We start from the raw sequence: 57,671 nt of genomic DNA, 5'->3' as shown, positions 1-57,671 counted from the left end.
TATAAAGTGATTGCCACCAATAGCTAATGCATCACCATCTCCCGTTGCTACCCAGACAGAAAGATCAGGGCTTATAGATTTTACTCCTGTTGCAACTGTAAGTGCCCGGCCATGTATTGTATGAAAACCATAGCAATTCATATAATGTGGAAACCTGCTTGAGCAACCAATCCCTGAAACAAAAACAAATTTTTCTTTTGGTATTCCAAGTGTTGGCATAACAGTTTGAAGGGCAGATAAAATTGCATAATCTCCACAACCAGGACACCACCTGATATCATTTTCTGATTCAAAATCTGCCCTTGTATATTCTTGTGGTTCGTTTATTACCATCTTCTCTTTATTGTCCTATGCCCTTTCGTCGTCTCTCCGTTGCCCTATAGTTTGTTCTCTCCCCCTCTCGCCGTTACGCCGTTACGTTTTTAGCAGCTCCTCCGCTGCTTCAACAATTGCATTTACTTTAAGTGGTTGTCCACTTATAATGTTAAATCCCTGAGCATCAACTAAATACCTGGCTCTAATTAATAACTTCAATTGGCCTAAGTTAATTTCTGGTATTAAGATTTTTTTGTAATTTTGTAGTATGTCTCCAAGGTTTTGGGGGAATGGATTTAAACATCTAAGATGAGCATTAGAAACTTTATAGCCTTCTTTAATTAATTTTTCTGTTGCTTCATTAATAGCTCCCAATGTACTACCCCAACCTAAAATCAACAAGTCACCTTTTTTTTCACCACATATTATTGTTACATTAGGAATATCATTTGCAATTTGAGCAATCCTACTAGCACGAATTCTTACCATTGCATCGTGATTAACTGGATCATAACTAATTCTTCCTGTTGTTTGTTCTGACTCTACACCAGTTAGCACATGTTCCAGCCCAGCTGTTCCAGGAATTGCCCAAGGCCTTGCTAAAGTTTTTTCATCACGAAGGTAAGGGAAGAAACCATCCACTTTAGTTCGAAAGTTTACTTTTATTTTTGATAATTCAGATAGTTGAGGTATTCTCCATGGTTCAGAACCATTTGCAAGATAACCATCTGATATAAAAAATACAGGTGTCATGTATTTTATTGCTATTCTTATTGCTTCAAGCATGGTATCAAAACAATCACTTGGGGTAGCTGCTGCAAGTATTGGGAGCGGACTGTCTCCATTTCTTCCAAACATTGCCTGAAGCAAATCACCTTGTTCTGTTTTTGTAGGTAGTCCTGTGCTTGGTCCACCTCTTTGAATATCACAGATGATTAATGGCAGTTCTGTTTTTACTGCTAAGTTAATAAATTCAGATTTTAAGCATACACCTGGGCCACTTGTTGTAGTTACACCAAGTCCACCTGCAAAGCTGGCTCCTACTGCAGCTCCAATTGCAGCTATTTCATCTTCTGCTTGAAATGTTCTAATTCCAAAATGTTTGTATTTTGAAAGCTCATGAAGAATATCACTTGCAGGAGTTATTGGATAGCTTCCTAAAAATACTGTAAGCCCACTTAATTGTGATGCAGTAATTAGTCCAAGAGCAGTTGCTTCATTTCCTGTAATATTTCTATATCTCCCTGGTGTAATTTTTGCTTGTTTAATTTCAAAATTTGAAATAAAAGTTTCAGTTGTTTCTCCATAGTTATAACCTGCTTTTAGAACTTTTAAATTAGCTTCTAATATTTCTGGTTTGTCAGCAAATTTTTTATTTAACCATTTAATTGTTGGTTCCATTGGCCTTGAATAAAGCCAGTACATAAGGCCAAGAGCAAAAAGATTTTTACTGCGATCAATTAACTTACCAGGCAAGTTCATACCTTCAAGAGCAAGTTGTGTAAGCCTTGAAATTTCAATTGGAAAAACTTGATGTTTTTGACTAAGATTATCATCCAGTGGATTTGTCTCATATCCAGCTTTCTTATAATTTATTTCTGTAAAAGCATTTGAGTTTATAATTAGCATTCCACCAGGTTTTAAATCTTTTAAGCTTGTTCTTAGGGCAGCTGGATTCATTGCTACAAGAACATCAAGAATATCACCTGGCGTATGAATATCTTTACTACTAAAATGAATTTGAAAAGCACTAACCCCGGCTAATGATCCAGCAGGTGCACGAATTTCTGCTGGAAAATCTGGAAATGTGCTTAAATCATTTCCTACAATTGCAGTTGCATTTGTAAATTGACCACCAGTAAGTTGCATTCCATCACCAGAATCACCAGCAAATCTAATTATAGCTTCTTCTAGTGTTTCAACTCTTTTTTGTTTTTGTTCAGTTAGTGTCACAATAAAATTGTACCTTAATTTTTACTTTTCTGTAGGCAGAACTATAGGCTTTGTAATTTCAATAGGCCATGGAACCAACTTAAGGATTTGTTCTCCTGATTTTTTATTTTTTACAGCATAAGCAATAGCTAGTAAATTACCCTTTTGTTTAAAAAGCAAATAATCATCCTTTTTAATTTTTATTATAACTGTTGAGTCATCTATATCCATGTCCATTTTTTTCTTTTCAAATTTTTCTTCTAATAAATTAAACACGGATTGTGCTGTCTCTTTTTTTATATAACGAGCAAGGAGTAGTTGAATAGTATCTTTGTCTTTATCTTTAATGTCTTCAGAAAGTTGATACTCTGCTTTAATAATTCCTTCTGATTCTTTTATGTTTAAATTGGAAAAATCAATATCAAGATCATTATTTGCTAAAAATCTTTTACAGCATATTTCTCCTAAACAATATTTCTCTGAACCCTGAACACGATACAAAGCAGGTAATTGAATGGCAACAACTGGCGGTAATTTTTCAGCTTGTATGTTTTTAGAGCTATCTTGGCTGTACAAAATTATAAACTCTTTAGAGGTAGCATCATTTTCAGTTAGTGCATGAATATCTATATAATAATTCCCTTTCCAAAAATTTAGTAACTTATTTGACTCAGTAACGTTTCTGCCAACCTTAAGTTTTGACACTTCACCATAATGAAAGATTGTATAAGCACTATAAGCACCCGCAAGATCTTTAAACTTATAAATTAATACTTCTACCGTGGACAATTCTTGTTTATAAGAAACTTTTAAAACCTTTTCTATACCTGATTCATATAAAATATCTTGTTTATCTAATAAATAAAAAGGGATTTCACTACCAGCTTTCCAGACTTGAGGACTTTCAAAAAGCACCCAATCCTTATAAAGCGTACTGTCAAGTACTGGTAAAAGCAAAACTAATTCATCATTTGCTGGAATTTCAGGAAGAGGAGATGGTGAAACTTGCAAAGGTGGATTTATTAACTCATCATATTTTTTTACTGCATTAGTTTGCGAATATGACTCTAGTGAGAGACAGAGAAGCAGAAAAGCAAGGAAGTAAAGAAGAATAAAAATTTTTCTCTGTTTCTTATTCATACAATTACAAAATTATTTTAGCACTTAGCTTCTACAGCTATAATATCTGATGTGCCTAATTTAAAACACATAAAAGTTCGAATAAAGTCTATTAAGAGTACTCAAAAAATTACTCAAGCAATGAAATTGGTTGCTGCAAGTAAGGTTAGAAAAGCACAAACAAGGGTTTTAAATTCAAGACCGTATACTCAAAAGGTAAGTGACTTTGCACTAAGAACAGTAAGTGCAATATCTTCTCTTGATAAGAAAGAAATACCATTAATGAATGAAAGAGAAGTAAAAGCTTTAGCAATTATTGTAATTAGCTCTGACAGAGGACTTTGTGGCAGTTACAATACAAACATAATTAAAAAAACTACTCAAAGAATTCTTGAGCTTGAACAAGCTGGTGTAAAATCAAAATTAATTCTTGTTGGAAACAAAGCAAATAATTTTTTTAGAAGAGCAAAAGTAGAAATAATAGAAAGCTTTACTCAACTTCCAGCAATTCCTTCAGTAGAACTAGCTAATTTAATTGCATCAAGTGCAGAGAATGCTTTTATAAGTAAAAACGTTGATCAAGTAGAAATCATTGGAACAGATTTTATTTCAATGTTAAGAAATCAAGTTTATGTAAAACATTTTTTACCAATTGTTGAGGAACGAACCGGCGAAGGGGTAAACCAGCAAAGAGACAATGGATTTGTCTTATTTGAACCATCATTAAATAATGTCCTAGAATATTTACTTCCTTTATATCTAAGCAACGTTATCTTTCATGCTTTGTTAGAAGCTAATTGTAGTGAGCTTGCAAGTCGTATGAATGCAATGTCAAGTGCTACAAAAAATGCAAAAGAATTAATTGATAACCTAACTATTGTCTATAACAAAGCCAGGCAGGCTGCTATTACTCAGGAGCTTACTGAAATTGTTGGTGGAGTTGAGGCACTGAGGTAAGAATTGAGAATTAAAACCTCGCAGTGGTAAACTATATATAGTTCTCAGGATTTAGAAACTATATATAGTTATATGAATTACAAAGAACAAATTAAGTTAATTCAAAAAGTTACTGGCCTAAATCAGGATGAAATAGCTAGAAGATTAGAAGTTACTTTTGCAGCTTTAAACAGATGGCTAAATGACAGAGCTGTCCCGCGTGAAAATCTTAAAAAGAAAATAAATAAACTTTATACTGAACTTACTGGTGAAGAAAGCAAAAGTGAAAATATAAAAGAAGCAAAGAAACAATTCATTAAAAAAAAGCAAAAAGAACATAAAAACATTTTATAGATTTTATAGAAGATGCAGTTTTAGAAGGTTATAGAATTGTAGAAAGAAAGCTAAATTAAAATTAGTCAGGTAATTATTTCCAACACCTGGTTTCATCTATACATAGACTTGGAGTTTATCACAAATTAGTTTGCCATTCTTTTCTGGATTTAAGAATTGAAATAAACATACAGCACCAAGTTCAGGTAAGTTATCTATCGGAGCTGGACCAATAAGAAATGGATTTGCTAAAAAATTTTCTCCTTTGGGAGTTACATTTTCAATAATAGTAATTGCTTCACGAGCTGATGCTTCGATAACTCTTGCCATTCTTTCTATTAATTTCTTATCACCTGCTTTTTGAGCTATATACCAGAGATTCCTTTTGGATTCTGCATCTAAATTGAAATTGATTTCTATCTTCTTTTTTTGGGGAGTATGAAAAGAAAAGCTCTGTAGATTTATTACAAGATTTTGGGAAGGAATTTGTAAAAATATTCCTTTCTTTCTATATCTCTGGTACATTTCAGCTCTTGATTTTTCTATATCATAAGGTGGCTCTTTAAGTGTTCTCTTATCAGCATCAATAGATGCTCCTTCAATAACTAATTCATTATTTTCCCCCACCTTGATTAAAAATAAACCCATTACATTTGCCGTAGGAGGAAGATTTGGTAACTGGGCATTTCCAATAAATGGTTCACCTTCTTTCATTAAGAAGCCAGAATTAATGTCTACATATGAAACAGCGTCACAAGCTGCTGTTCCTATTGCTTCTTCTAGCTTTTCTACTCTTTGATTAGTTCCAAGTCCTGCAGCTAATTTTAAGAGATTTTGATCTTGTTTAACTTTATCTGGAAAGTCTAATTCATATGTTCTTTTTGTAGGAACAACAGAAAATACCCTCCTAGTTAAGTTTAAGATTTTTGGCATGATAAAAATTATATCACATTACATTTACACACCTGAAATCGGGTTAAATTAATCTAGTCATTACCTCACATATTTCCTTCTATATCTTTTTGAAATTTGATTAATACAATAATTCAAGATTAAAACAAAAAGTACTAAAACCACTCCTGTTGCAAATGCTTTTGCTCTTGTGTCATAGCTTGTAGCTTGATAGTAAAGATGAACTGCTAAAGTTCTTGCTGAGTCTGGAAGAAAATAAGGATACTTGCTAGAAATAAAATCTGGCATTGCTGTAATGCTGCCACCAGTAGCTAAAATTAAAATTGCAGATTCACCAATGATCCTTCCTACACTAAGTAATATTCCAGTAAGAATACCTGGAAATGCTGATGGCAAAACTATATTAGAGATTGTCTGCCATTTATTTACACCTAAAGCTAAACTACTTTGTCTGAGAGTTTGAGGAACAGTTTTTAATGCTTCTTCAGAGGTTCTGATAATCACTGGAAGTATCATAATGGCTACAGTTAGTGCACCAGCAATTAATGAATATTCAAACTTTAAAAATATTACAAAAAATGCAAGGCCAAAAAGCCCGTAAATTATTGAAGGAATGCCTGCAAGATTTTCAATTGCAAAACGAATCGTTTTTGTAATCAGGTTTTGAGGTGCATACTCAGTAAGATAAACTGCAGTTGAAATTCCTACAGGAGCAGCTACAAGAATTGCACCAAAAACTAAATAAATTGTTCCAACTAATTGGTATAAAATCCCACCTGTGTCATGTCTGCCTCCTTCAGGAGGACTAAACAAATAATGCCAAGACAATGCATATGGCAAGCCATAATAAAAAATATAACCAATAATAAAAATTAAAACTGCAACAATAGTCCATCCTGAAAACCATAAGGCAGATAAAGCAATATTTTGCTCAGACTGAATCCTTGAAATATTCTCAGCTCTTTGCGTAATTTTTTTTTCTAGTTGTTGAGCCATTTTATACCTTACTTGCTCCATATGATTTTCTAAGTAGTAAATATGAAACCCCATTAATTAAAATAATAAAAACAAATAATATTACACCAGTTGCAAAAAGAGCTTGAAGGTGTGGGCCTGGTTCTGCATATTCAATGTCACCAATAATATTTGTGGTCAAGGTCCTTGCTAAGCTCAGTAAACCAAATAAAGTATTAGGAGAAAAATCAGGCATAGTCTGGGTATTTCCAATCACCATTTTTACTGCCATGGCTTCTCCAAATGCTCTTCCTAGTGCAAGTATCACTGCAGTAATTAGTCCTGATTTACTTGCAGGTAAAATTGCACCATAAATGGTTTGCCATTTTGTAGTGCCAAGTGCAATACTACTTTCTTTAAGTTCTTTTGGAACTGCTCTAATTGAATCTTCTGCAATGCTAATAATTGTTGGAAGGATCATTATTGAAAGAATAATTATTGCAGCCAATATGCAAAGACCTGCAACTTCAGAAAAAGTTTGTATAAGAGGAACAATAAATGTCAGGCCAAAAAGTCCATAAATTACTGATGGTATGCCTGCTAAAAGTTGAACTGCTGGTCTTATTATTCTTTGAGCTTTTAAGGGAGCAATCTCTGCTAAAAAAATTGCACACGCAATTCCAAGTGGTGCACTGACAATTATTGCTCCAAAAGTTACATAAAAAGAAGTAATAATCATTGGGAGAATACCAAAAAGTTTTAAAGTTACAGGTTCCCAATTATATCCAAACAAAAAATCTTGTAATTTAACTACTTTAAAAATTTTTAACCCGTTGTAAAAAACATAAATTGCAATTAAAAGCAATGACACCACTGCTAAAAATGCACTAACAAAAAAGAGTTGAGCCATTAAACCATTCACAAAATTAGTCCACAATCTCTTTTCCTTTTTAATAAAGTATTTATTCATATAAATAGACTATAGACTATAGACCATAGACTATAGACATTAATATATTAAATTGTTTAATTTTTATTACCGTAATAATATAATTATTGTGTCTTAAGATAAGAACTTTATGGCAACCATTGACATTTTTTCAAAAATAAATCTTCCAAGTGAAAAGGTTTTTAAATATTTCTTAAACCCAGGTGTAATTTTAAGATGCTCATCTCCATTTTTTAAAATTGAAAACTTTAACTTTAATAATACAAATATAGATTTAAATACTTATTATTCACAAAGGTGTGTTTTTTGGGACACACTACAACTTCTTTATCAGATTAAAGAAATAATCCCGAATAAAAAAATTTCTTCTAGCTTTAGTGGACTAATTAAAGGAACTCAGTCTGTGTATTTTTTAGAAGAAGAAAACAACTGTCTAATTAGAGAAAAGTTAGATCTTTCTTTATTTAACCAATTTAATCCTTCTGCTTTAGATCTTCTTTTATCTACCTTCTTTTACATTGATACTTACATTAAACACTTAAGATTAAAAAATATTTTATGCAAAGATTTTAAATTGCAAAAAAAATATCCTTTAAAAGAATGGTCAAGTATTAGGAGTTACATTGTTGTTAATGCAAGGTTAGAAGAAATGGTCTCATTACTTAGTGATGTAGATAAATTCGCACTTTGGGTATCACCATTTTTAAATATAGAAAGCTCTAAAAAAACCAAGGATAACAAGAAAGAATTTGAAGCATCATTTACTCTACTACCATTTTTGCCTTCTTTTAAGTGCATCATAGATAAAAAAGATTCAAACAAAATTTCAATTTCTTTGTCAAGTTTAATTTTAAAAGGTAAAAACATTTGGAATATTATGCCTTGTGAAAATGAATTTGTAATTGAAAATATTATTGAAGTTGATGAGCTTTTAAAATACTTTGAAATAGCTTGGTTTATTATAGGAAACACATTGGTTAAACTTGAACTAAATAACTGGAATAAAAGATTAAAAGACATTGTTGAAAAAACAAATTTAGTTAGACGCTTAGAGTTGTCATTAAAACAAGCTTAAAGTAAATTACAATTGAACTAGGCATATAAATTTTTCTCATATGTGTATTTATTGTAACCAGCAGTTACATCAGGCATAACGAATGTAACCAATGGTTACATCAAATTTAAAAGTACTTCAGTATAATATCTGGCTACTATGAATAACATCATAACTGAAGAAGAAAGATATAAAGCTGAAACATATAAGATAGTTGGCATTGCAATGCTAACTCCAATAGGCCCTGTATTTCTTACACCAATTGTTTTGTTTAAACAATTAGGTTTATTGGGCTTTATTATTTATTTATTAGTTGCATTTATCAGTTTTATTTTAGGTGGTATTATTATTGAACAAGGCCGTAAAATCTTCAATAGGGAAAGAAAAAGAGAAGCAAGAATATGGAAATAATAATTGCAATGTGTGGGTGGATAATTGCTGTGATTACATTCTTTTCAGGAATTTATTATTTATTTTTTGTTAAATGGGCTAAGCTACAAGACCGTCCAAAAGAAAAGCATACTAAGATTTAAACCGAAAAAAAGACAAAGGAACTAAATCTTTATAATCCATTTCACCGCAAAGTATTTTAGCCATTGTATTTGTTGCTGATGGACGTTTAAGTATTGTTTTGTAACAGACATCTGGAAACATATAAAGAAACCTTGACAACCTTCTTGCAATTCTCATATTTCTCCCTAACTCATTATGAATTATTTTAGTATATTTTTTTATTGCACTTGCATCTCCGCAAAGTGCCTTACTAACTGCTTCTGCTGCTTTAATACCACTAAAAATAGAAGGACGAATTCCTTCTGCTGTAAGTGGATCCACTAGACAAGCTGCTTCACCAGCTAGTAGTGCTCTTCCATTTTCAGCATGAAGTTTTTGGTTTCCATTCCATAGCAAAAGAGGATGGCCATATTGTTGTGTGGTTTTAAAATCAATGTTAAAAATGCTTGTGTACTTGCTAACAATAGTCTTAAGATCCTGATTTGCACCATTTTTAAATACACCTACTCCAAGAGAGCAGCCATCTATTTTAGGAAAATTCCACAGGTAACCATTTTTTACCATACCAAATTCAAAATGTGCTGTAAAGCTGTTTTTAATACCAACACTTGCTTCAGCTTCTATTGCACCACCTACTGTATACTTTCTGTCTTTAAACCCAAGTAAATTCGCAAGCCTTCCTTTAGCTCCATCGCAAGCAATTAAATACAAAGCTTTAATTTTATGTAAGTTTGTTTTAATAGTCCACCAGCTATCTTTAAATTCAACGTTGATTACCTCTGTCTCATCAAACAGTTTGGCACCTTTTTTTAATGCTTGAGTAATAATATAAAAATCAAAGTCATTTCTTTTTACCATCCACAAAGGTTCTTTTAATTCAAGTCCAATGTCAATAGGCTCCTCTCCACACCATGTGTAACGAAATGTTTTTACTTTTTGTAAAATAACAGGAGTAAAGTCAAAGTCAAACCATCTGGAAATAATTGGTGACACTCCACCACCACAAGGTTTATAACGTGGAAGTTTTTCTTTTTCTATAATTAAAACCTTATGACCAAGTTTAGTTAAATGATATGCTGCAGCTCCGCCACTTGGTCCTGAGCCAACAATAATGCAGTCAAAAGTTGAAGTCACAACGGTATTCTATCATGCGGTAAAATATCTAAGTATTCAAATGAACTGCCACAAGAAACAAGATATCTCACCAGCGCCTCGCCCTTGGGGTAGCTATGTTGTACTCCTTGACAGTGAATATTGCAAAGTTAAAAAACTTATAATCAATCCTAAAAAAAGATTTAGTCTTCAATACCACAATAAAAGAACAGAAACATGGACCATCATAAAAGGAAAACTTGAAATTACAATTGGGGGAAAAAAAGAAATTTATTCATATGGTCAGACAGTATCAGTTCCAGTAGGTATAAAGCATAGAATTAAAAATATTGAAGATGAGGCAGCTGAAATAATTGAAGTACAAACAGGGACTTATTTTGGAGAAGATGATATTGTACGACTTGAAGACGATTTTGGACGAGTTAAATGAAACACACTAAAATACCCGATGAAACATACTGGCGGGGGCAAAAACCAGTTGCAAAGTTAATCTTAAATAAAATTAAAAAGAACAGTAACATACTTGAAATTGGTATTGGAAAAGGTGGAGTAACAAGATACTTATTAAAAAAAGAACCTTACTTAAACATTACTGGTTTTGATATAAACAAAAAGTCCTTAAAGATAGCAAAGAATCTTTTAAAGAAGAAATGCTTAGGAAAGTTTAAGCTCTTAAAAGCAAGTCAAGATATTAATCTCACTAAAGAGTTTGGAAGAGAAAAATTTGATTTTGTAATAAGCTCAGGAGTTTTAGATTACGCAAAAGATCCCGATAAGGTAATTAAAAATGTAAAAAAAATCCTTAAATCTGGTGGGTATTTTGCATTTACTGCATTTGACAATCTAAGTTCTACTGATTACGATGGCAAAAGCCCAAAACAAATGTACACAAGTAAGGCTGGTATTAAAACATGGGGCTATAGAGATTTTTATATTAAAAAGTTTTTCAAAAAAATTCACCTCAAAGTTATTTCAATATCTTTATTTAAAAAGCTTCATACAAATACACTCACAGAACTATCTGAAAATGAAATTAAAGCCATAAGAAAAAATCTAGACAGTCCTTATGATGATCATTTTGTAATACTTGCTAAGAAAATATGAATAAAGATCTCTTAAAGAAACTAATAAATGCAGGCATAGAAGAAGCTGAAGCTAAAAAAGAAATCTCCATTCTCTATAAAGAGTTTGGGAAAGAAAATCTAAACAAAATAAAAAATATTGTTGAAGAAAGGATTAAGACTAGAACACCGCTTCAATACTTACTTGGCAAGGCATACTTCATGGATTTTGAAGTAAAAGTAAATAACCATGTTTTAATTCCAAGGCCAGAGACAGAAATATTGGTAGAAGAGACCGTTCGTAGGGGCATGCCGCGGCATGCCCTTGACATTGGTACTGGTTCAGGAATAATTGCCATTGCTCTTGCAAAATTAATTCCAAATATAAAAATTATTGCAATTGATATTAAAAAAGAAATTATTGCTCTTGCTAAAGAAAATGCCACCAAAAATAACGTCGCAGATAAAATTCAATTCAAGATTTGTGATGTGTTTTCAAAAGATACAGAGGATCTTTTTAAATCACACAAAATTGATTTAATAATTTCAAATCCACCGTATGTGAAAGAAAACGAACCGGCGAGACGGCGAGACGGCGAACCAGCGATTCAGCCAGAAATTTTACATGAACCAAAAATTGCATTATATGGATCATTAATTTATTATGAGAGGATTATCAGATTAGCACTCAGCACTCAGATGCTAGCACTTGAAATTGATCCACCTCTTGTAAATGATTTAAAATCTTTGTTAAAAAAAGAAGGATTAAATAATTTTGAGATTGTAAAAGATTACAATAATCTGGATCGTTGTTTATTTATTAAATTTTAAATCTTTCTCTAATTTTTTTTAAATCAGGATTACTTAGGCTCATTAAAATTTCTACAAGCTGTTCATTTTTAGATTTTTCTTGAAGAATTTGATTTGAAAGTTGCTCTGCAAGTTTTCTAATTTCTTTATTTTCTTGTAAAAGTTCTTTGTGGTTTTCATTTTGTTTTTCCAGAGTTTCTTTCTGTGCTTTAACTTGATAGTATTCACTGTGTAAAATGGATAATTCTTTTTCTCTTTGACCTAGTTGCCAATTAAGTTTTTGAAGCTGGGTTTCTAATGAATAAATATGTTCCTTAAGTTCAGCAACAAGTTGATTTTCTTGTTTTAATGCAATTCTTTCATCAACTAAAACTTTTAAGATTGCATGGATTTGATTTGAAATAACATCAATAGATTGAGATGATTCTGATGTTTCCCAAAGTTGTTCAAACCCTTCTAAACTTGTACTTTTTGCAACTTGCCCCATAAATTTAAAGACGATATTATCAGAAAATTGTTCTTAAACTCTAATTCAATCTAGATCATCCAAAGCAAAAGGGTTTGCCTTTGTTTCTTGTTTTTTAGATTGAGAAGTTAAATCTTGTTTAACTTGAACTTTAGCTTGTGGTACAGGAGAAGGTGTAGGAGAAGTTTTTGCAATTGGCATCTGTAAACCCATTGCGCTTGTATATGCTTGGACAGTTATAGAACATAACTTTAGCTGTTTAACATACCACATACAAAGTTCTTCCTGACATAAGACAGGAACATCTTTGTTGATACTTAAGAGTGGACAATAAGGAGTGTCAGGCATGTAATAATTCTAACACTTAATTGAGAATTGAGAATTGAAAATTGAAAATTGAAAATTGAAAATTACATTGCTTCTGGCGCGCTAATACCAAGTATTTTTAACCCGTTATTAATAGTTATCTTGACAGCTTGAACTAAACCAAGTCTTGCTTTAGTAAGGTTTATATTTTTTGATATCACGCGACATACTGTATAAAACTGATGAAAGCTGGTTGCTAAATCTTTTAGGTAATTTGCAATTCTATTAGGTGATCTGTTGACACTAGCTAGTACTACTTCCTCCGGGAAATCTAATATCTTAAGAACGATATCTTTGGTTGCATCATATTCTTGCTTTTCTGTTTTAAAAAGGTTTAATAATAATTCTGGAACAAAATCCAACTCACTAATTGTTAGCTTTAAATCCTTTAACTGTCTAAAAACACTACAGCACCTTGCGTGTGCATACTGAACGTAATAAACAGGATTGTCTTTATCTTGTTTTTTTGCAAGATCAATATTAAAAATCATTCTGTTATTTGGATGTGTTTCTACTAAAAAATACCTAAAAGCATCAAGACCAACTTCATCTAAAACTTCTTTAATGGTAACCACTGTGCCAGCTCTTTTTGACATCTTTACTTCTTTACCTTCTTGTTTAAGACTAACCATTTGTACAAAAACAATTTCTAATTTATTCTCATCATAGCCTAAAGCTTTTAGACCTCCTTTTAGGCTAATTTCCTGACCATGATGATCAGCTCCCCAAATTGTAATTAACCTATCATAGCCACGTTTAAACTTATCAATATGATATGCAATATCGCTAGTTAAATATGTTGGTCTCTTATCTGACCGTATTAAAACTCTATCTCTAACATCACCAAAATCTTTTGCTTTAAACCAGATTGCATCTTCATGCTCATATGTATAATTTTTTTCTTTTAGCTTTTTTAATGTCTCTTCAACTGCTTTGCTTTCATGTAAAACTGCTTCACTAAACCACCTTTCAAAGTTTACCTTACATGATGCTAATAATTCTTTCTGGGATTTTAATATCAAGTCCTTTACCATTTGTCCAATTTGTAGAGGCGAGGCAATCTCGCCTCTACAACAATTTTCTACATAAGGTAGAATCCCTTCTTCTGGATAAAAATCTTCTTTCCATTCAACATGTTCACCTTTTAATTTTCTGTAAACTGCAAAGCATGTATATGAAAAGTTTGCAATCTGTTCACCATAGTCATTTATGTAAAACTCATTAGAAATCTCATGGCCACTTGCTTCCAAAAGATTAGCTAGACTACTACCAATAACTGCTTGTCTGCCATGACCAATATGCAAATCACCTGTTGGGTTAGCTGAAACATATTCAATCAATATTTTTTCTTTTAACTTTTTCTTGGAATATCCAAAATCATTTTTTATCTTAAGGACTTCAGCCAATGATTCAGCTAACGCATTGTCTCCAACAAAAAAATTTATAAATCCAGGTTTTGCTACTTCGATATTTGCTATTAAGTTTTTATCTTGCTTGATTTTTCTCCTGATTTCATTTGCAATTTCAAGAGGACTTCTTTTTTGTTCTTTAGCAAGTATCATAGCTATATTAGTTGCAACATCACCATGTTCTTTTTGTTTTGTTCGTTCAATAATAATATCTTTTGCCAGACTATTTAGGGCTTTTTTAATTTCAGCTTGTATTTTTTGTTTGTAGGACATTTAAATTATAATTTCTACTTCAAACGATCTATTCCAAGGTAGACTACCTTTAACATTTATATCATTAAGGTCAAGAAGTTTTGAAAAAGTTTTAACATGAGATTTTATCCTATCATTTAACTCTATCTCGTTAATATTTTTGTGTCTTATTTGAGCCTGATATGCATAATCATCTAAAAATCTCACAAGCAAACATTTCTTAAAAGCTTTTTCATTAAACACATTTCTTTTTTCAGCAACCCACCTATTTACACCAATTGCTAAAGCGGTACCTATACTGTTAGAAGCTGTATTCCATCCAGCATAACCATAACATTTTGTCCAATTAACTTTTGAATTCGTTAGGGATTGGATTAGTTTTGGATCAGAACCATTTGCATATGCTAAATCAGTTACAACAAATGGATTTTTAATTTCTTCTAATGTTTTTTTAAAATTTTCTACATTTTTACTTATATCTTTTGGCTCATTATGAAAAACATGATCACCTTGTATTGAGTCAGAACAATGTACAAAAATAATTAAATCTGAATTACCAGAATCTTTAATTTCAAGTCCTAGAGTTTCAACTTGATTTAGTACTGAAGCATAAATTGAATTTGATTCATACTTAGCTAATTGATTTTTTCCCTCTTCGCTGTCAAAGTAAAGAGAAACAGTTGGCTTAATTTTATAGTGATCCAAAACAGCTTTAGTTAGTAAAACAAGTGGAATCTCATCAGTTCCAGAAATAACCTTTGCAATTTGAGAGAACTTATGGCTTTCAATTTGTTTCTTTATATACTCTGCTTCAATAACATTAATCCCATGTTGAGATGAATCATCACAAGAAAAAACTAAATATTTAAAACAATCTTCATGCAAGGACTCTAACCACAATAAGTTAATTGAAAAATTTTTATTCCTATGTGCTTTATAATCTGCAAGAATTTCGGGAGGAATTAACTCAAATGCACCTTGAAATATCTTTTCACCATATTCTTTCCAATAATCTTTCTCTTCTTCATCGCTATTGTAATTTGATATTCGCATTATTGAAGAGAATCCGTACACCGTAGAGACATGCCGTGGCATGTCTCTACAGTAATTTTTAAATAAATTAACACGCTTTTCTAATTCCTCTGATTTAAATGAATGCTTTCTGCTTTGAATTAATCCACCATAGACAAAATTGTCCAGAGAAATAATTAATGTACCAATATCATTTAATTCTTTTAACCAGTTTTCAATGTATTTTAAATCAGAACCATTTTTTAAACCACCAAGAAATCTTCTTTCTGGTAAAATCAAATCAATCCCTGAAAAGTCTGCAACTTGTTTTGGCAATAAATACGACACTGGACGATTATCCAGAGGAAGTAATGCAAAAGAGTTTTTTTCTATCATAGTATGATTATATGATCAATGTAGAGGAGAACAATTAGAAAAACGGATCATGCGTTAAAATAGAAGAAAGTTCAGACTTGTTTTGTATTGTATAAATAAAAGGAGAGAGAAATGAAAAAAATCTTATCAATAATAATGGCATTAGCATTATTTGCACCATATGCTTTTGCTGAAGAAAATAGTTTTGAAAGTTTAGTTCTGGATATTATTAAGAAAAATCCACAAATAATAAAAGAAGCTCTTGAGAAGTATGAGAAGGAAGCTGCAGAAAAACAAAAAGAAGAAGAATTTAAAAAACTATTAGCAGACAGAGCTGAAGTTGAAATAGGTGAGTCACCAGTTAAAGGTGAGAAGAAAGCAGATTACACAGTAATTGCATTTTCTGATTTTCAATGTCCGTTTTGCAAGCGAGGTGATGACACAATAAAAGAACTTCAAAAGAAGTATGATAAAAAGCTAAAGTATGTTTTCAAGCATTTCCCGCTAGGTTTCCATCCAGAAGCAATGCCAGCAGCAAAAGCAGCTTGGGCAGCAGGAAAACAAGGAAAGTTTTTTGAATATCATGACAAGCTCTTTGAAAATCAAGGTAAACTTGGCGAAGAGCTTTATGTACAAATTGCAAAAGACATTGGTTTAAATATTGACAAATTTAATAAAGATAGAGTTAGTGAAGATGCTGACAAAGGAATCAAGGGGGATATAAAGCAAGCAGAATCTGTTGGGATTCAAGGTACACCTGGATTCTTGTTAAATGGTATAAAAATATTTGGAGCCTATCCTCTGGATCATTTTGAAAAGGTCATTTCTCAGTTAGAACTAGAAAAAGCTACTGCTCAAAAATAAATAAAGCTTTACTTAATAAGAAAGTCTTTGCATTATGCCATAGATAGTGCTAGCCCTTAATCTTGATAATCTATACTTAACTTAATTATAGTAAAAAAGAGAGAAATAAGGATAAATAATGAGACTAAAGAAAAAAATCATAGTCTTAATTTCTGTAGCATTATTTTTAATTAATGGCCTATTTCAACTACCGTTGAAAGCTTATAGTTTTGAAAACCCACTGGTAGTAAAAATTTCAACTGACTGGTGTTTTGCTTGTAAAATCCTAGAACCTACTTTTGAAGAATTAAAAAGTCAGTATGGTGACAGAGTAACATTTGTAACTTTAAACTTAACCAATGAAGAAAGTAAAAAAGAAGCAGGATTAATTGCATCATATTATGGCATAAGTCAATTTTTAAATGAAAACTCATATGCATTCCCACGTGTTGCAATCTTTTGCTCTACTAGCATAGTTCCTGAATTTAATATACTTGGTGCAAATAAAAAAGAAACTTACACACAGTCAATTGATCAATTATTAAATACTACTACTTGTAACCTTTCTGGGAGACCACCAGTTACAGCACAAGGACCAGATAGACCACAAGGAGATAGACCAAACGAACCACAGTTCCCTGAAGTCATAGGAAGCAGGCCAGGAGAACCAAATTTCCTTGACAGACCAAATGAAATAATTAATTCAGGTCGTCCTCCAGAACTTAGCTTTTGGCCTATTGGTCAGATAATACCGCTGTATGCTTACTACCAATACTTACTTTTGCCAAAATGTGGTGGTTATTCAGATGTTGTTTGCAGCAAAAACACAACTAACACAAATAACCAAAACTTGAACAATAATGATAATTCTAACAATGCTCCTGTCTATAAGCCCTGGACACCAAATGCAACAAGGGATGAAAAAGGACTTCACTTATGAAAAAGGCATTTTTATCCTTGATATTAATCATAGTGGTTAACTTTGTAACCATGCAAGTTTTTTCTGCACAAGTTACATTGAATAACAAGAAATTGTTAGTAGCAACAGTTACTGCGGAGTCATGTGAAACCTGCAAACGTTTAAAACCTGTTCTTGAAGAACTAAAACAAAAATATGATGATCAAGTAGAGTTTATTACCCTGGATGTTTCTTCAAAAAGCTCGCTGGAAGACTCAAGACAAATTGCTGAAGAGTACAACATTACTGACTTTTTTAATAAAAGTAAAAATGCAGTTCCTCAAGTTGGTATTCTTTGCCCTGATGGAAAGATTGAGAAGTCTTTTGTTGGTGAAACAAACGAAGCTACTTATGAAAAAGCTTTAAACGAACTTTTAATAGACACCAATAAAATTTGTACACTATGAAGCAAGAAAAAATTTAACTTACATGTTGAGCAACTAATTTTGTCATCTCAAACATGCTGACCTGGCTTTTGCCATTAAAGATTGGTTTTAATTTTTCATCAGCGTCAATCTTTCTTTTGTCTTTTTTGTTTTGAAGATTATTCTTTTTAATATATGACCACAATCTTTTTGTTATCTCAGTTCTTGGAAGTGGTTTTTCCCCAACAACTTCTGCTAACACAGTATCTGGTTGAAGAGGTTTCATAAATGCTGCATTAGGTTTTCTTGAGTTTTTCTTTACTGTTTTCTTTGTTGCCATGTTAGTATATCTCCTTTTAGCTTTCCTATTCCTGATATGAGATTATATCCTATTTTTAACCTTTTCATAACTAGCATAAGATAGATTGACTACGAGCTTAAAGAGTTGGTATATCTCTTCTCTTGAAAGGATAAAATAATGTATAGCAGTAGGAGCAGTCCAGAAGTTGCCTTTCTCCAAAATATAATACGAAGCAAGAGAGAAATAAAATTTGGGCTTGACAAGCAGCTATTTGATACAAGAATTGCCTTAGATTTTGTTCGAAGGGCAGTTGAAGTAGGTGTTCCAGCTGCAAAAGAAGAGTTTATCATACCAGATGATCCAGATACTAAAATTAATGAGGCTAGAACTGAAGAACAACTTCTAGCAATTCTTAATCGTGTCTATGGCGTAAATGACTTTAACGACTTACAAAGTGTAAATCTTTCTGAAGAAGAACGAGAAGCTAAAGACAAGATGAAGAGAATTATTGTCTTTGGATTTATGATTAAGTCTGACATAAGATATTTAAGTAGCCAAATACAAACAATTTCAAATACACGAATGGTTGATATATAACAACCCTATTTTAAGAAATTTATCAAGGTTTCAAAAGTAGCTTTTGCTTTATCCTTTATACTAGATCTGAAAATTACCTCTACTAAATCAGAGTATGATTTTGCTTTTCCTTTGTAAGGATACCACCAATAACTTTTTGGTCTAACCATTGGTATGTAGCCTTGATCTATATTTATATGTTTTGATCTTACAAAATCATAAATGGAAGATCCTCCGTATCCACTTTCTTTATATCCCTGCCATGGACAAGCAGGATTGGCCTGTAAGAATAAAGAATCATTCACCCAGACTGTTCCACAATTTAAACTTGCAAGAAGATTCTTTATATTTCCTGTTTCATTTGTCCAAACACTTGCTGCTAAACCATATTTTGTATCATTTGCAAGATGAAGAGCTTCTTCCTTTGAATTAAATTTCATAATAGGGATTACAGGTCCAAATGTTTCTTCTGCCATTACTTTCATTGAATGGTTTACATGAGTTAAAATTGTTGGTTCAAGAAAGAATCCATTTCTATTAATTCTTTTTCCACCAAGTTGAAGCTTAGCTCCTTTATTTAAAGCATCAGTTACATGATCTTCAATCTTTTCTAATTGTTCTTGATTTATAAGTGGACCAACATCTGTTTCTTCATCCATTCCATTTCCAACTTTTAATCCTTTTGCCATTAAAGTTATTTTGTTAATAAACTCATCATATATATCTGACTCTACATAAACTCTTTCAATTGATGCACAAGCTTGGCCACAATTTGAAAGTGCACCCCAAAGAACTCCACCACATGCATAATCTACATTACAGCTTTTAAAAATAATTGCTGGATCCTTGCCACCAAGTTCAAGGCTTACTGGCAATAAATTCCTTGCTGCATGCTCTGCAATTTTTCTACCTGCTTCAACTGAGCCTGTAAAAATTATTTTGTCTATGTTGCTATTAATTAAAATTTCTGCTTCTTGTACTGTACCATAAATTACATTTGCAACTCCAGATGGTAAATCTGTTTTTAAAAACAGCTCTTCAATTAATTTACCAATAGCTGACACTGTGCTTGAAGGTTTAAAAACAAATGTGTTTCCAGTTAAAAGTGCTTTTGTAATTGCTGAGAGTGGTAAATAAAAAGGATAGTTCCATGGCTCAATGATAGCCATTACACCAAGAGACTCATAAGAAATAAAACTTTTTTTTGTTGGATATAAAGGTCCAAGAGAAATATTTTTATTACTTAATAATTCTGCTCCCTGTTTTATAAAATACTCCATAACCTGAAGTACTGATGCTATTTCAGTAAGGTAAGATTCTGTTAGTGGTTTACCATTATTTTTTGTAATTGTAGTTGCTATATTTCTTCTGTCATCAATTATTAGATCATAGGTTTTAGATAAATAAGTAATTCTCTTCTCTATACTTAAGCTACTCCAAAGTGGAAATGCATCTTTTGCAGCTCTAACTTTTTCCTTAATCTCTGACTCACTGGAAATCTTAACTGTAGAGACTTCTTCACCAGTTGCTGGATTAATAACTACAATTGAGCCTTCTTTTGTTAACAGCATAAGTACATTGTAAAATATAACCTTGTGCTTGATTAGTAAGATACTACAAAAAGAAAGTAGTTAACTTGATAGATCGATATACACGGCCAGAATCAGCTAATATCTGGTCGGAAGAAAACAAATACAAAATTTGGCTTCAGGTAGAGATAGCTGCAGTTGAAGCATTATCTGAACTAAAACTAATACCAAAAGATGCTGTTTTAGTAATTAAAGAAAAAGCAAAGTTTGACATAAAAAGAATTCATGAAATTGATAAAGAAGTTCATCACGATGTAATTGCATTCCTCACTTGCTTAAATGAATCTATAGGTCCTAATGGAAGATTTTTACATCTTGGCATGACAAGTGCTGATCTTGTAGACACTTCTTGTGCAATTCTTTTAAAACAAGCAGGTGAAAAAATTCTTGAAGGACTAGATAAATTTTTAAACACTTTAAAAAACAAAGCGATTGAGTATAAAAACACAATTTGTATTGGTAGAACGCATGGGGTTCATGCTGAACCAACTACATTTGGATTAAAACTACTTAGCTTTTGGGAAGAGTTAAACAGAGCAAGAATGAGATTTAAATATGTTGTAGAAAATGAAATTAATGTTGGAATGTTTTCAGGAGCTGTTGGAACTTATGCAAATATTGATCCAAGAGTAGAAGAAATAGCTACAAAAAAGCTTGGATTAAAGCAACTCTCAATCTCTACTCAAGTTATTGGAAGAGATAGATATGCTCTTTACATAGGAGAGTTAGCACTTATTGCAACTCTAATTGAAAAAATTGCAATTGAAATAAGACACCTACAAAGAACTGAAGTTCTTGAGGTAGAAGAACCTTTTTACCTAAATCAAAAAGGCAGTTCAGCTATGCCTCATAAAAGAAATCCATGGCGATCTGAAAACTTATGTGGTTTAGCAAGACTTGTTAGATCATATTTGCTTGCAGGGATGGAAAATATTCCTCTTTGGCATGAAAGGGACATTAGCCATAGTTCAGTCGAAAGAATAATCTTACCTGACGCAACTATAATTGTAGATTTTATGCTTTATAGAGTTAATGAAATTATTTCTGACTTAAATGTTTATCCTGAAAATATGGAAGAAAATATGTTTAAGTTTGGTGGTGTAGTTTTTTCACAAAGTGTTTTACTTAAATTTATTGAGAAAGGTTTAGATAGAGAAATAGCTTACAAAATAGTACAAAGAAATGCTCATGCTGCATGGAATAAAAAAGATGGTAATTTTAAAAAAAATCTTTTAAGTGATAAAGAAGTTGTAAAATATCTTCCTGAAAAAGAAATAGAAGATTGTTTTAATCCAAGTCATCATCTTAAGCATGTTGATACTGTGTTTATAAAGGTTTTAGGAAAAGAGTTAAATTTCAGCAACAAGGAGTTAGTGAGTGAAACCACCTAAAGTTTTAGTTGTTAGCTTTGATGGTGGAGTCTGGTCAAACCTTTTACCGCTTGCAAAAAGTGGCATAATGCCTAATCTTGCAAAGTTACTTGAAGAAAGCAAACATGGAAACTTGGAATCTACTATGCCTCCACTTACACCACCAGCCTGGAGTGCATTTATGACAGGATGTAATCCTGGCAAGAGTGGGATTTTCGATTTTTATCAATATCAAGAAGGCTCATATAAACCCGTACTAACTTCAAGCGAAAATATACAGGTAGCTACCTTGTGGAAGATACTTTCAGACAATGGTTTAAGAGTTGGTGTAATAGATGTTCCAATGAATTATCCACCACCTGTTGTAAACGGCTTTATTATTTCTGGATGGGAAAGGCCAAGCAATAAGAAAGTTTTTACTTATCCTCCTGAACTAGGACTAAAGCTAATTGAAAAGTTTGGAGATTACCCAATATGCTTAAGAACATTTGACAAACAAGGAACAAAAGACATTGACTTTTTAAATAGTTTAATTGACATTACTACAAAAGTTGGTGATGCTGCCCTTTGGCTACTAGAAACAGAACCTACTGATTTTTTTATGGTTCATTTTCAGGCTACTGATATTATTCAGCATAGTTTTTGGGATCAAATTTCAACACTTGATTTCAACTCAGAAGATCTTGTAACAAAAAAGATTTGGGAATTTTATAAAAATCTAGATAAATATTTAGGGCTTCTAAAAAATAAAAGAGACAAAAATACTAACTTCTTTCTTCTAAGCGACCATGGTTTTGGCCCAGTTAAAAGGCGCATGGCTACAAATGTTTGGCTTATGGAAAATGGTTATTTAAAGCTTAAGCAAGATATTGGCACCAAGCTAAGAACAAGTGTTAAAAGTACTGCTATTAAAATGGTAAACAAAGTAGATGCACTTGCAAGATTAAAAAACAGAATTAAAAGAAAAAGTGAAGAAGAACTAGAACAAAGAATAATTGTTCCAAGAACAATGTATGATCCAATTAATTATACAGAGACAAGAGCATTTAGTTCTATTGGAACTGTATATGGAACTATTCAGCTTAATTTAATTGGGAGAGAACCAAATGGAATTGTACCTGAAAAAGAGTCAGAAAGTTTAAAAGATGAAATTATTCAAAAATTAATTAATGTTCGGGATCCAATATCAGGGGAAAGCTTCATTAAAGTCATTCATAGGAAAGAAGAAATATTCAATGGTGCCTCACTAAATAAAATCCCTGACTTAATAATTATTCCAAATCCAGGATTTTATTTATTTATTGGTACAGGGGAAAAAGAACTTTTTTGTGAGGCACACTATTTATCCCATGGCAATCATGTTAAAGATGGGATTGTTGTAGCCTGTGGATCATGTACTAGTAAAATTGACCTATCTTGTGCAAAGATTACTGATATATTACCAACTGTTATGGATATTTTTAACTTAAAACCTATAAACAACATTGATGGTAAAAGTCTCTTTTTCTCGAACGTTAAGAAAAATTTAATCTTAAATTTGAATTAAGCATTGACAAAGAATTGGTTAAGAGAATATAGTTGAATTATAATGGTTTTTTAATAAGTTAAAAAGGATTAGAGTAAGTGAATCCATTTATAAATCAAGTAGCATCAAAAGACACAATAGAGTTAATGTCAAAATTCTTTGAGGCTGCAAGTCATGCAGTAAAAAAATCAAATTATGATCCTGGAATTTTAGAAGCATTTGATTTAATCCAAGCCATTTCTTGTTACAGATATTTCCCAACTGTTGATAGTTGCATTGAAGCCTTTCCAACTCTTTTGCCAGATAAACACAAAGTTGAATATATATGGGAACAGTTTGGGAAGCTAACAGCAAAACAATTAAGCGATGTTTACATTGCATCGTTAATTAAATTAGATTTTAGTGAAGTTATTTCATATTAAAGAAACACTATCTTTATTAAGTACGTCTTATCTTTAATTATGCCTATTAGTGAACCACCAAGTTTAACACCTGAGCAAAAAAAGAAAATAGAACAAAACTTGGTTAATATTTTTAAGGACATTTGTTTTAATAGCACAAATATTTTAAAAGCAAAAGATGAGTCAGATCATATTTCAGAAGAAATTAAAAACTTTATTTTAAGTTATGCAGAAAGTGGTGAGCAAGTAAATGAGGTTGATTTATTAGTAAGAGCAAAGGAAAAAGGATTAGAACTTGTAGAAAATCATGATCTTGTATTTTTTGATGAAGGCATAGATCAAGCTCTTACAATGAGAGCTTTTTTAATCCCTGGTTTAAAGGTTGATTTTACTGAAGAAAATGCTAGTGAAAAAATTACTGAACATGATCTCCAAGCAATTGATCATGAATTATGTGTAAGCTTTAAAACAAGTGAAACCAATCAATTTACAAAATTAGGGAATTTATTAGATATAAGGGCAAACCTTGCTAAAGCATTAAATCAAAAATCCAAGGATGATAAAGAAGTAATTAATCTAATTAAGCAAAATGAAATATTTAAAACATGCTTAAACAATGTCTTTAACTCTGCTTCCGGAATAATAAGTGGTAGCGAAGGGTAAACTTTTTTCATAGCACTTTATATATTCTTGAGCCATTTTTTGAGTAGACACTTCAAAACTCATTGCTTGTTTTACTAACTTAGTCCACCTTTCTTTATTCTTATAATACTTAATTGCTATATTTATAGCTTCGACAAGGCAATCTTGACTATAGTCGTGAAAAAGAATTCCATTATCTAGAATCATATCTTTTACTGCACCTTTTCTATAACAAATTGGAACGCTTCCATACCTCATAGCAATAGCAACAGACATACCACTTGGCTGGTATTTGTCAGGGCTTAGAAAAAAATCTGATCCGGCCAATAGTTTTTTTGAAAGGGCAAAATCATAATCAAAACACGTTTTTACATTTTTAGATCTGTTTGTAATCTTTTCCATTTCATGCTCGTAAGATTTATTTTTTCTTCCAATTATTAGAAATTGAGCTTTTAAATTTACAATTTCTGGCAAAGCATTTAAAAAAATATCAAATTCGTTTTCATTTAAAAGTGGTGTATGCATACCAAAAAGTGGAATATCTATGTTTTTTTCTAGCTCACAATGTCCAAGTAAATCTTCCTTACATTTTCTTTTTCCGCTAGAAAAATAATCCTTTGAATATGTTTGAGCAATGAAATTATCTTTTTCAGGATTATAAAAATCTGTATCATAAGCACTTTCTATGTCAATAAAACTTTCTTTCTTTTGAATTAAAAGTTCGTTGTCTTCTAGTATGTCTTTTAAAAAAGCCTTAGAGGCAATAGTTGTAATGTTAGAGTGCAGAATTGCATCGTTTGTTGCCTTGATTAAACTATTACTTAAACCATAGATATCATGAATTGTAAAAACAACACCGGCCTTTCTTAAAGAAGTATGCTCTTTAGCAACATAAGAAGTAAGAGGATTAATGATGTGAATTACATGAGGCTCAAACTTCAATTCTGAAATAACTTCAAGAGATGCCATAGAAAAGAAGTTAAACCTTTCTTCATCTACATTTCCTCCCAGATAAATTTCTTTTGAGTTACTAAAGTAGTTTTGGCTTTCAATTAAAAACACCCCGATTAATGAATTAGGTAAAATTCCTTTATAAACAAATGCTTGGGTAGTAAAAGTAGGTATTTTTAACTTAAACTCAAAGGGCAATCTTTCAATATGACAGATTACTGGATCAATGCAACCATAACGTGGAATAAAAACTTTTACATTATGTCCTTCTCTTTCAACAGCCCTTGCTAGTGAAGTTACAAAATCACCAACTTCACTTAATCTTGCAAAATGTTCACATTCAGGTGTAATAAAAATTACATTCATACCTTAGAAATAAATTGTACATCAAAGCTAAAAGATCTTAATGCTTCAGTGGTATTAATTTACTTGGCACATAACCTAATATTGGTCCTGTCACTGCAGGATTTCCATGGACAGGTAGAGGAAACATAAAACGCTCTAGTTGAGCTAAACTTTCTTCCCTCCAGGCTTGTCTTTCATCAGGATCTAAAGCTTTATAACCCAGAGGTTCTAAGAATCTTTTAACAAAGGTGATTGGAAGTACCTGGGCTTGGCCAACACCTACGTTTGAGTGTAGTACTCCTATTAATTCTGGGATTACTTCACCAGTTTCCTTATCTTTTCTTAAGACTACAGCACCAGCTCCAGAATTTCCTCCTGGGAATATTCCATATAGTTGAATGTTTGGGTAATAGTACCACTTAGTTAATCTATTTAAATGTGAAATCCTAAATGGTACTAAAGTATCTTTTAAACCTTGTCCATTTCCAATTAGAAATCCTCTTTCACCAACTTTTAAAGGGTGTTTAATTAAGTTCCTCATTTTAATGGGTGGTAAATGGTTTCCACTTGGATCTAATACTGCTAAGTCATAGTGTTTATCAAAACCTAAAACTGGCGCAAGAAATTGTTCACTTTTACCAAAGTCACTTCCGTCATAAGGTCTAATCCCAAACATACCATCTTCTTGTAGAGCATTACTAACTTGTACTGTAGAACCATCTAAATTTTTAAGAGTAACATCACTTACTACATGTTCAACAGAAAGCAAGAGCATTTTATCATTTCCTTCTTTATCCTTAACAGAAATGCATGAATAAGATCCTTGCCCAAATTGTCCTATAACTGCACCTGTTGATGGTGCAAATTTATTAATTGCTTCTACTTCTTCTTCATAAGTTATTGCTGAATCTTTTTTAAGTTCTTTTATTAAGGGAGTCTGCGCATGAGCAATATTAGATGGGATTGTTGTTTCATCTCCAAGAAATCCAGCTCCAGCTAAGGTTCCTAGTACACCTATGAACTTAACTAAAGGGCTTGTTCTCTGTACATTCATACAGCAACTTTCATAAGGCTTTCACCTTGTTTAAACTTTCCTATTCTAAAGATTACTCTTATTCTATCGAATATATTAAGATTTGTCCATATATTTTCGTAATAAGAAAGTAAAATTGTTGAAATTACTAGCTTTCAATTTGATAAATTACAATAATTGTATACCCCAGTCAGTAAGAACCTTTAAGATTTCATCAAATTTAATTGTTCCACCAACACCATTTGTACCCCTGTAACCCCAGGTATTTATTCCTATTACTTTTCCTTTCATATCAACTAATACTCCACCAGAATTCCCTGGATTAATTGCAGCATCTGTTTGAAAGTGATGATTTTCATTTAAATCTGATTTTCTATCTACATGGCTTACAATACCAAAACTTATTGAGTCTGTTTCTCCAAATGGATTTCCAATTGCAATAACACATTCTCCAACTCTTACTGGATCATTTATATCTCTAAAACTTAGTCCAATACTAGGAGGCAAAATAACATTAGGAGGAACTTGTAACAGTGCTAGATCTTTTGTCTCTGGACTTGCATATGCTCTTTTTCCACTACTTAAAATTACTGGAGCTGCATAAAATTTAATTGGTTCACTGTAATCGCTGCCATTATAAAGTCTAATTGAATAAACACCATCCCTGAATTCATTTTCTTCAAACTGATTGCTTTCAGTAACATGACCATTAGTTAAGATAAATCTTGTACCATATCTGTCAGTAAAAATCATTCCTGAGCCAAGACCCTCTGGGCCTTTAACCATTACGGTGGAAGGAGAAACTTTTTCTACAATTTCCATAATTTGATCTAAAGTAACTCGAGAATCAAATTTGTTTTGAAGCTCTTTAACTTGCGCAGTCTGATTTTGTAACTCCAAGCGAGTTGAAACTTCATTCCCAAGTACTCCAGCACCTGCAAGTCCAAGCAGTCCTACCTTAATGAGTCTATTAACTAAACCTGGACTTCTAGTTGTATTAGTTACACTTGCTACACTACTAACATTACCCATAAAAACTCCTTCTAGCCAAAGAAAGCACTATGCTTTAGTGGCTTTTATCTTGTCTATAATTAATGAATTAAATAAATTGTTTCAAAAAATCAGTATCTTGTCTATAGTCGATTAAAACTGGTTTGTATGAAATATTACTGGAATTTTACAGTGAAAAAATAATGAAAAAATTTTACTTAGAAACTAAGACATAAAAAGAAAAAAAGATTTATTTCCATACCGGTAGATTACCTTGTATGTTGGTTGTATCTCAGTAGTTAAAATAAAAAAACGAAATTCTTCTTTAAAAAAGTTTATAAAAAAAAGAGAGGCATTACTGCCTCTCTTTTTTGTTCGTCATTTTCTATATTGCCAGTATGGAATCATTGGCCTCCATGTGGCAAAATTTACTGGACTCATGTGTCCTCCTAAGAAAGACACCATCGTCTTTAAATGACGCCTTTGTCCAAACCTAAATATAGGTTCAAGCAACATGGTATCAGAGATTTATTAGGTATTTGTAAAAAAATTATAAAAAAGATAACACTTCTTAAGCAACTACACTTACGTTAAAAATATTTTGAATTGATTCATTATAATTTGGTCTTAAAATCCCTTTTTCAGTAATAATGCCAGTTATATGTCTAGCTGGAGTTACATCAAAGGCAGGATTAATTGCTTTTGTTCCTTTTACACAAATTGGTTTTCCACCAGTAGCTAAAACTTCTTTGGGATCTCTTTCTTCAACTGGAATTTCTTCTCCACTTTTTATTGAAAGATCAAATGTAGAAAGTGGAGCTGCTACATAAAAAGGAATATTGTTTTCTTTAGCTAAAACTGCAAGTTGATAAGTACCAATCTTATTTGCAGTATCACCATTTGCACTAATTCTATCAGCCCCTGTAATCACTAAATCTATTTCTCCCTTTTGCATTAAATAACCACAGGCAGTATCTGAAATTAAAGTACAATCAATTCCATTTTCAATACATTCAAATGTAGTTAGTCTTGCTCCTTGTTGGCGAGGTCTTGTTTCAGCTACAAATATTTTTAAATTAGGATTTTTTTTGTGAAGAGTTAAAATTACACCAAATGCAGTTCCAATACCACCTGTAGCAAGCGAGCCAGTGTTACATATCGTCAGTAGAGACGCGATTAATCGCGACTCTACGATGGTTGCACCATGTTCGCCAATTTTTTGGCAACGCATGGCATCATCTTCATGAATCCAAATTGCACGTTTGGTGATTACGTCTCGTAGAGATGCAATTAATTGCGTCTCTACGGATGCAATATCATTTAATATCAAATCAATTGCCCATTTTAAATTTATTGCTGTTGGTCGTGCAGATTTGATTTCTTCACCAACTGCTCTCATATATGAAACAAATTCTTCTTTGCCTCCTTCTTCTAATGCTGCCAATGCCATCCCATAGCCTGCAACAATCCCAATTAGCGGAGCACCTCTTACAGTCATATCTTTAATTGCTTGAATGACTTCTTTATATGTAGTAAGCTCTAAATATTTTTTTTCAAACGGCAATAACCTTTGGTCTAAAACGAGTAGAGACGGCTGGCCAGCCGTCTCTACTTTCCAAATTATTGGCTTAACTTTAGATTGAACTTGTTTCATACATAAAATATTATAATAGAGAAATTGTGGGAGAGAAATTTAACATTTGTTTTGATCTAGATGGCCCAATCATTGATGTATCTGCTAGATATTATGTAGCATATTTAGAAAGTTTAAAAGGAACTCATACAACAAAAGAACAGATTTTAACCTTAGAAGATTTCTGGAAGCTTAGAAGAAATAGGATTTCAGAGCTTGAAATAGGAATATTAAGTGGGTTGAATATAAGTGAATCCTTAGGCCTTGTTGAGCTTAGGAAAGAGTTAAGTTTTAAGGATGAGTTTTTTTCATATGACAAACTATTTAATGATGTTTATAAGGCATTTGAAAATTTAAAAGCAAAAAATATAATTTTTTTTATAGTAACTTTACGCAGGCATAAGCAATTAACTCAAGCTATAAAACAATTTAAACTAGATAAATATCTTGGAACTGAGTTTTTCTTCTCTTTGCCAGATGAACACAAAATTACAAATGATATTCAAGAAAAGTGCATGTTACTAGTAAAAGCAATTAATTTCTTAAACTTAAACCCGCTTGAAACATTGATGATAGGTGATTCAGACACAGATATTCATGCAGCTAGACTTGCAAGATTTCAAAAAGTCATTGCAATTTCAAGGGGAATAAGAAGTAAAGAACAACTTGAAATTTTAAAGCCAGATCACCTAATAGCTAATTTAAGTGAGTTATCCTCTCTTTCCACTAATATTTAATAAACTTAAAAGTGGATTTTTAATAGCTTTTATTTCTTCAATTTCTTGAATTTGTTCTCTAATTTTTTGTTTTAATCTTAAAATTTCTTGCTCATGCTTTCTTTGAAGTGTTAACAATTCCTTTCTGTGCTGTTCATTTGAATCAACATAAAACTTTTCCCATTCTTGTTGTTTTTTATCTATTAATGCTTCGATTTGTTCTCTTAAGCTTGAGATTTGCTCTTGATAACGTTCTTCCACCTCATGTTCAATTTCAGATATTTCATCTTCTAAGAGCTCAAGTCTTTCTTTTAGTTCAGTTGAATCTTCTGTTGTTTTATCTAATTTGCTTTGCAATTCATCACTTTTCTTTTTAGCTTCATCAAGTTCTATATCTTTTTTTGCAAGTAACTGAGTAAGCTCTCTTGCTTTTTTGCCTCTTACTTGATTAGGAACATTATTTCCTTCTTTATATAAAGCAAGTTCAGATTCTAATTTTGATTTTTGTTGCAGAGTCTCTGATAATTTTCTGTCAAGATTGTTAATTGCTTTTTGTTTTACTTCAAGTTCTGCTGAATTATTAACTGTTTTGTTTGAAGATTCTTTTTCTAATAATTCTTCTAGTTCTTGAATTTTTGTTCTTAAAACACTTAGCTCTTGTTTTGAAAGATTTAAGGATTGTTTTAGCCTGTAAATTGGTGATAAAGATATAAGGCTTGTAGCAACAGCTTCATTAGACGGATCTACATTTTTTAATACTTCTGAAACAGAAGATAAAAGCTTAATTTCATTATAAGTTAGTCCTGACTCACGAAGCTTATGTAGTGTTTGAAGTGAATCAAGATCTTCTTTAGTAAAATTTTCTACATTGCCTAACTCAGTGTCAGTATTGATACCTAACTCATTTTCATAAACTGACAGAGTATCTTCAGTTATTTCAAGCTCAGTTAAAATTTTAGCTCTGCTTAGTTTTTCTTCTTCCAACATAAAATAAATTTATGACAAATGTGCATAACATATATTACCATTAAACAAAGATGCATATAACTAAGACATTTAAACCAAGATTAAATAAGTTTAATTTAAGGGCATTTGTATTCTTACTTTTTTTAATTTTCTATACTTCAAGTTATTCATACTCAGCTAATTTAAAACCTTTTGAAACCATCATTAAACCTGAAATTCCAACTATTGGAGACACTGTCTCTATCAAAATCCCAAGAGAAAAGAATAATAAACAAGTACCAAAGATATTTTTTGAAAAAAACAAACTACCAGTATTTGTTTTATCTGAGAGCTGGTTTAGAACATTTTTACCACTTAGTGCAAATTATAAGAGTGGGAAATATCTGCTTGAAATTTTTTATAAAGAGAAGGTAAAAAGAATTGATTTGTTTGTTAAAGACAAAAAGTACCCTCTCCAGGAATTAATACTTCCAAAGCAAGTAGCTGAATTAAAAGCAAGTAGAATCGAAAAAGCTCTTGTTGCTAAGTCTTTAAGTACTTTAAGTAATACAAAGCTCTGGAGTGGGAAATTTATTTATCCGTCTAATGGTCCTCAGTCCACAGCTTATGGGGTAAAACGAAAAGTAAATGGAGTAATAAACCCTGATTACTTTCATAAAGGTTTAGACTTTGCAGCTTTACAAGGTTCAAATGTAGTAGCACCTGAAAATGGAAAAGTAATTTTAGCTGGACATGAAACTAAAGGCTTTGTAGTAAATGGGAATTGTATTTTTATTGATCATGGGCATGGAGTTATTACTGGATATTTACACTTAAGTTCTATTCTTGTAAAAGAAGGAGACTTTATTAAAAAAAGTCAGATAATTGGTAAAGTTGGAAGTACAGGAATAGCAAGTGGACCTCATTTACACTGGGGCGTGTATGTACTTGGAAAGACAGTAGAACCATTAAATTGGACAAGTATGATAATAGATTAGACTGTGGTATTGTTTTTACATCTTGTTATACAAAATAAAAATAGATTTTGGGCAAACAACTATAAGTTACAATAAATATGTTTTGTAAAAAACCATCTAATAGAATAGATAAGTTAAAAAGAAAAAGGAGACAAGTAAAAATGCTAAAGAAACTAACGCTTTTATTTTATTCAGTTATGTTACTGGTTTACATGACTGCTTGTGCTGCACCAAAACCTAAAGAAGAAGTAGAAGAAGCCGAAGAAGAAGCTGAAGAAGCCGAAGAAGAAGCTGAAGAGGCTGAAGAAGCACCTGAAGAGGCTGAAGAAGCTAAAGAAAGTAAAGCAGAAGAAGCAGCACCAGCTGCAAAAGATGCTGTCCCACAAGCTCCAGCTGAAGAAAAAGCACCTGAAGCACAAGAAGCTCAATGAAAAAGTTTTTACTTTGCTTGTTTGTTATCCAACTGGTTATTGCTTTAACCGGTTGTTGCCCGTTTTGCACAGAAAAGTCTACTCCAGAGCAACAACCATCAAATGAAGAGCCAAGCAACAAGAATTAAAAAAACGTCTATAATCTTTATATGTCTATCTTGCCTCCTTCAGAAATTAAGGCAATTACAAGTTTATTAAAGTCTTCTGACGATGGCACATTTAAGCTATTAGAAGAACAATTAAAAACTTTTGATATAAAACTTTTAAGAGAAATTGATAGTGTAATTCCATTGGATGACGCTGAATTAAAAAATGGATTTTTAAAATTAGTCTCAAAAATTAAAAAAGAACATTTAAAAAAAGATTTTAGTAACTGGAGCAAAAACCACTCAAATAATCTGAAGGAAGGTATTTTTCTACTTGCAATGTTTGAAAATCCATTGCTAGATAAAGATTATTACTTCCAGCTCTTAAATGACTGGTCCAGTGATATAAGTAAAAATCTTAAAGAAGTTAAGTTAAAAAATGATCCAACCTCAATAATCAATGAGATTAACCACTTTTTATTTATGGAACTAGGATTCAAAGGAAATAAGGGAAATTATTACGATCCTCAAAATAGTTATATTCATAAAATAATAGACAATAAATCAGGCAATCCGATTTTACTATCTATAATTTATTTAATCATTGCAGAAGATTTAAACCTGCCGTTTAGTGGAGTTAATATGCCTGCTCATTTTCTTGTTCAGTATGTAGATAAAACAGAACCAATTTATATTGATCCATTTAATCAAGGAGAAATTATTACAAGATCTGTGTGCCAGGAAAGAATAAAAAGTTTAAAACTAACATGGCAAGAAGAATATCTAGCAAGTCCAGCTAACAAGCAAATTTTAATTAGAACAATGCATAACTTAATAAACATCTATCACAATGAAGAACAATTTGAATTAAAAGAATATTTAGAAGAATATATGAGGATTTTAAAAACGTAAGTGACTATCATAACTAAAGAAGAGTTAAACATAAATAAGGAATTACTAGCTAAGCTTAAACTTACTACAGATGAATACTTAGAGATAGTTAGACTTATTGGGAGAGAACCAAATGAAGTAGAACTACATATGTTTTCTGTAATGTGGTCTGAACATTGTTGTTATAAAAATTCAAAAATATTACTAAAAGAATTCCCTACAAAAAATAAATATGTAATTGTTGGACCAGGAGAAAATGCAGGTGTTATAGATCTTGGTGATGAAATTAAAATTGCATTTAAAATTGAATCTCATAACAGGCCAACTGCTGTAGAACCTTTTCAGGGAGCTGCTACTGGAGTTGGTGGAATTTTACGCGATATATTTACCATGGGAGCTAGACCAATTGCTATTTTAGATAGTTTACGTTTTGGAGATTTAGAAAAGCTAAGATCAAGATTTTTATTCAGTGGTACAGTAAATGGAATTTCTCACTATGGAAATTGTACTGGCATTCCAAATATTGGAGGAGAAGCATATTTTTATCCAACTTATAATGAAAACCCTCTTGTAAATGCTATGGCTATTGGTTTAATTGAGACAAAAGAAATTGTTAAATCAAGTGCTTCTGGAATTGGAAATCCAGTATTTTATGTAGGCTCAAAAACAGGCCGTGACGGACTAGGTGGTGCTAGTTTTGCAAGCTCTGGTTTAACTAATAAAAGTCATGAAGACAGGCCTGCTGTTCAGGTAGGTGATCCTTTTACTGAAAAAGTTTTAATTGAAGCATGCTTAGAAGCTTTTAAAACAGGCTACATAATAGCTGCACAAGACATGGGTGCTGCAGGTTTAACATGTTCTATTTCAGAAATGTCAGCAAAAGGCAATGTTGGTATTGAGATTGATTTAGATAAAATCCCAACCCGCACTGATACTTTAACTCCAGTTGAATACATGCTTTCAGAATCCCAGGAAAGAATGCTTTTTGTAGTTAAAAAAGGGGTTGAAAAACAAATTTTAGAAATATTTAAAAAATGGGGGCTAGATTCAGTACAAATTGGTGAAATTAAAAATCATGGCAAAGTAATTGTTAAACATAAAAATAAAATTATAGTTGACATTGACGCAAAAGTTTTAGTTGCTACTACACCTGTTTATAAAAGAGAAGCACAAGAACCTGAGTATTTTAAGAAAAACAAATTATTTAATCAAGACTTAATTCCTGATTTAAAAAAAGAAGAAGTTTTACCAGTCTTAAAAAAACTTTTAGCTTCACCAAATATTTGTTCTAAAAAATGGATTTACTCAAAATACGATCACCAGGTACAAACAAATACAATTATTAAGCCTGGTGGAAGTGCTGGAATAATAAGACTACAGACTGTGGACCATAGACTACAGACCATAGACCATAGACCTGGGCTTGCTGTTTCTCTTGATGGTAACTCAATGTATGTCTATCTTGATCCATATCTTGGATCAAAAATTGCAGTAGCTGAAGCTGCAAGAAATGTTTCTTGTACAGGAGCATTACCAATTGCAATTACAAATAATTTAAATTTTGGAAATCCTGAAAAGCCTGAGATCTACTGGCAGCTTGTTGAATCTACAAAAGGAATTAAAGAAGCATGTGCTTTTCTAGATACTCCTGTTACTGGAGGTAACGTTAGTCTTTATAATGAAGCAAGTGGAATAGATATTTGGCCTACTCCTGTAATTGGCATGATTGGCTACATTGATGATGTTAATTTAGTAATAGATCATTCTTTTAAAGCACCAGAAGATTTAATTTTACTTTTAGGTAAACAAAAAAACGAAATTGGTGCATCTGAATATTTATACTTACAAACCAATGAAGTTAAAGGTAAGGTACCAGAGCTAAGTTTTGATTTAGAAAAAATAGTTCAAGCTTCTGTAAGAGAACTTATAAAAAGAAAACTAATTAAATCTGCACATGATTGTTCAGTTGGAGGGCTACTTATAACGCTTTGTGAGTGTGGATTTCAAAATGAAGTTGGTTTTAAGCTATCAGCTATCAGCTGTCAGCTGTCAGCTCTTTGTTTAGATGCATTGTTATTTGGCGAAACTCAAAGTCGTATTGTAATTAGCACAAATAAAAATAATTTACAGTACGTAGAGAAATATCTAAGAGAAGCAAATTGTCCTTATGAGTTAATTGGTAAAGTTACAGATGGAAGCATAACCATAGATGATTTAAATATTACAACAAACATAAGAGAGCTAAAAAATATCTGGGAAAATGCTTTAGAGAATCACTTATCTTAAGTTAAAACGAACAAACATCCATAACTCCATCTTCATCATCATCAATTGATACAACATCTTCAAGAAGAGATTGGACATCTTCTAACAAAGGAAGGATTTCATCGCTTGTATCTTGAGAAATACAACGTTTGCTTGGTTTAGGTTTAGTACATGTTCTTTTTTCAAGCTGATCAACTGCTTTATATATTAAATCTAAAGCAGAATCAAAATTGCTTTCACATTGATCTAAGTCATCACTTCCTTCAGCATTATTTATAAGATCAATGGCCTTTTCTATTTTTTTAGTTAAACTACGAGCAATTTTAGAAGTTTCTTCTTCTAAGATTAAATCTATTTCATCTAATCCTGTAAGAATTTCCCCAGCAAGATCTTCATCTTCTTCTTCAAAGTCTTCAATATCACTTGTACTTTCTATGGCCTCCATATCTGAAATATCACCATTTTCATCTGTAAATGGCCTATCATCTTCCCCAGCATAGGCTATTGGTACAGGTAAAATTACTAAAAGTAAAAACATTAGTAGTGAATAAAATTTTTTCATACTTCAAATCTCCTTAAGTACAGTCTTATAAATTACTTATACAAAATTCCTATGTGATAATTTATGGCAATTATCACATAGTTAACCCTAGACTTTTTTTATCCATTTCTTAAGAGTTACTTTATTCTTCTTCGTTTTCACCAATAACTAAATCTTTCCATTCAGGGTTTTTTTCTATCTCTGAAGCAATATCTGAAATTTGTGTTTTCTTGGGTTTTAAAATGCTCTTAGTTTCTTTATTTTCTTCTTCTTCTTTATCTTCGTCTTCATACTCAATTTCAAAATCTTCTAGCTCTTCATCTAATTCTTCTGATTCTTCTTTTGTTCTCTCTAAAAAATCACCTACTGCTAATTTTTTTCTTTTTGGGGTTACATCTTCTTCAACTTTTGTTTCTACTACCTGTGCTGGTTCAATTTTTTCTTTAGATGCAAATGGAAAACTTTCTGCCTCCCCATTTTCTACATAAATTAATGGTTCTTCTCCTAAAAGTTCTTGCTTTAGAGTTTCTTCTTCAGTACTTAAAGTACTTGCTTCTTTTTGTATTTCTTCTTCAACCTTTTTTTCACTTTTTTCACCAGCTAAAGTTGTTGCTTCAATTTGATCCTCTTTTACTTCCATGTGCTCTATTAAACCCTTTAAAACTTTAAGCTGGGTAGTAAAAGTAGAATCTAGCTGCCCGGATTTTGTTTCAACAATACAACTTCCAGGATCTACAGAGTCATTAATTAGCGGTACAATTTCTATCCCTGAAGGAAACAGTTTTTCAATATCAGGAATGCTTTCTGACAATTGTTTTACATCATTTGGATTTACATAAATTTTTATGCGATCAGCTTCTTGTGTTGCTTTTTTAATTGCTTCTATAACTTGTGTTTTTAAAAGATTACTATCAGTAGAAGCTTGATATCTAATAATTTTCTCTGCAAGATCTAATGCAACATTTATAATTTCTTTATGGGCCTGAATTAGTGTTAAACGTTTTACTTCAAAAAGCTCGCTAAGTAATGCTTTTGCTTGATCTTTTAAAATACGTGCTTCATCATTAGCTTTTTTTAATGTCTCTTCATAAACTTCTTTTTTGATTCTTTCAGCTTCTTGGTTTGTACTGCTGGTGATTTCACTTGCTTTGTCTTCAGCTTCTTTAAGTTTCTTCTGGGCTTCAACTAAAACATTTTGTGCTTCTAGTTTAATTGCTTTTGCTTCTTGTTTTGCATTATGCAGTTCAAGCTGTGCAGCTCTTGAAGATTCTCGTACTATTTGTGGGCTTGCACTAGTCGCACTTCTTATCACTGTAAGTTTTTTTCTTTTAATTAGCATTACATCCCTGTTTGTATTTTTCCTTTCTGTTCAAGAATAAACTCATCTACTAACTTTGTTATATCCTTGGACAAAAATACTGGTGGTCCTTTTTTTTGTTTGCCTAGTTTTGTTAGAATATATTCCCTTAATTTTGGTCTTTGTTCATCTGCAAACTTATACAATTTTTGAACCTTGATTTCCTCTCTACACTCATTTAATATCTTTTGTAATTCAGGCCATGACTGATAAAATGGAGTCCAATCCAGCTTTTCGACATCACTTCCTGTCTCCTTCTCAATTTGAACAAGTCTTTTAACCACCTCTGGATTAAAGTGAGACATTAAAAGTGCTTGTTGATCCTTTGGCATAGTACGCAATACAAGGGATAGAGTTAATAATTTAATATCTTTTGATACTGTGAACATAGCTCTACTCCTCACAAGCTATATTCCCATTTATTAAGACTGAGAAAATCAATGGATTAGATGAGGGAAATAATCATTCTTTTATGGTTATCCCTTAAGTAAATTGTAACCTGGCTATTTTCATTTCAAATCTAGTGAAATAATCCTATCTCTGGCTGGTATTTCAAATGTTTTTACTACTTGCCCTTACATCACAACTAATATCTCTTTCGCTGATTTCTTAATTAATTCATCATCATAAACAAATGGTTCATCATTATTTTCAATCCAACCTTTTGTTTGATCTCTGTAATAAGGGCTTCCAAATTGTGCTGAGGTTCCAAGTGGTATCTGGACACGAGCATTATTAAAGTCTTTTAAATCAATTACTACTCTTGCAGATGGACCCCAGACTACTTTTAAATTGTTATTTGTTCCAAAAGCACTAACTGTGTCTCTGTCTCCACCCACATTCATAGGGCCTGAATTTATAAATAGACTTAATATTGGCAAGGCCTTACTGAATGGGTGTTCAATAGTTAGGACATGGTATTTCCCCCACCTCCATTTTGTAGGATCACTTGTTTTTGTAATTAATTTAATTTCTTTCACTGCATCTTGCAAAGAAAGTAAAAGCAGCGATTCATAATTTTTTACACCTTTTGGCAGCCAGAATTTATCTTCGTTAATTAATATTTTAATTAGTGAAAGACTAGCTGCTCTCCATTCTTTTAAATAGTCTTTAGCAAGATCTGCTCCAAGCTTATTTATTAAAATCTTTTTTAGCAAATTTTCATATGTTTTTTCAAAAATAAATGCTTCAGGACTTTCACTGGTAAGCTTAAAATCCCATTTATTTAAAAGTTGTACAACTGGCAAAAGATCTTTGTTTGACATTTCTGATTTGTAATAAGCTTCTAATATTTCTATTGTTAAATAATTTGCCACCCAACTGTAAAGATCTTTCTGGATTTGTAAATTCTTTTTTAAGTTCAGATTTTTATTGTTTGAAAGAAGAGTGCTAATCCTGCTTGCCCTAAATGGAGATAAGAAATTATTTCCAAGATCATAAATATAATCTGAGCTAACTATTTTATTGTTTGCACTTACAATGTAACCTACTTGTGGATTATATGCATGTGGCAATTCTTCAAAAGGGATATTACCTAAGGAGTGTTCTTTACAACTAAAACCTAAAATTGGCAGGCTCCCTCCTCCTTTAACTCTGTTTGGAATCAACCCAGCAGCTTGATAACCAATATTTCCATTAATATCTGCATAATGAAAACTTAAAGTTGAACCATTGTATTTTTTTAGAGCAGTTCTAAATTCATTCCAGTTTTTTGCTTTTCCTAGACTCCATATTGAACTTACAGAATCATGATCAGTAATTTCAGTTATGTTCCACTTTAATGCTAAGGCTTTGTTTCCATCACGATCTAAAATAGGTCCACAGTCTGTAACTATTGTTTTATGAACGTAAGGTGCTTTCTTGTTTTTTATTTTTATTTTTGATTTTATAATTTTATATGAAGAAGACCTTTCATTTTTAAATTCTCTCTTAAATTCTCCAACAAACACATCCTGGACATCAGCTGATAAACTTGTAACACCCCATGCAATTTTCTCATTGTGTCCAATTAATACTCCTGGAATTCCAGGTATGCTAAGCCCTAAAACATTTAAATTACTTGATTTGTTTATTAAATGAATTGGATACCAAAAACTTGGATTAGCCAACTCCATGTGAGGATCATTTGCAAGGATTTTAGCCTGGCTACTAACCCAGCAATTAGAGCCTCCATTAAAACCTTCCCAGCGATCAGAGCCACTTCTTAAAAAGTCTGCAGCTTCTATAATTGTTTTTTTAATTTTAAAATATGGGGCTTCAAGTATTTTTCTTAGTGCTACTTTTTGTTTTATGTTTCTCCATCTTTGTAATAAGTTTGGTTTTTTCAAAATGTAATTATCGAAGACAAGATATTTTTTTGCATCATAGTTAATAATAGGATTGGCAGGAAAATCTTGTTCAAAAAGTTCTTCTGCTTTTTCAAGCGGTATCCTTTGATAAATTTCCTGCCTTATTAAATCAAGCTGCCAGCTTGTATCAGTAACTTCTGCAATTTGTTTTACTATAACTATTGAGTCAATTGGTTTCCATTCTTTTGGTTTGTAGTTTAAAACTTTAAACTCGACTGGAAGATTGTGTTTGTGTTTTTTAATGTATGCAGTAACACCTTTACTGTAATAATTTAATATGTCTAATGTTTCTTTGCTTGAGTTTTGTAATTCTTTTTTTGCCATTCTAAGGAGTCCAATTGTATGGGCAAACTTATCTCTAACAAGCCCTTTCGTACCTAAGATTTCAGCAAGTTCACCTTTTGCAGCACGTCTTGCAATATCCATTTGAAATAATCTGTCTTGTGCAGTTAAGTAACCTTGTAAAAATACTAAGTCATGAATGTTATTTGCAAAAACATGAGCACGTCCATGTTTATCAAAATAAACAGTTGCTTTGTCAATAAGCCCTTCTAATCTAATTTGTCCGCTTCGTTTTGGTTGGCTAAATTGAACATAAATTAAGCTAATGACTGTTAATAAAGAAATGCACATAAGTCCTATAAAAGTAAGTTTAAGTATTGTTCTTTTGTTTATCATTTTAAAATTCATTTATCATATAAGATATGAAAGGAGATTATCTAATTTGAATTTACCCAGTTTAATAGACTTTATATTACCCAAGCAAGTTAAAGAAGTACTAAAAAGTTTATCTCTTGGAAGTACAGAAATTTACCTTGTTGGCGGGTTTATTCGAGATATGTTTCTTGGGGTAAGCTCCCAGGATCTTGATTTCATCGTGATAGATAGAAGCATCTCTGAATTTTGTGAAGAGTTAAAAACAAAGTTTGGAGGAAACTGGTTTTTCTTAGATGAAGAAACTCAGACTGCAAGATTTATTCTTAGTGATGAAGATTGCAAAGACTATACTTTTGATTTTACACTTGTTTTAAAAGAAAACTTAGATGTTGATTTTGCAAGAAGAGATTTTACAATAAATGCCCTTGCAATAAATCTTAATAACCAGGATGTACTAATTGATAATTTTTCTGGCTTTAAAGATTTAAAAAACAAAATTATAAGAGCAGTAAAATTAGAAAATCTTCTGGATGATCCTTTGAGATTTATTAGAGCTTTTAGGTTTGCTGCTTTGCTTAAGGGGGAAATTTGTCCAGAAACAATAAATTTTATTAAAGACAATTTAAATTTTTTTAATGAAAAAATATCAAGCGAACGAATTTCAAGTGAACTTTGGAAGATATTAGAAAGTGATAATTCTTATAAATATGTTAAACAAATAGCTGACATTGGCTTGCTTGAAAAGATCTTGCCTGAACTAACTCCAATGAGAAAGGTTACTCCAAATAATTTTCATCATCTTTGGTTATTTGATCATTCAATTGAGCTTGTAAAAACTTTTGAGGAAAATCTTTATAAGATTCCTTCCTGGACAAAAGAAGAATTAAAAAATAAGGCTATTGCAAAGTTTGCATGTCTTATTCATGATATTGGTAAGCCAGGCACTTGGGAGATAAAAAAAGTTAATGGTGAAGAAAAGCACACCTTTTACGGACATGACAAGTTAGGTGAACAAATTACAAAACAAATTGGAGAAAGATTAAAGTTTAGTAATTTAGTTATTCAAACTCTTTCAAAATTAGTTCGTTACCATTTAAGACCTTACCAACTTCAACAGGGTGATGCACCAATTACCCAGCGTGCTTTATACAGGTTTTTCAGGGATATAGGTGAAGATACTCCTCTTTTATTAATATTAGCTTTAGCTGATCTTTATGCAACACTTGGTCCAAGAATTATAAAAGAAGATTTAATAAAAAGCGAAAAGTTAATTTTATGCTTATTTGATGAATATAAAAAATTTCAAGATAGTGAAAAAGAAAATTTAAAAAAGCCAAAACTTTTAAACGGAAACGAAATAATAAATTTAACAGGATTAAAACCAGGACCTAGATTAGGAGCTTTAATTAAAGAGCTAGATGAAGCAATTGGAGTTGGAGAAGTTAAAACAAAAGAAGATGCTATAAAATGGGTAAACTCTAAAGTGATGCTTTAGCTTTTTTAGTTTTACTAGAGCTGGGGCCTTCTTGGTTTTCAACTACTTTAATCATTTCTTTTAGTGTTTCTATACCTTTTACAAGCTGGACATCTTTCCCATCATCTGGTTTTCTTTTTGATGGAAGTTGATTTGGATCACTAAACCATGGGCCCTTGCTTGCTTTGTAGTCATCTATTGAAAGTTTTACTTCAATATCTGGCTGAATGCCTAACTGGTTTATGTCTACCTTTGCTGGTGTTAAATATTTAGCAATAGTAATGTTTACACCTGAACCATCATCAAGCTTGTTAATGCCTTGAACAAGCCCTTTCCCAAATGTTTTACTGCCTACTATTGTTGCTCTCTGGTTATCTTTTAATGCACCGCTTAGTATTTCACTTGCACTTGCACTATTTTCATTTACTAAAACTACAATTGGTTTGTCAGTTAAAATCCTTTTATCAGCAGTAACTGACTGGATGTATCCATCCCGGTCTACAGTGCTTACAATTACACCATCTTCTAAAAAAATATCTGAAATTTCAATTGCATTTGTTAATAAACCTCCTGGATTATCCCTTAGATCAATAATGAGACCATGAGCTTTTGTAAGCTCCTTAAGTGCTTCTTTCATTTCTTTTGTAGCTTCTTGTGAAATAAAACTGTTTAGCCTTATGTAACCAAGATTGTTTTTTATTATTTTTGCATGACCTTTTGCAATTGCTTTAATTGGAATTTCAGCTCTTGTAATTATTCTTTTTAAGGTATCTTTTCCTCTTGCTATTGTTAGTGTAACTTGTGTTCCAACAGGTCCTTTAATTTGATTTGCTGCTTCTTCAACTGAAATACCTTTTGTAGAATTACCATTGATTTCTATAATTTCATCACTTGGCATTAGACCAGCTTTTGCTGCTGGCGTGCCTTCAATTGGTGCAATCACAATTAACCTTTGGCTTTTGTCAAGCCCAATTTGAATCCCAATCCCACTTAGTTTGGCATTTATAGCTTGCTTTTCATCCTCGAAATCTTTTTTACTTAAAAACCTTGTGTATCTGTCTCCAAGGCTTACTAACATAGTTTCAATGGCTTTATGAGCATCGTCTTGTGTTTTTAACTTTCCTTTGTACCTTTCTTTCCATATATTCCAGTCTTGCCCGTTAAATGCCTGATCAACATAATCCCTCTTAATTAAATCCCAAACCTTTGCATAAAGATCATCTGGATCTATATTTTTGTTTTCAGCTTCTTCAGTAACAAATGCAAAGTTAGCTTCAATACCAGCTTTAGCATTTTTTGCTAAAAAGTTTGAACAAACAGCAAGGCAAAAAATAAAAAGCATTATTAGATTTGCTTTAAGTAATGTTTTTATATTTAGTTTGAATTTCATCTCTATAATTTTTATTTTCCCAAATTTAACTAAAAAGTTTCAATTTTTTTTCCTTTAATTTAAATACTATCAAAACTATCCCTATGATTAGGTTAAAGATATAAAAAGAAGGTTATCAAATGGTAAACATAATAGACTAGCTGCTAGTTAATTGTCCACAAGCAGCATCTATGTCAGCCCCTCTTTCATGACGGATAGTTGTTTTTTTGCCGCTTAGGTTTTCAAGAACATTTTTAAATTTATATATTTTTCCACTGGATGGCCTTTTAAGTAGAGGCGTTCCATGGAACGCCCCTACATGGTTATATGGAATTAAATTAATATGACAATGTAGATTTTTTATTAATTTTGCTAACTCTTTTGCTTTTTCAATCTGGTCATTTATATCTTCAAGCATAATATACTCTAAAGTTATTCTTCTTTTTGTTTTACTATAATAATAATGTAGACTATCTATTAATTCTTTAAGTATATATTTTCTAGAAATTGGAACAAGTAGCTCTCTTGTTTTTTGATCTGGCGCATGAAGTGATACTGCAAGAGTAATTTGTAAGTTTTCTTCTGCAAGTTTTTTAATTTCAGATATGACTCCACTTGTAGAAATTGTTATGTGCCTAGCACCAATACCTATACAATCTTTTATAAGATGAATGGATTTTATTACCTCATTATAGTTTAAAAGTGGTTCTCCTTGTCCCATAAAAACTATGTTGCTAATTCTTTCTTTGGTATCTCTTTGCATCCCTAGGATTTGATCTATAATTTCATTTGCTTTTAAGTTTCTTTTAAATCCAATTGTCCCAGTAGCACAAAAAGGACAACCAACAGCACAACCTACTTGAGAACTTATACAAGCACTATATGATTTATGATCTTCAAGAAACATTCTTACTGACTCAACAAGGTTATTGTCATAAAGTTGCCATAAATATTTAATTGTTTTGTCAGTGCTTGTTTGTTTTTTTTTAAGCTTTAATGTACTTAGTTCATATTTTTCTTTTAAAAACTCTCTTTCTTTAATTCCTAAGTCACTCATTTCATCAAATGAAGAAATATGTTTCTTATAAATCCAGCAATGTAGCTGTTTTCCTTTAAATGAAGGCCAATTCATATTAGAAACAAGCTCTATAAGCTCACTTTCAGTGAGGCCTGATAAAGAGACTTTGGTGCTGCTTTTATCTATAGTTTCAAACATGGTAGTTCCATTGTAAATGATAGATAGTTATACTTATTTAAATTATTATAAAAAAATGATAAAAATATGTTGATAGAAGTGAAAAAATGAAAAAATTAGTTAAGTCTTTTATAAGTTCTTTTTTCCTTGTTTCTTTGCTTCTTTGCTTCCTTGCTTCTATTTCTTATGCTAGTGACTTCATCGTACCAAACTCTAGTGGTGAGCCAATAGTTATTGATATTTCAAATTTAAATTTATCTTCAAGTGTTGATGTAACAATAGGAGACTTTAGTGATCAAGCAAGACCCTACAGAGATGCAAATACTAAATCACTTGTTATTTCCCCCCCACCGCTTTCAAGTTCAGAAAAAACAATTCAAGTAAGTGCAGGAGGCTCAAGTATTACAAGAACCATTAGCTTTCGCTCTTCTCCAAAAGGTATACTAAGAAATTCTTTACTTCCTAATTTAAAAGAATCAAAAGGAGGTAATTCAGTTACTAAAATTTCTGACGGGAGAATTGTTTTAATAGGCGGAGGGAAGGAAATTGCTGATACACCTCTTAGTTCACTTGAGATTTATAATCCTGAAAGTGGGAGAAGCAGTTATTTAAAAGATGCAAGAGATTTAAAAAGAGCAAAATTAAAGAAAGAAAGAAGCCAGCATAGTGCTACTTATTTAGGCATTAATAGTTTGCCTCTTGGAATGATTACAGGGGCTGTAGAACAAATTTTAATTACAGGTGGTTTTACCAAGGATGGCCAAATAGATAGTTCAGTTGAAATTGTAGAAATAAAAGTAGGTACTGATATAGCAACATCTACTTTGTTAAGTGGTAAACATTCAAAATTAAAAAAAGCTAGAGTTTTTCATACTGCAAGTTTATTGCCTGACGGGAGAATACTTATAGTTGGTGGGCAAGGTCGTATCAGCATGGCAAACTTAGGTGCTATAAGTAGTATTGAAATCTTTGATCCTGTATCAAGAACTATACAGACAGCTGGTATTTCTTTAAAGACACCAAGACTTTTACATACTGCAACTACTCTGCAAAACGGGGACATATTAATTACTGGTGGTTTTACAAATGAAAAGCAAGGCAATTTTGGTTTTGGACCAGCTACTGACTTAGCAGAATTAATTAACACTAAGAATTTAACTATAAAAAATGTTGGGTTGCTTAAAGAAGCTGTTGGTGGTCATGATGCAACTCTTTTAACTAATGGACTTGTTTTAATAACTGGCGGAAACTCACACTTTTTCTCAGGGAAATCTGATAGCACAAAAAATAACAATAAGGAAGAAGTAAAAGGATTGACAAAAGATACCATTCAATTTTATAACCCAAATACTGAAAGCTTTGAACTTGCAAGTAATCAAACTGGTGAAGCTAAGCAGAATTTAGATATCTCAAGATTTCTTCATAAGGCAATACTGTTGCCAAATGGGGACATAGCTGTAATTGGTGGATTAAGTAAGAAAATAAGTTCATCAGAGGCTACAAGCTTTGTTGATACACCTGTTTCAACAATTGAAGTTTATGAGCCGGATTTGTTCAATTTTTCAGGCAGCTCATTAAAGCTTAAGAAAAAATCAAATCTTGAAACATTTCAAGGAAGAATTTTACCAACTGCAATTTTAGTATCTCCAAAAAATAAAACAGAAGGGCTTTTATCTTTAGATGATTCTAAGAACTTTGTAAATAGTGGGGTTTATATTACAGGTGGATTTACAAATGGCTTTGGGAAATTACCTTCCCAAATTAGTGAGCTCTTACAAATAGAATCTAATAGGGGTGTAGAAGGAAGAGACATAAAATTATTACCTGAAGCTGTAATAAGAGGCAGTTATATTTCTGATTTCTTAGTTAAACTAGATGAGTTTTCAGTAATCCCTTCCTTGCAAGTTAATCCACAAACAATTAATTTATCAAGCTCAAATAATTTTATGACACAAGTAAAAGTTTTATCTACAAATAATAATGTTGTTTTGTTAAAGGCAGAGACTAGTGATCAAAATGGTTCAATAATTGTAAGTCCATCACTTTTTCAGGTAGGAGAAAATGTAACAATTTCAAGGAAAGACAGTTCTGTGCAAGGACAATTTGATGTCATATTTTCAAGTGCAAGTTTAACAGATGAATTTATACCTGCAATACTTAAAGTAAATGTATTGGATGTTGCAAAACCTTTTTTATCAACTCTTCCACCTTTTGGTATTTCATTAATCAATGATACTGCAAGTAGTTTTAGTTCTCAAAAAATTCAAGTTAAAGTTCTTTCTCAAGATGGGGTAACTGAACTTACTTCTGTTCCTAGTAATACAGGAGTCACCGCAACTGTTTCCAATCCTGAAATTGCAAATCTTGAAAGTGCCGGGCTTTCTTCTGCAACTGGTACCTTAGCTACTCAATTTACTGTTATGGGTATTAAGCCTGGAAGTACAAATTTAAATTTTTCTATTAATTTCCCTGATATATTACCTCTTACTTTTCCTGTTCAAGTAAGTGGTACTCCTAAATTTTCTTCAACTCCAATTGATACAACTATTCAAGCTTCTTTAATTCAAAGTGGGGTTGAATTTTCTAATACTGAAACAATTAATTCAAGCAATGTTTCAGTAATGGATTTAACTCTTTCTTCTGTAAGCTCTTTATTTCCAATTTATGTGCCTGTTAATTTACAAAGCTCAGTTGATAATTCAACAATTATTGGTTCATTTACTATTAGACCTGTTTTTGGTGTAGATTTATTTACTGCTTTACCAAGATCCCTGGTAAATAAATCACAAACAGGATTTAGAAATCCTCTTGTAAGCTCACCAAGTGCAATTGAAGGAATTGTTCCTATTGCAATATTAGCTTCTCTTGATGGAATAAGACAAGTTCAATATAACCAGAATATAAGTCAGAATATTGTTGAACCGTTAACTGTGGTAAGTAATATTTCTCGCGTAAAGAAATTAAAGTTGTTTGAAGTTAATAATGTTCCTAAAATTGTTGCTTTAAAAGACTCTATGATCTTAGTTCTAGATTCTATAAGTGGTGATATTGAATCTTCTAGTAGTCTTTCTGGAGAAGGTTTTGAACTGGAGCTTGTTACATTAGAAAACGAACTTGCAGCTGTTGTATCAATTGGTTCACAAGGAATTGATTTGGTTTTTCCTTTAACTAATGAATCACCAAGAGTAGTAAACTTTCAAACACCCGGAAACATACGTCACATAAGTATTGCTAACAAATTAGGAAATAAATCAAACCCAGTTGTAATTTCATATGATGGCACAAGTTTGATTCTTCTTACTGACTTAGTAGATTTAAATGCAGATGTTCAAACCATTAAAACTCAAGATGAAAAAATTACAAACATTGCTTATGCAGGAAAATTTATAGTTAACTCTAAAAGTACAGATATCCTTGTAGCAACTACTCAAAGAGGAATCTTACTTTATGATTTAAATAATTTGATTTCTATTCCTACTAGTCATAACTTAGATATTAAAAATTCTGTTGAAGATCTACTTGTTATTGATGGTATTGCATATCTTGCTTTAGGTAGCGAAGGGATTCTTGCTGTTAGTATTGGTTCATTATTAAGCAGCGATGAAAAAGTACAACCTACAGTTGGACACTTTAAAAAGAGTAAGCTTACAGTAATTAAACCAAATGGCAAGCAAACATTCATAACTAAAAACATTAATTCAAAAATATTAGCTCCTTCAAAACCATTTTTACTTTCAAGTGGGCCTGGAAATGATTTAACTATAATTAGAGTTTCACCATGACTTTTTCTTGTTTAGGTGCTTGTTCAAGTAAAGCTTTAATTAACCTTACTTTTGAACTGTATTCTTTAAAAGATAAAACGGGCCTGCTTCCTGACTTTGGTACATCTATTTTAAGTTCAATCCACGGTTTAGATTTTGCGAAGTCAGATGAGTTTAGAATTAATATTGGATCTTCTAATTCATAAATCCTAAGTAAGAGCAACTTTCTGCTATGGTCGGGGTAAGAAACCCAAGACTCTTTTAAATATTCTTCACTATTAACTAATTCTCTGGAAATACTTAAAAGTTCGTCAAGAGTTTTAATGTTGATTATTTCTTCTAAAACTGTCCAGTATTTTATTTGAACTTGATTATCCTTGTTTAGTCCTTTTGACTGTTCATATAATGACAAGTATTCTTTTTTTACTATTTCCTGATCTTGGTAAGAGGATATTGGAAATAAAACCAATTTTTTTTGAATAAAACTTTCAAAAGGCTCTTTTCTCCAGAGAGCTACCACTTGTCCTTGCCCTAAAGCTTCTGTAGTTACAGCCCATTCTTTTAAAGCAAATTTCATAATAGCTTTCATATTACTACATTTTGAAAGCTACCACATTAAATTTTTTTAATGATTTGTTTTAGACCTCAAGAGGCGTCGTAACCATGCTTTTACTGACTAGTTCAGCAATTGCTTTAACCAGTTTAACAATGCCAACTTCTACTTCAGCTGGCCCTTTTGCAAGCATATAAGCAGGTGTAGTAACAATTAAATTATTTTTGTCAATAACAACCTCATTTACATTTTTATTTATATGTTTTGCCCCCATTTGTTCTAGCTTTGTTGAGGTATTCTTGTCTGTGCCTATTGTAACTTCAACTTTCTTGCTGCCAAATATTTTTGCAACTATGTTTGGTGCAATGCATATAGCACCAATTGGTTTTTTAAGTTTATGCACTTGTTTTAAAAAGTCTTCTACTTCAGGAATAACTAGTGCATTAACACCATCTTTTGAAAAAGAACTTAAATTACAAGCTGCACCATAACCTCCAGGTAAAATGACTGCATCAAGTTCGTTTGGTTTTACATCTTTAATGTTTTTTATATTACCCCTTGCAATTCTTGCAGCCTCAATTAACATATTTCTTTTTTCATTTTGAGGTTGGTTAGTAACGTGGTTTATTACTTGGGTTTGATCCTTATTTGGTGCCATACAAACTGCTTGCATATTTTCTCTATCAATTGCAAGTAATGTTATAACTGCTTCATGAATTTCAGAACCGTCCTTTACTCCACAGCCACTTAATAAAACTCCAATTTTATACATTTGTTTTCCTCCTTGAAAACATTTTACCACTCTGTCTCTGAAATCTGGAAACCTTATGGTTACTGAGCTTTCACTATATAACATTTAACAGTATTCATTTTTTAAAGGGATGGCCCCTTACTTATTTATTTATCCATAACCATTCTTTAGTAATCCTAAGGATAGTTCTATTTTTCTTTTACAAAATTTAATGTTAGTAAAAAGTTACTAAGGGAATTTATTTAACGGTAGCTAATGAACCACATTCATAAAAATAGTCTTTCTTCTATAACAAAGGATGATATTATTGTTCTATTGTTCTTTTTTGATTTGTCTTATATTGTGTTTTGGAATATTGTAGAAAACAGTGTTTTAGGTTGCTTTTCATTTTCAATTTTAATTACTTTAATTGCTTTATTTGTAATAGTTACGGCTCATCTGTCAGACGAAATTGAAATTATAAAGCTTCAAGAGCAGGAAGAATATTTAAGAAAAAAGATTAGGGATGAATACCACAAAATATACTCTTTAAGGCGTAGGATAGAACTATTAAGAAAAGCAGGTTGTATAAAATCTAATGAGGCTAAACATATAATTTCTGGAAGTGATGACCTTGTAGTTAACACAAATAATTATGAATCAGTTAACAATGTATATTTTAACTACTTAAAAAAGTTTAGTAACCAGCACGGGAAAAAAGAAAATCCTAAAAGAAGTCCCCAAGGGTAACATCTTCGTTTAAATAGCCGATGGTTTTAAAGCTTGATTGAGCGAATATTGATTTATAGGGCTTAAACAGCAAGGATGAATTATGGATTTAAAAGATTTAAAAAGAAATGAAGAAAGAAGTTTATCTCGTATTGTCCAGGCGCAAGAAAAAAACAAGAAAAATATTTGTCGAGGGTTAAACAAATCTGTAGATAGAGATAAGTTTATTAGGAAGTATGCTTATTTAGTAAATTGGGTAGTTGGCAGACTTCCTGTTGCAAGCTTAAAAGGATTAGAGCGAGATGATTTAATTGGCTACGGTACAATTGGGCTCATTGAAGCAATTGATAGATTTGATCCAACCAAAGGTACTAACTTTAAGTCATTTGCAATTACAAGGATTAGAGGTTCTATTTATGACCAGTTAAGAGCATCTGACTGGTTAACAAGAGGCTCAAGGAAAAGAGTAAAAAATTTATATAATGCAATTAATGAATTAGAAACAAAACTTGGAAGGCATCCTAATGATAAAGAAATTGCAAAAGAGCTTTCAATTTCACTTCAAGAATTAAGAGCAATACAACAGGAATCTCAAATAGGAATTTATTCTTTAGATGAACCACGAGATAATGCTACAGAAGGCAGTGCTTGTCTCATTGACAATGTTTCATCTAATGCTACACCAGTATTAGAAGAGTTAGAGGAAAGTGAATTAAAAGAACAACTAATAAAAGCAATTGAGTCTTTACCAGAAAGAGAAAAAACAATAGTAGGTTTGTATCATTATAAAAAATTCACATTTAAAGAAATTGCAGAAGTTATGGATTTTTCTGAATCTAGGGCTAGCCAGATTCATGCAAGAGCAATTTCACTTTTAAAATCTAAGTTATTAAAGGATTAAGAAGAGAAGCAGAAAAACAAGTAATTTTAAAAGTTCTTCAACAAAATCTCAAACCCTGCTTGCTCAAAATGTTTGTCAGTGGTTAGTGCTTGTTTAATTCCATGTTTTTTCCATTACTATAAATGAGTAGCAGTCAATCATACTCCATGCTTTATTTGACATTTTTTCATACATTGACCAAGCAAGTGCAAGATCATCATCATTAATTTTTTCAATTAACATTGTTTTTCTTAATCTTCTTACGTAGAATGGATATTGAATTCTAAAAAATCTGATATCCTTATCTCTGCCAGATTGACAGTACAAGTTCTGAATGCATGGGCTAAGGGACAGTTTTTGTTAGTTTTTGGATCTGACAGATTGTTATCTTTAAAAGCACTCGATGATTTAAAGAAAGTAATCAGATAATGATGAAGAATTAAGAGTTAACTAGCTTTATTAGCTAAGATAAATAATTTGAAATAAAGAGTTTAAGTTAAGACAAGGTTAGGTATGATGCAAAATAGGTAATAATTTTTTTTGGGGGGTATTATGGTTAGATTAATTTTATTTGTTAGCGCTTTTGTGTTTTTGCAATTTTCGTTGACTTACAATACTTATGCACAAGTTACAGGAGCTGATGCAACTGGAGCAGCAACTGAAGCTACACCAGCAGGAGCAGATATTACAGAAGTAATAGGTGAGACTCCACTAGTAGAAACACCACCACCTGAAGAACAACCAATAACATACGGTGGAAAAACAATTTGCACATTTAGAGGAGGGGATTCCACTCCAATAGATAAAGTTAAAGCACGCAATAGTTATATTTACTTTCAGTCAGGTACTGGTCAAGTTGGTTTTGAACTCTTTAAAGACCAATCGTACGAAGATGTATTCACTAGAAGCCAAGTGTCTTCATATTTAAGTAATCTTGGCATAAGTACACCTGACGATATAGAAATCGGTAGGAAATATAAGGGTATTACAGACTATTCTTTCCTTGGTTTAAGAAGCATAGTTGAAGGCGATGATGGTCAAATAGAAATCACTGCTGTATCTAATTACGAGTCTGAGCTTAGAAGAGGGCTTGATGATGTAACTATAACAGATGAAGAAGTAACACCATCACAAGCTATATTCAGGATAGACAGCATAGACGAAGAAAACCTTACTGCAAGTGGGATACTCAAAGTTCGCTATAAAGATACTCTTGGCTTAGTCACAAATAGATCTGTTGAACCTAAACCTGGTGATGACAATACATGGGCTCTTTTAAGAAAGGTTAATACTAGAGCACAAACTGATAGTGAAGTATTCGACAATGGAACTATTGATGTAACTTGTAGTTTCAAAAATGTACCAGTTAACGTTTTTGAATCTGGAACTGCACCGCCATTTGACGAGGATTTCGATATAGATCCAGAAGATACAACACGTAAGTTCCACAGGCAGAGACACTAATTGATTCTGAATGCGTTGGCTTAAGAACAAATTCAGGAAATTGAGAATTGAGAATTGAAAATTAGAAGATAAATTTCTTAATTCTCATTAAATAAAAATCCAAATGGTCCAACACCTGAATGTTACTTATGGTGTAGAGACTATCATTTGCAAGAGGTAGAAAAAGATTAATCTTCAAAGTAAATTGGAAGTTTATTGTCAGCAATTTCTTTTAAGGCATTATCAAAGTCTTCCCAGTTGCCTGTTTCATTAACTTTATCCATGGCATTGTTTAAACTTTTTTGAGTAGCTGAATTCCAAAAGGTAGGACCTCCTGAACTAGTTACTTTTATTTTCCCAAGAAGTTCACCATGAGATTTAACCTCATAATGGTAGTCACTTCCTCTCTCATCTACTCCAAATTTTGTAATTTTGATATTGTGATTAGCTTCTGTTTTAGTTAAAGCAGCAAACTCTCTCATATTTTTTATGATCTCATTTATTTTGTTTTGATCAATATCATCAGAATTTTTTAGCGCAAGCAATTTTAGTTTAATTGATGCTCGCTCCATTATTTCTGGTTTGCCCATTCCTTGCTTAGCTAATTCGTCAAGAATTGCATTTAAATTATTTTGCAAAGCTTCAGGTGCACCTTTTATAAAATCCTTAAGAGAGTTAGATATTTCTACAGCTCTCTCGTTTTTTAACTTGGATCTTTCAGCATGTAGTTCTGCTAGTTTTTGTTCTAATTCTTTTTGCTTAGCATCAAAGTCACTTACTTTCTCTGAAAAGATTTTTGGTTTTTGTGGAGGTTTTGGAGGTTCTTTTACTGCTTGTGGTTGAGTACTAGCGCTAGCTGGTTTTTCAGGTTCTGGATTCTTAGTAGTAAATGGAGCATCATGAGCTACTTCTGTGTCACCAATTTTAAAGTTTACTTTACATCCTTGCTTTACCCCAATTGTGTAATGATCCCCAGCAATTATTCATGAACAAATATAAAGGAATAAATTAAGACAGCTTGGCCAAATTGAAAGATTTTTAGTATTCATTAGTATGTGAGTATAAAAAACAAATTAGGCTTTCAGGCTTTACTTAATACCCTTCAAGTAACAGTAGGAAATATTACTGATATCAGACAAAAATCTAAGATTGACTATAGCTGCCTTGAGAATATACTGGTTGATGATATGAAACTCTTCTGCCTCTGCCACACATTTTTTTATTTTTGATCTTCCAGCAAAATCTTTGGCTCCCATTTTAAAATTTGTTTTGCACGTGTAATATCTGGTCTTCTACGTTTGGGATCTGCATCAGGCAAGGGTTTAAAAACAATTTCACTTTTAAAATCTAAGTTATTAAAGGATTAAGAAGATAATTTTTATATTTGATGTAACCAAAGGTTACATGATTTTTAAGGTCAATGGTTTACAATTTTGACTCTATGAAAAGTATTAAAGATTTATTTTTACTTTTATCTCATGTGATTGAATTTCAATCTGAAAAAGTTTTATTAAAAAAACTGTTTCAAAACAATAATCTTGAAGAAACTTTTGAGAGTGAGTTCAAACTAAATCTTTCAAATCTAGAACTTGAAAAAATAAATAGATTAAGAACTGAAATTAAGAAAATTATTTTAAGTGAAATTAAAAAAACCTTAACTGAAAAAGAAATAAACTTTATTGGCTTGTCAGATCCTGAATATCCTAAAAAGCTTTTAGAGATAAATGATCCACCAGTTGGGTTGTTTTATAGAGGGAAAATAGACCTTTTAAATCATCTAAAATCTGTTGCAATCGTAGGGACTAGATCTGCAACAAATTATGGGATAAACATTTCAACTAAAATTGCTTCACTTTTAGCTGAAAAAAATATTGTAATTATAAGTGGACTTGCAGCAGGGATAGATACAAGTGCTCACATTGGTGCCTTAAAATCTGGAAAAACAATTGCTGTGTTAGGAACAGGAGTCGATGTTGTTTTTCCTACTAGTAATAAAAATCTTTTTAATGAAATATTAAATAAAAATAGCTTAATTATTTCTGAGTATCCACCTTCTACTCCTGGTGTAGGATGGAATTTCCCACAAAGAAACAGGATTATAAGTGCATTAAGTGATGCAGTTGTAATTATTGAAGGAGACTTACAAAGTGGAGCAATGATTACTGCTAAGTTTGCAATTAAACAAGGTAAATCACTTTTTGCACTTCCTGGATTAGTTGATTCACCTACTTCTAATGGTCCAAATGTTTTAATTAAAAGTAGAGTTGCTGAACTTTTAATTTCTGTAAATGATATTTTAGAAAAATTTGGAGAAGGTAAACAAACAAAGCTTTCTTTTGATAATGAAAATGAAAAAATTGAAAATCTCTCTGAATGTGAAAAAAATATTTATAAACTCTTGTCTTCTACTTCAAAAAATTTTGAAACTTTAATTCAAGAAACAAATCTTGAAGTAAAAGAATTGCTGAAATACTTATCAATGCTTGAGCTTAAAGGACTTGTTGAGAAGGCACAGGATGGGGGATATGCTCGGCTCTTAGTTTAGTCCATAAGCCATACTCAATACTATCCGTAATAGCTAACCACGTGGCATCAATAATATTTGCACTTACTCCAACTGTATCCCATGAAGTTTTTCCATCAGAGCTTTCAACATGTACTCTAGTCTTAGCTGCTGAACCATCGTGTCCATCTAAAATTCTTACTTTAAAATCTACAAGTTGAAATTCTTTTAAAGTAGGATAGTATTGAGTTAATGCTTTTCTAAGTGCGTTGTCAATTGCATTTCCAGGACCTACGCCTAGGCTTGCTGTATGAATAACTTCACCTTTTACTTTTATTCTTACTGTAGCTTCTGCAAGCTGTTTTGAGCTTGTAATAACTCTATAATCAACAAGTTCAAAAAATTTTGGTTTTTGGTTTAAGAGAGCAAGCAAAAGTAAAATAAAGCTTGCACTTGCTCCTTCAAATTGATATCCCTTATGTTCAAGTTCTTTTACTTTTTTTAATAAATCTTGTGCGGTTTTTTTTGAATCACTTCCAAGATCTAGTTTAAAAGTTTCAGCAAGTGACAAAATATTTGAGACTCCTGCTTGTTCACTTACAAGAATTTTATTTATGTTTCCTACAAGCTCTGGTTCAATATGTTCATAAGTTCTTGAATCTTTTTTTACTGCACTTGCATGCAAACCACCCTTATGTGTAAAAGCAGATGTACCAACAAATGATTGATGCTCATTTGGATTTAAGTTTAAAATATTTGCAATTTGTCTTGAAATAGCAGTAAGTTTTGTAAGATTTTTTTCTGGTAAAACTTTTTCTTTATACTTTGTTTCCAAATTTGCAATGATAGAAATCAGGTTCGCATTTCCACAGCGTTCACCAATTCCATTTATAGTACCTTGGATTTGCCTTGCTCCTGCTTCATAAGCAGCTAAAGAATTTGCAACAGCAAGTTCACAGTCATTATGAACATGGATTCCAATTATTGATTTCCCTTGAACTATTTCTTTTGCTTTTGTAACTGCTTTTCTTATTTCTTCAGTTAGTGAACCTCCATTTGTATCACAAAGGATTACCGTGTCTGCGCCAGCTTCACTTGCACATTGAATTACTTTTAAGGTGTATTCTGGATTTGATTTAAAGCCGTCAAAAAAATGTTCAGCATCGAAAAAAACTTTTTTCTTATGAAATTTTAAAAACTCAATACTTTCTTCAATCATTTTTAAGTTTTCATCAAGACTTACTCCAAGAGCCACCCCTACGTGCATGTCCCAACTCTTTCCAACGATGGTTATAAATTCAGTATTTGCTTGTATTAAAGCATTTAAAACTACATCACTTTGTGCTTTTGAATTTGCCCGGCGGGTACTTCCAAAAGCAACAATTTTTGCATTTTTTAATTCAATGCTTTTAATTTTTTTAAAAAACTCACTATCTTTTGGATTTGATCCAGGCCAGCCACCTTCTATAAAATCAACTCCAAGATCATCAAGTAACTTTGTAGTTTTTAATTTATCATCCACAGAAAGAGAAATTCCTTCCATTTGTGCTCCATCGCGAAGAGTTGTGTCATAGATTTGGATTTGTTGGCTCATGGTTACTTTAATAATATCTCAAAACCAGCTTGCTCAAAGTGCTTGTCAGTAGTTATTGAATAAGTCATCTTTAAGAATTAAAGCAAGAATGTATGATGTGTCTAGAAATATAGCTTGATCCATTGGGTTTATTCAATTAAATCGCCTAAAATTTCATGGTGTTTCACAGACAAGTCTGATCGTCCAATTGGCTCAGCCATTTCAGCAATTTCACGCCAAGGATTTTCTTTTTTCTTTTTTCTTTTTTCTGTTATTGCTTCAACAGGTTTAATTTCCTCAATGATAAAAAATATTTCTGTATCAAGAGGGAGGTTTAAATCTTCAAAGAGTTCGATTTTTCTTTTTCCTATGTATTTTCCTTTTATACTCATTAGTTTATTCTCTTGGTTAAATTATACCCAACCTTTGTAAAATTAGCTTGACATTAGTATTCAATTACTTATGTACCTCTGGGTCAGGTAATCCCTGCACTCTAATAGCAACTCTGTTTATACCAAGCCTGAACTCTTGAGTTTGCCACATTTTTGTTCTTGCCCAGTTACCAATTGCATTTTCAAGTTCTTCACTAGCTAAATGAAGTGAATTTCTTCTTAGGGTTAAATCTTGAGTATCAATCTCTCCTTGCTCTCGTGCTTTTTCTAATAGGAAGCTGTAAACATCAGGATTTAAAGCTATATTTACTCCAACGACTTGTGAAAAATTAAGTTCAAAAGCAGCTTAATCCACTTTGAGAATGTATGAGCAAGGTGAGCAACTCTCATTTCAAGTTTAGTGTAAATAGATTTATAACATCTGACATAACGATTAGCCATATGTTCTTGTAT

At 31.8% G+C, this 57,671-nt stretch carries 55 protein-coding genes (1 of these 55 running past the window's edge); 26 read left to right on the top strand and 29 right to left on the bottom strand.

Going from position 1 to position 57,671, the window contains the following annotated elements:
- The 3 genes from HYY52_08425 to HYY52_08415 form a co-directional block, all read right to left on the bottom strand.
- On the bottom strand, nt 1-333 hold the 5' end (the start) of the coding sequence (locus HYY52_08425) for a 2-oxoacid:ferredoxin oxidoreductase subunit beta (GenBank protein MBI2996710.1). The gene continues 696 nt to the left of window position 1, outside the view; 333 of the gene's 1,029 nt are visible here — the first part of the coding sequence; the start codon lies at nt 331-333; its stop codon lies beyond the left edge, outside the window.
- Between the two features lie 81 nt (nt 334-414).
- A complete protein-coding gene (locus tag HYY52_08420) occupies nt 415-2,184 on the bottom strand; it encodes a 2-oxoacid:acceptor oxidoreductase subunit alpha (GenBank protein ID MBI2996709.1) in 1,770 nt (589 codons plus the stop codon).
- A gap of 105 nt (nt 2,185-2,289) precedes the next feature.
- Entirely contained in the window at nt 2,290-3,387 is a 1,098-nt protein-coding gene (locus HYY52_08415; GenBank protein ID MBI2996708.1) for a hypothetical protein, read from the bottom strand.
- A 51-nt stretch (nt 3,388-3,438) separates the two neighbouring features.
- On the opposite strand from HYY52_08415, the gene atpG reads away from it, so the two are divergent.
- Nucleotides 3,439-4,323 carry an ATP synthase F1 subunit gamma gene (gene atpG / locus HYY52_08410; GenBank protein MBI2996707.1) on the top strand — a complete coding sequence of 295 codons (885 nt, stop codon included), beginning with the start codon at nt 3,439-3,441 and terminating at the stop codon, nt 4,321-4,323.
- A 72-nt stretch (nt 4,324-4,395) separates the two neighbouring features.
- Entirely contained in the window at nt 4,396-4,656 is a 261-nt protein-coding gene (locus HYY52_08405) for a helix-turn-helix transcriptional regulator (protein MBI2996706.1), read from the top strand.
- Between the two features lie 96 nt (nt 4,657-4,752).
- Here the strand turns inward: HYY52_08405 and HYY52_08400 are convergent, their stop codons facing one another.
- Genes HYY52_08400 through pstC form a run of 3 tightly spaced genes read right to left on the bottom strand, consistent with a single transcriptional unit; the run spans nt 4,753 to nt 7,411 of the window.
- Entirely contained in the window at nt 4,753-5,568 is an 816-nt protein-coding gene (locus HYY52_08400; protein ID MBI2996705.1) for a hypothetical protein, read from the bottom strand.
- 60 nt (nt 5,569-5,628) lie between these two features.
- The gene (pstA, locus tag HYY52_08395; GenBank protein MBI2996704.1) at nt 5,629-6,543 is read right to left on the bottom strand and encodes a phosphate ABC transporter permease PstA; all 915 of its coding nucleotides are present in this window, start codon (nt 6,541-6,543) and stop codon (nt 5,629-5,631) included.
- A 1-nt stretch (nt 6,544) separates the two neighbouring features.
- The gene (pstC, locus tag HYY52_08390; GenBank protein MBI2996703.1) at nt 6,545-7,411 is read right to left on the bottom strand and encodes a phosphate ABC transporter permease subunit PstC; all 867 of its coding nucleotides are present in this window, start codon (nt 7,409-7,411) and stop codon (nt 6,545-6,547) included.
- Between the two features lie 169 nt (nt 7,412-7,580).
- On the opposite strand from pstC, the gene HYY52_08385 reads away from it, so the two are divergent.
- Nucleotides 7,581-8,525, top strand: a complete 945-nt coding sequence (locus tag HYY52_08385) for a hypothetical protein (protein ID MBI2996702.1) — start codon at nt 7,581-7,583, stop codon at nt 8,523-8,525.
- A gap of 138 nt (nt 8,526-8,663) precedes the next feature.
- Nucleotides 8,664-8,915 carry a hypothetical protein gene (locus HYY52_08380; protein ID MBI2996701.1) on the top strand — a complete coding sequence of 84 codons (252 nt, stop codon included), beginning with the start codon at nt 8,664-8,666 and terminating at the stop codon, nt 8,913-8,915.
- Nucleotides 8,916-9,026: 111 nt separating this feature from the next.
- On the opposite strand, the gene HYY52_08375 is transcribed toward HYY52_08380, so the two are convergent.
- Nucleotides 9,027-10,151: a geranylgeranyl reductase family protein gene (locus HYY52_08375; GenBank protein MBI2996700.1), complete on the bottom strand. Its 1,125-nt coding sequence runs from the start codon at nt 10,149-10,151 to the stop codon at nt 9,027-9,029.
- Nucleotides 10,152-10,191: 40 nt separating this feature from the next.
- Between HYY52_08375 and HYY52_08370 the strand changes: the two genes are divergently transcribed.
- The 3 genes from HYY52_08370 to HYY52_08360 are packed head-to-tail and all read left to right on the top strand — an operon-like array spanning nt 10,192 to nt 12,022.
- Nucleotides 10,192-10,560 (top strand): phosphomannose isomerase type II C-terminal cupin domain, encoded by a 369-nt coding sequence (locus HYY52_08370; protein ID MBI2996699.1) that lies wholly within the window; start codon nt 10,192-10,194, stop codon nt 10,558-10,560.
- The gene (locus tag HYY52_08365) at nt 10,557-11,234 is read left to right on the top strand and encodes a class I SAM-dependent methyltransferase (protein ID MBI2996698.1); all 678 of its coding nucleotides are present in this window, start codon (nt 10,557-10,559) and stop codon (nt 11,232-11,234) included. The genes HYY52_08370 and HYY52_08365 overlap by 4 nt, the downstream gene beginning before the upstream one ends.
- Nucleotides 11,231-12,022, top strand: a complete 792-nt coding sequence (locus HYY52_08360; protein MBI2996697.1) for a peptide chain release factor N(5)-glutamine methyltransferase — start codon at nt 11,231-11,233, stop codon at nt 12,020-12,022. The genes HYY52_08365 and HYY52_08360 overlap by 4 nt, the downstream gene beginning before the upstream one ends.
- Here the strand turns inward: HYY52_08360 and HYY52_08355 are convergent.
- The 4 genes from HYY52_08355 to HYY52_08340 all read right to left on the bottom strand — a co-directional run bounded on the left by HYY52_08355 (nt 12,012) and on the right by HYY52_08340 (nt 15,901).
- Nucleotides 12,012-12,488 carry a hypothetical protein gene (locus HYY52_08355; GenBank protein ID MBI2996696.1) on the bottom strand — a complete coding sequence of 159 codons (477 nt, stop codon included), beginning with the start codon at nt 12,486-12,488 and terminating at the stop codon, nt 12,012-12,014. The two genes, HYY52_08360 and HYY52_08355, sit on opposite strands and share 11 nt — an antisense overlap.
- Before the next feature lie 45 nt (nt 12,489-12,533).
- A complete protein-coding gene (locus HYY52_08350) occupies nt 12,534-12,815 on the bottom strand; it encodes a hypothetical protein (GenBank protein ID MBI2996695.1) in 282 nt (93 codons plus the stop codon).
- 62 nt (nt 12,816-12,877) lie between these two features.
- A complete protein-coding gene (locus tag HYY52_08345; protein ID MBI2996694.1) occupies nt 12,878-14,515 on the bottom strand; it encodes an arginine--tRNA ligase in 1,638 nt (545 codons plus the stop codon).
- Nucleotides 14,516-15,901, bottom strand: a complete 1,386-nt coding sequence (locus HYY52_08340; GenBank protein MBI2996693.1) for a DUF4127 family protein — start codon at nt 15,899-15,901, stop codon at nt 14,516-14,518. It lies immediately after the preceding gene.
- Nucleotides 15,902-16,012: 111 nt separating this feature from the next.
- Here HYY52_08340 and HYY52_08335 point away from each other — a divergent pair, with 111 nt between their 5' ends.
- The 3 genes from HYY52_08335 to HYY52_08325 all read left to right on the top strand — a co-directional run bounded on the left by HYY52_08335 (nt 16,013) and on the right by HYY52_08325 (nt 18,088).
- On the top strand, nt 16,013-16,744 hold the full coding sequence (locus tag HYY52_08335) for a thioredoxin domain-containing protein (protein ID MBI2996692.1): 732 nt from the start codon (nt 16,013-16,015) through the stop codon (nt 16,742-16,744).
- A 118-nt stretch (nt 16,745-16,862) separates the two neighbouring features.
- A complete protein-coding gene (locus tag HYY52_08330; protein MBI2996691.1) occupies nt 16,863-17,663 on the top strand; it encodes a hypothetical protein in 801 nt (266 codons plus the stop codon).
- Nucleotides 17,660-18,088 (top strand): thioredoxin family protein, encoded by a 429-nt coding sequence (locus HYY52_08325; protein ID MBI2996690.1) that lies wholly within the window; start codon nt 17,660-17,662, stop codon nt 18,086-18,088. The genes HYY52_08330 and HYY52_08325 overlap by 4 nt, the downstream gene beginning before the upstream one ends.
- Nucleotides 18,089-18,101: 13 nt before the next feature.
- Here the strand turns inward: HYY52_08325 and HYY52_08320 are convergent, their stop codons facing one another.
- Complete coding sequence (locus HYY52_08320) at nt 18,102-18,386, bottom strand: SWIB/MDM2 domain-containing protein (GenBank protein ID MBI2996689.1); 285 nt, start codon at nt 18,384-18,386, stop codon at nt 18,102-18,104.
- Nucleotides 18,387-18,524: 138 nt separating this feature from the next.
- On the opposite strand from HYY52_08320, the gene HYY52_08315 reads away from it, so the two are divergent.
- Nucleotides 18,525-18,944, top strand: a complete 420-nt coding sequence (locus tag HYY52_08315; GenBank protein ID MBI2996688.1) for a hypothetical protein — start codon at nt 18,525-18,527, stop codon at nt 18,942-18,944.
- A gap of 5 nt (nt 18,945-18,949) precedes the next feature.
- On the opposite strand, the gene HYY52_08310 is transcribed toward HYY52_08315, so the two are convergent.
- Nucleotides 18,950-20,494 carry an aldehyde dehydrogenase family protein gene (locus HYY52_08310; protein MBI2996687.1) on the bottom strand — a complete coding sequence of 515 codons (1,545 nt, stop codon included), beginning with the start codon at nt 20,492-20,494 and terminating at the stop codon, nt 18,950-18,952.
- Between the two features lie 65 nt (nt 20,495-20,559).
- On the opposite strand from HYY52_08310, the gene HYY52_08305 reads away from it, so the two are divergent.
- The 4 genes from HYY52_08305 to HYY52_08290 all read left to right on the top strand — a co-directional run bounded on the left by HYY52_08305 (nt 20,560) and on the right by HYY52_08290 (nt 24,471).
- Nucleotides 20,560-21,903, top strand: coding sequence for an adenylosuccinate lyase (locus HYY52_08305; protein MBI2996686.1), 1,344 nt, complete (start codon nt 20,560-20,562; stop codon nt 21,901-21,903).
- Nucleotides 21,890-23,428, top strand: coding sequence for an alkaline phosphatase family protein (locus tag HYY52_08300; protein MBI2996685.1), 1,539 nt, complete (start codon nt 21,890-21,892; stop codon nt 23,426-23,428). Before HYY52_08305 ends, HYY52_08300 begins: the two co-directional genes overlap by 14 nt.
- 77 nt (nt 23,429-23,505) lie before the next feature.
- On the top strand, nt 23,506-23,829 hold the full coding sequence (locus HYY52_08295) for a hypothetical protein (protein ID MBI2996684.1): 324 nt from the start codon (nt 23,506-23,508) through the stop codon (nt 23,827-23,829).
- A gap of 39 nt (nt 23,830-23,868) precedes the next feature.
- Complete coding sequence (locus HYY52_08290) at nt 23,869-24,471, top strand: hypothetical protein (protein MBI2996683.1); 603 nt, start codon at nt 23,869-23,871, stop codon at nt 24,469-24,471.
- Here HYY52_08290 and HYY52_08285 read toward each other — a convergent pair.
- The 4 genes from HYY52_08285 to mtnA all read right to left on the bottom strand — a co-directional run bounded on the left by HYY52_08285 (nt 24,418) and on the right by mtnA (nt 29,423).
- Entirely contained in the window at nt 24,418-25,767 is a 1,350-nt protein-coding gene (locus HYY52_08285; protein ID MBI2996682.1) for a glycogen/starch synthase, read from the bottom strand. The two genes, HYY52_08290 and HYY52_08285, sit on opposite strands and share 54 nt — an antisense overlap.
- 37 nt (nt 25,768-25,804) lie before the next feature.
- A complete protein-coding gene (locus tag HYY52_08280) occupies nt 25,805-26,800 on the bottom strand; it encodes a trypsin-like peptidase domain-containing protein (protein MBI2996681.1) in 996 nt (331 codons plus the stop codon).
- A 147-nt stretch (nt 26,801-26,947) separates the two neighbouring features.
- The gene (locus HYY52_08275; GenBank protein MBI2996680.1) at nt 26,948-27,811 is read right to left on the bottom strand and encodes a trypsin-like peptidase domain-containing protein; all 864 of its coding nucleotides are present in this window, start codon (nt 27,809-27,811) and stop codon (nt 26,948-26,950) included.
- Nucleotides 27,812-28,340: 529 nt separating this feature from the next.
- Nucleotides 28,341-29,423, bottom strand: coding sequence for an S-methyl-5-thioribose-1-phosphate isomerase (gene mtnA / locus HYY52_08270; protein ID MBI2996679.1), 1,083 nt, complete (start codon nt 29,421-29,423; stop codon nt 28,341-28,343).
- A 26-nt stretch (nt 29,424-29,449) separates the two neighbouring features.
- Between mtnA and HYY52_08265 the strand changes: the two genes are divergently transcribed.
- Nucleotides 29,450-30,139 (top strand): HAD family hydrolase, encoded by a 690-nt coding sequence (locus HYY52_08265; GenBank protein MBI2996678.1) that lies wholly within the window; start codon nt 29,450-29,452, stop codon nt 30,137-30,139.
- Here the strand turns inward: HYY52_08265 and HYY52_08260 are convergent.
- A complete protein-coding gene (locus tag HYY52_08260; protein ID MBI2996677.1) occupies nt 30,113-31,105 on the bottom strand; it encodes a MerR family transcriptional regulator in 993 nt (330 codons plus the stop codon). The two genes, HYY52_08265 and HYY52_08260, sit on opposite strands and share 27 nt — an antisense overlap.
- 50 nt (nt 31,106-31,155) lie before the next feature.
- On the opposite strand from HYY52_08260, the gene HYY52_08255 reads away from it, so the two are divergent.
- The 4 genes from HYY52_08255 to purL all read left to right on the top strand — a co-directional run bounded on the left by HYY52_08255 (nt 31,156) and on the right by purL (nt 35,734).
- Nucleotides 31,156-32,061, top strand: coding sequence for a M23 family metallopeptidase (locus HYY52_08255; protein MBI2996676.1), 906 nt, complete (start codon nt 31,156-31,158; stop codon nt 32,059-32,061).
- Between the two features lie 140 nt (nt 32,062-32,201).
- Nucleotides 32,202-32,471: a hypothetical protein gene (locus tag HYY52_08250; protein ID MBI2996675.1), complete on the top strand. Its 270-nt coding sequence runs from the start codon at nt 32,202-32,204 to the stop codon at nt 32,469-32,471.
- 149 nt (nt 32,472-32,620) lie between these two features.
- A complete protein-coding gene (locus HYY52_08245; protein ID MBI2996674.1) occupies nt 32,621-33,469 on the top strand; it encodes a hypothetical protein in 849 nt (282 codons plus the stop codon).
- A 30-nt stretch (nt 33,470-33,499) separates the two neighbouring features.
- Nucleotides 33,500-35,734, top strand: a complete 2,235-nt coding sequence (gene purL, locus HYY52_08240) for a phosphoribosylformylglycinamidine synthase subunit PurL (GenBank protein MBI2996673.1) — start codon at nt 33,500-33,502, stop codon at nt 35,732-35,734.
- A gap of 1 nt (nt 35,735) precedes the next feature.
- On the opposite strand, the gene HYY52_08235 is transcribed toward purL, so the two are convergent.
- From HYY52_08235 to HYY52_08220, 4 genes are all read right to left on the bottom strand, one after another.
- Nucleotides 35,736-36,275, bottom strand: a complete 540-nt coding sequence (locus HYY52_08235) for a hypothetical protein (GenBank protein ID MBI2996672.1) — start codon at nt 36,273-36,275, stop codon at nt 35,736-35,738.
- A 121-nt stretch (nt 36,276-36,396) separates the two neighbouring features.
- The gene (locus HYY52_08230; GenBank protein ID MBI2996671.1) at nt 36,397-37,593 is read right to left on the bottom strand and encodes a hypothetical protein; all 1,197 of its coding nucleotides are present in this window, start codon (nt 37,591-37,593) and stop codon (nt 36,397-36,399) included.
- Nucleotides 37,593-38,000, bottom strand: coding sequence for a hypothetical protein (locus tag HYY52_08225; protein MBI2996670.1), 408 nt, complete (start codon nt 37,998-38,000; stop codon nt 37,593-37,595). Before HYY52_08225 ends, HYY52_08230 begins: the two co-directional genes overlap by 1 nt.
- A 186-nt stretch (nt 38,001-38,186) precedes the next feature.
- Complete coding sequence (locus tag HYY52_08220; GenBank protein ID MBI2996669.1) at nt 38,187-40,637, bottom strand: penicillin acylase family protein; 2,451 nt, start codon at nt 40,635-40,637, stop codon at nt 38,187-38,189.
- A gap of 46 nt (nt 40,638-40,683) precedes the next feature.
- Between HYY52_08220 and HYY52_08215 the strand changes: the two genes are divergently transcribed.
- Nucleotides 40,684-42,111 carry an HD domain-containing protein gene (locus HYY52_08215; GenBank protein MBI2996668.1) on the top strand — a complete coding sequence of 476 codons (1,428 nt, stop codon included), beginning with the start codon at nt 40,684-40,686 and terminating at the stop codon, nt 42,109-42,111.
- Here HYY52_08215 and HYY52_08210 read toward each other — a convergent pair.
- Together HYY52_08210 and rlmN are read right to left on the bottom strand one after the other, a co-directional pair.
- Nucleotides 42,095-43,480 carry a S41 family peptidase gene (locus HYY52_08210; GenBank protein ID MBI2996667.1) on the bottom strand — a complete coding sequence of 462 codons (1,386 nt, stop codon included), beginning with the start codon at nt 43,478-43,480 and terminating at the stop codon, nt 42,095-42,097. The genes HYY52_08215 and HYY52_08210 overlap by 17 nt on opposite strands.
- A gap of 136 nt (nt 43,481-43,616) precedes the next feature.
- Nucleotides 43,617-44,675: a 23S rRNA (adenine(2503)-C(2))-methyltransferase RlmN gene (gene rlmN / locus HYY52_08205; GenBank protein ID MBI2996666.1), complete on the bottom strand. Its 1,059-nt coding sequence runs from the start codon at nt 44,673-44,675 to the stop codon at nt 43,617-43,619.
- A gap of 86 nt (nt 44,676-44,761) precedes the next feature.
- On the opposite strand from rlmN, the gene HYY52_08200 reads away from it, so the two are divergent.
- Nucleotides 44,762-48,436, top strand: a complete 3,675-nt coding sequence (locus HYY52_08200; GenBank protein MBI2996665.1) for a hypothetical protein — start codon at nt 44,762-44,764, stop codon at nt 48,434-48,436.
- Here the strand turns inward: HYY52_08200 and HYY52_08195 are convergent.
- On the bottom strand, nt 48,420-48,992 hold the full coding sequence (locus HYY52_08195) for a DUF1802 family protein (protein ID MBI2996664.1): 573 nt from the start codon (nt 48,990-48,992) through the stop codon (nt 48,420-48,422). The genes HYY52_08200 and HYY52_08195 overlap by 17 nt on opposite strands.
- Nucleotides 48,993-49,053: 61 nt before the next feature.
- The gene (elbB, locus tag HYY52_08190; protein MBI2996663.1) at nt 49,054-49,740 is read right to left on the bottom strand and encodes an isoprenoid biosynthesis glyoxalase ElbB; all 687 of its coding nucleotides are present in this window, start codon (nt 49,738-49,740) and stop codon (nt 49,054-49,056) included.
- A gap of 234 nt (nt 49,741-49,974) precedes the next feature.
- Between elbB and HYY52_08185 the strand changes: the two genes are divergently transcribed.
- The 3 genes from HYY52_08185 to HYY52_08175 all read left to right on the top strand — a co-directional run bounded on the left by HYY52_08185 (nt 49,975) and on the right by HYY52_08175 (nt 52,771).
- Complete coding sequence (locus HYY52_08185) at nt 49,975-50,448, top strand: hypothetical protein (protein MBI2996662.1); 474 nt, start codon at nt 49,975-49,977, stop codon at nt 50,446-50,448.
- A gap of 82 nt (nt 50,449-50,530) precedes the next feature.
- Nucleotides 50,531-51,328, top strand: a complete 798-nt coding sequence (locus HYY52_08180; GenBank protein ID MBI2996661.1) for a FliA/WhiG family RNA polymerase sigma factor — start codon at nt 50,531-50,533, stop codon at nt 51,326-51,328.
- 582 nt (nt 51,329-51,910) lie between these two features.
- A complete protein-coding gene (locus tag HYY52_08175; GenBank protein ID MBI2996660.1) occupies nt 51,911-52,771 on the top strand; it encodes a hypothetical protein in 861 nt (286 codons plus the stop codon).
- Between the two features lie 167 nt (nt 52,772-52,938).
- On the opposite strand, the gene HYY52_08170 is transcribed toward HYY52_08175, so the two are convergent.
- On the bottom strand, nt 52,939-53,388 hold the full coding sequence (locus HYY52_08170; GenBank protein ID MBI2996659.1) for a hypothetical protein: 450 nt from the start codon (nt 53,386-53,388) through the stop codon (nt 52,939-52,941).
- A gap of 803 nt (nt 53,389-54,191) precedes the next feature.
- On the opposite strand from HYY52_08170, the gene dprA reads away from it, so the two are divergent.
- A complete protein-coding gene (dprA, locus tag HYY52_08165) occupies nt 54,192-55,295 on the top strand; it encodes a DNA-protecting protein DprA (GenBank protein ID MBI2996658.1) in 1,104 nt (367 codons plus the stop codon).
- Here the strand turns inward: dprA and HYY52_08160 are convergent.
- Together HYY52_08160 and HYY52_08155 are read right to left on the bottom strand one after the other, a co-directional pair.
- Entirely contained in the window at nt 55,240-56,847 is a 1,608-nt protein-coding gene (locus tag HYY52_08160; GenBank protein ID MBI2996657.1) for a citramalate synthase, read from the bottom strand. The two genes, dprA and HYY52_08160, sit on opposite strands and share 56 nt — an antisense overlap.
- Before the next feature lie 128 nt (nt 56,848-56,975).
- On the bottom strand, nt 56,976-57,218 hold the full coding sequence (locus HYY52_08155) for a hypothetical protein (GenBank protein MBI2996656.1): 243 nt from the start codon (nt 57,216-57,218) through the stop codon (nt 56,976-56,978).
- Nucleotides 57,219-57,671: the final 453 nt, after the last annotated feature.

The organism is Candidatus Melainabacteria bacterium, from assembly GCA_016193285.1.
In the GTDB taxonomy this organism is placed as follows: Bacteria; Cyanobacteriota; Vampirovibrionia; order 2-02-FULL-35-15; family 2-02-FULL-35-15; genus JACPSL01.
The sequence above is the reverse complement of the archived record's forward strand: the minus strand, read 5'-3'. Positions and strand labels throughout refer to the sequence as shown.

Excerpts from the sequence above, each read along its gene's own strand:
- HYY52_08420 (MBI2996709.1), bottom strand. The coding sequence starts at position 2,184 with ATGCAACTTACTGGTGGTCAATTTACAAATGCAACTGCAATTGTAGGA.
- HYY52_08415 (MBI2996708.1), bottom strand. The coding sequence starts at position 3,387 with ATGAATAAGAAACAGAGAAAAATTTTTATTCTTCTTTACTTCCTTGCT.
- HYY52_08405 (MBI2996706.1), top strand. The coding sequence starts at position 4,396 with ATGAATTACAAAGAACAAATTAAGTTAATTCAAAAAGTTACTGGCCTA.
- HYY52_08400 (MBI2996705.1), bottom strand. The coding sequence starts at position 5,568 with ATGCCAAAAATCTTAAACTTAACTAGGAGGGTATTTTCTGTTGTTCCT.
- pstA (MBI2996704.1), bottom strand. The coding sequence starts at position 6,543 with ATGGCTCAACAACTAGAAAAAAAAATTACGCAAAGAGCTGAGAATATT.
- pstC (MBI2996703.1), bottom strand. The coding sequence starts at position 7,411 with ATGGCTCAACTCTTTTTTGTTAGTGCATTTTTAGCAGTGGTGTCATTG.
- HYY52_08385 (MBI2996702.1), top strand. The coding sequence starts at position 7,581 with ATGGCAACCATTGACATTTTTTCAAAAATAAATCTTCCAAGTGAAAAG.
- HYY52_08380 (MBI2996701.1), top strand. The coding sequence starts at position 8,664 with ATGAATAACATCATAACTGAAGAAGAAAGATATAAAGCTGAAACATAT.
- HYY52_08370 (MBI2996699.1), top strand. The coding sequence starts at position 10,192 with ATGAACTGCCACAAGAAACAAGATATCTCACCAGCGCCTCGCCCTTGG.
- HYY52_08365 (MBI2996698.1), top strand. The coding sequence starts at position 10,557 with ATGAAACACACTAAAATACCCGATGAAACATACTGGCGGGGGCAAAAA.
- HYY52_08360 (MBI2996697.1), top strand. The coding sequence starts at position 11,231 with ATGAATAAAGATCTCTTAAAGAAACTAATAAATGCAGGCATAGAAGAA.
- HYY52_08355 (MBI2996696.1), bottom strand. The coding sequence starts at position 12,488 with ATGGGGCAAGTTGCAAAAAGTACAAGTTTAGAAGGGTTTGAACAACTT.
- HYY52_08350 (MBI2996695.1), bottom strand. The coding sequence starts at position 12,815 with ATGCCTGACACTCCTTATTGTCCACTCTTAAGTATCAACAAAGATGTT.
- HYY52_08345 (MBI2996694.1), bottom strand. The coding sequence starts at position 14,515 with ATGTCCTACAAACAAAAAATACAAGCTGAAATTAAAAAAGCCCTAAAT.
- HYY52_08340 (MBI2996693.1), bottom strand. The coding sequence starts at position 15,901 with ATGATAGAAAAAAACTCTTTTGCATTACTTCCTCTGGATAATCGTCCA.
- HYY52_08335 (MBI2996692.1), top strand. The coding sequence starts at position 16,013 with ATGAAAAAAATCTTATCAATAATAATGGCATTAGCATTATTTGCACCA.
- HYY52_08330 (MBI2996691.1), top strand. The coding sequence starts at position 16,863 with ATGAGACTAAAGAAAAAAATCATAGTCTTAATTTCTGTAGCATTATTT.
- HYY52_08325 (MBI2996690.1), top strand. The coding sequence starts at position 17,660 with ATGAAAAAGGCATTTTTATCCTTGATATTAATCATAGTGGTTAACTTT.
- HYY52_08320 (MBI2996689.1), bottom strand. The coding sequence starts at position 18,386 with ATGGCAACAAAGAAAACAGTAAAGAAAAACTCAAGAAAACCTAATGCA.
- HYY52_08315 (MBI2996688.1), top strand. The coding sequence starts at position 18,525 with ATGTATAGCAGTAGGAGCAGTCCAGAAGTTGCCTTTCTCCAAAATATA.
- HYY52_08310 (MBI2996687.1), bottom strand. The coding sequence starts at position 20,494 with ATGCTGTTAACAAAAGAAGGCTCAATTGTAGTTATTAATCCAGCAACT.
- HYY52_08290 (MBI2996683.1), top strand. The coding sequence starts at position 23,869 with ATGCCTATTAGTGAACCACCAAGTTTAACACCTGAGCAAAAAAAGAAA.
- HYY52_08285 (MBI2996682.1), bottom strand. The coding sequence starts at position 25,767 with ATGAATGTAATTTTTATTACACCTGAATGTGAACATTTTGCAAGATTA.
- HYY52_08280 (MBI2996681.1), bottom strand. The coding sequence starts at position 26,800 with ATGAATGTACAGAGAACAAGCCCTTTAGTTAAGTTCATAGGTGTACTA.
- HYY52_08275 (MBI2996680.1), bottom strand. The coding sequence starts at position 27,811 with ATGGGTAATGTTAGTAGTGTAGCAAGTGTAACTAATACAACTAGAAGT.
- mtnA (MBI2996679.1), bottom strand. The coding sequence starts at position 29,423 with ATGAAACAAGTTCAATCTAAAGTTAAGCCAATAATTTGGAAAGTAGAG.
- HYY52_08260 (MBI2996677.1), bottom strand. The coding sequence starts at position 31,105 with ATGTTGGAAGAAGAAAAACTAAGCAGAGCTAAAATTTTAACTGAGCTT.
- HYY52_08255 (MBI2996676.1), top strand. The coding sequence starts at position 31,156 with ATGCATATAACTAAGACATTTAAACCAAGATTAAATAAGTTTAATTTA.
- HYY52_08250 (MBI2996675.1), top strand. The coding sequence starts at position 32,202 with ATGCTAAAGAAACTAACGCTTTTATTTTATTCAGTTATGTTACTGGTT.
- HYY52_08245 (MBI2996674.1), top strand. The coding sequence starts at position 32,621 with ATGTCTATCTTGCCTCCTTCAGAAATTAAGGCAATTACAAGTTTATTA.
- HYY52_08235 (MBI2996672.1), bottom strand. The coding sequence starts at position 36,275 with ATGAAAAAATTTTATTCACTACTAATGTTTTTACTTTTAGTAATTTTA.
- HYY52_08230 (MBI2996671.1), bottom strand. The coding sequence starts at position 37,593 with ATGCTAATTAAAAGAAAAAAACTTACAGTGATAAGAAGTGCGACTAGT.
- HYY52_08225 (MBI2996670.1), bottom strand. The coding sequence starts at position 38,000 with ATGTTCACAGTATCAAAAGATATTAAATTATTAACTCTATCCCTTGTA.
- HYY52_08220 (MBI2996669.1), bottom strand. The coding sequence starts at position 40,637 with ATGATAAACAAAAGAACAATACTTAAACTTACTTTTATAGGACTTATG.
- HYY52_08210 (MBI2996667.1), bottom strand. The coding sequence starts at position 43,480 with ATGAAATTCAAACTAAATATAAAAACATTACTTAAAGCAAATCTAATA.
- rlmN (MBI2996666.1), bottom strand. The coding sequence starts at position 44,675 with ATGTTTGAAACTATAGATAAAAGCAGCACCAAAGTCTCTTTATCAGGC.
- HYY52_08200 (MBI2996665.1), top strand. The coding sequence starts at position 44,762 with ATGAAAAAATTAGTTAAGTCTTTTATAAGTTCTTTTTTCCTTGTTTCT.
- HYY52_08195 (MBI2996664.1), bottom strand. The coding sequence starts at position 48,992 with ATGAAATTTGCTTTAAAAGAATGGGCTGTAACTACAGAAGCTTTAGGG.
- elbB (MBI2996663.1), bottom strand. The coding sequence starts at position 49,740 with ATGTATAAAATTGGAGTTTTATTAAGTGGCTGTGGAGTAAAGGACGGT.
- HYY52_08185 (MBI2996662.1), top strand. The coding sequence starts at position 49,975 with ATGAACCACATTCATAAAAATAGTCTTTCTTCTATAACAAAGGATGAT.
- HYY52_08180 (MBI2996661.1), top strand. The coding sequence starts at position 50,531 with ATGGATTTAAAAGATTTAAAAAGAAATGAAGAAAGAAGTTTATCTCGT.
- dprA (MBI2996658.1), top strand. The coding sequence starts at position 54,192 with ATGAAAAGTATTAAAGATTTATTTTTACTTTTATCTCATGTGATTGAA.
- HYY52_08160 (MBI2996657.1), bottom strand. The coding sequence starts at position 56,847 with ATGAGCCAACAAATCCAAATCTATGACACAACTCTTCGCGATGGAGCA.
- HYY52_08155 (MBI2996656.1), bottom strand. The coding sequence starts at position 57,218 with ATGAGTATAAAAGGAAAATACATAGGAAAAAGAAAAATCGAACTCTTT.